The sequence below is a fragment of the Arthrobacter sp. NPDC056493 genome (assembly GCF_042795115.1).
Lineage (GTDB): Bacteria > Actinomycetota > Actinomycetes > Actinomycetales > Micrococcaceae > Arthrobacter.
In genome coordinates this window covers 1-55,809 of the sequence record NZ_JBHTSL010000033.1, presented here as the reverse complement: position 1 = coordinate 55,809, position 55,809 = coordinate 1, and the positions used below count along the sequence as shown (strand labels likewise).

Genomic DNA, 55,809 nt, shown 5'->3' with positions numbered 1-55,809 from the left:
CAGGGGCTCGCCTATTTCCGGGCTCGCATTACCCAGGCGCCCCGCGACTCTGAGCACGGCCTTGAGATCGTGCGGAAATACTGTGTCACTCCAGAAACGCAGGCAGCGGCGGTGGCGGCACTGTCCTTCAAGTGCGACGTGCTGTGGAGCATGCTCGATTCGATTGACCAGGCTTATGGAAATCGTTAATGGGGCCGCCCGGCCGCGGTTGGCTCCGCACGTGCGGATGGTCTTCAACGCCGCGCGCGGGGAATACGCGCTGCTCTCACCAGAGACGATTTTGGCCATCAACCCCACCGGCGCCGCGATCGTGGAGTTGTGCGACGCCAAGCGGACAGTCGCAGAGATCGAGGCCGAATTGCGCCGCCGATACGACCAGGTCGCCGACGGCGACGTTCAACGCTTCGTGTCGGCCCTCGTCACCAAGCACGGCATGGAGGTAGACCATGGATAAGCCCTACGGGCTGCTCGCTGAGCTCACGTACTCCTGTCCACTGCAGTGCGGCTACTGCTCCAATCCCCTCCAGCTCGACGACTATCGTGACGAGCTGAGCACCGAGGAGTGGCAACGAGTATTTGCCGAGGCCGCCGACCTGGGTGTGCTCCAGCTTCACCTCTCAGGCGGCGAGCCGCTGCAGCGCCACGACATCGTCGACCTGGTGCAGTGCGCCAACCAGTTGGGCCTGTACACCAACCTGATCACCAGCGGGCTCGGCCTATCCACCCGTCGAGCCGAGCAACTCCGCAAAGCAGGCCTCGACCACGTGCAGCTCAGCATCCAGGCCGATGAACAATCCCTGTCCGACGAGATCGCCGGCACCGTCTCGTTCGAGCGAAAGCACGTGGCCGCGCGGCTCATCAAACAGCTGGGATGGCCACTAACCCTCAACGTTGTGCTGCACCGGCAGAACATCGACCGGATCGGCGGCATCCTCGAGATGGCGCAGGCGATGGAGGCCGACCGTATAGAGCTGGCAAACACGCAGTATGCCGGCTGGGCAGGACCTAACCAGGCCGAGTTGCTCCCGACCAGCGACCAGCTGGAGCGAGCCGAGGCGTCGGTACGGGCGGCTCGGGATCGGTTCGGGGACCGGATGGAGATCATCTACGTCATGCCCGACTACTACAGCAAGTACCCCAAGCCCTGCATGGATGGCTGGGCCAGTCGCCAGTTCACCGTGGTGCCTAACGGCGAGGCCCTGCCCTGCCCGGCCGCCCATGAAGTCGCCCGCAGCCTTGAACTAGCCCCTGCCAGTGTCCGCGAGCACTCTCTGGAGTGGATCTGGGAGAAAGCACCACTGTTTCAGCAGTTCCGCGGCGACGCGTGGATGCCGGACCCGTGCCGCAGCTGCGATCGCAAGGACATCGACTTCGGCGGCTGTCGCTGCCAGGCCTTGGCGCTCACCGGCGACGCTGCCAGGACAGACCCGGTATGTCACCTCTCGCCGGACCACGGACTGGTCGAGGCGGCGGTGGCGGCAGCAAACGACCCGATGCGGCCGCAGGCCGGCTCTGTGATTCCCCGCCAGCAGGCGGGCCGCACGAAACGGGCGATTGCCCCTACGCAGGGAAGGACGGGGAGGACGCCCGTCCCGCTGTCCGCCACCGTGTTGAAAGGAATATCATGATCGCCCTGATAGGACTCGGATTCGCCCTGGGCCTTGACAACTTTCGGACATCGATCGCACTCGGGGGACTCAAACCGACCTGGCGCCAGTCCATCAGGACTTCCCTGATTTTCGCCGCATGGGATGGCCTGGCACCGGTCGTTGGGCTGCTTATCGGTGAGTACTTGAGCACCAAGATCGAGGGCACGGCCGGGATGATCGGGGCGGTCGGCCTTGCCGGATACGGCCTGTGGGTAACCGTCAAGGCGCTCCGGTCACCGGAGAATGCCGACCTTGACTTGAAGACGGCCAGGCGATGGCTGCCCGTGCCGTTGAGCATCGACAACGTGGCTGCGGGTGCAACGCTTGGCCTCGCAGGCTATTCGCCGTGGATTGCACCCTTCCTTTTCGCCTTCACCACTTTCGTGATGGCGGTCGCTGGACACCAGATCGGCCGCACGGTCGCCAACTTCATCCCCCGCCTTCGTACGGACCTGCTGTCCGGACTCGCGCTCGTGGTGATGGCGGGCCTCATGGTCGCGGGCGTGGAAGCTGACTGATGATGCAGAACACCGACCTGCGCGACCGGGGAGAAGAAAGTGTGCGCCCACCGTGCTACCACTGTGGGGAGCCCTACACCTTGGGGGATGCCGGCCGGCACGCAGAGCCAGTCAGCTGCGATGTCTGTACGCGCTGCAAGATGATGCCCGCTTGCTACACGTGCCGGAACATGTACTGCCCCTGCGATGTGCACCAACACGGAAAGGCTTAGCTCCAGGATTAACGCCGACGCAGGCCGCACCGGTTCGTCTAAGGAATAGGACATGAATCAACAAACACAGGAACCCCCCGGGGGACGTACCAGACTACCCGACCAGCAGCCTGTCCCGGACTGGGCTTCTCTGCAGCCCGGCGACTGCGTTGAGGTCTCGCCCGTCGACTCGATCCTGTATGTGGCCTATGTGGACGACCGCTCAGACGACGGCGGACTCATATGGGTGGTCGAGAGCGGAACAGGGTGCCGTCGTCTGTTTGTTCGTGATGATCCCGTCATGCTGTATTCGATTCGATCTAAAACATTGCCCACCCCAACGTTGGTGGAGCCTACTCTCTCGGAAGGAAGCTGTTAATCATGCCTACTCACGCCACCGGGCATTTGGAAGTCCTCGTTACCGACCCCGGTCGATTGTACGATTTGCTCGACGATGCAGAGGCCGAACTCCGGCAGGTATTGTCGACCGAATGCTGCGCCGGCATCCTGGTCACCCGCCACAATCCTGGCCGGTACACACTCACGCTCAGCGACGCGGTTCCCTTCGGAGAGACCCGCGAACAGATACTCTCGTGACCGCCGGCCGATGACCCCGCTGCCTGTCGAAGGTTAGTGGACAACAAAGTCTGGAACGGATTGTCGGACCGTCCTCTCCTCAAAATCCAAGTCGCCGTCTAAGAAATAGGAGAATAATGACTGCCATTTCAACGACCCAGTCAGGTGCGCCGGTTACGTCCGATGCGCATTCGAAGGCTGTCGGTGCTGACGGCGCGATCATCCTCACGGATCACTACCTGGTGGAGAAGCTCGCCCAGTTCAACCGCGAGCGGGTTCCAGAGCGTGTGGTGCACGCCAAGGGCGGCGGCGCGTTCGGCACGTTCAAGGCCACCGAGGACGTCTCCAAGTACACCAAGGCGGCGTTCCTGCAGCCCGGTGTGGAGACCGAGATGCTGATCCGTTTCTCCTCGGTCGCGGGCGAGAACGGTTCCCCGGACACGTGGCGTGACCCGCGCGGTTTCGCGGTGAAGTTCTACACCTCCGAGGGCAACTACGACCTCGTGGGCAACAACACCCCGGTGTTCTTCATCCGCGACGGCATCAAGTTCCCGGACTTCATCCACTCCCAGAAGCGCCTGCCCGGCACGCACCTGCGTGACGCGGACATGCAGTGGGACTTCTGGACCCTGTCCCCGGAGTCGGCACACCAGGTCACCTGGCTGATGGGTGACCGCGGCCTGCCGGCGTCCTGGCGTGAGATGCAGGGCTACGGCTCGCACACCTACCAGTGGATCAACGCCGAGGGCGAGCGGTTCTGGGTCAAGTACCACTTCCGCTCCAACCAGGGCGTGAACTCGATCACCGGCGAAGAGGCCGAGGCGCTGGCCGGCTCGGACGCGGACTTCTACATCCGCGACCTACACGAGAACATCGAAGCCGGCAACCTGCCCTCCTGGGACCTGCACGTTCAGGTCATGCCGTACGAGGACGCCAAGACCTACCGGTTCAACCCGTTCGACCTGACCAAGGTCTGGCCGCACGCGGACTACCCGCTGATCAAGGTCGGCACCATGGAGCTGAACCGGAACCCGGAGAACTACTTCGCGCAGATCGAACAGGCCACCTTCGCGCCGTCGAACTTCGTGCCCGGCATCGCCGCGTCCCCGGACAAGATGCTCCAGGCCCGGATCTTCTCCTACGCTGACGCGCACCGCTACCGGGTGGGTACCAACCACGCCCAGATCCCGGTGAACCAGCCCAAGAACCAGGTCAACAACTACAGCCAGGACGGCGCCGGACGCTTCCTGTTCAACGCCCCGTCGGTTCCGGTCTACGCACCGAACACGTTCGGCGGCCCGGCCGCCGTTGAGCAGTCCCCGGCAGGCGGCTGGGAGAACGACGGCGAGCTGACGCACGCCGCGCACTCCCTGCACGCCGAGGACGGCGACTTCGTCCAGGCCGGTGCGCTGTACCGCGAGGTCTACAACGACGCCGAGAAGGCCCGTTTCCTGGACACCATCACCGGTGCCGTGGGCGGCGTGAAGCGCGAAGACATCAAGGAACGCGCCATCGCGTACTGGACCAGCGTTGACGCCGAACTCGGCGCCAAGCTCCGCGCCAACCTCGGCGCAGCACCCCTCTCCGACGCCGAAGCCGCCAACAAAATCGGCCCAAGGCCATTACCAACCCCGTTCCTACACTTCTATCCGGGCTCGGCGTGGTGCTCTGCTTGCACACCTTCTCCGATGAATTGAGCCGAAACATGAAAATTGGACCTCATCAAAGCCCACATGGACCGACGGGGTACCGGTGCCCGATCCGCCAGAGGACCTCGCCAAGGTGGTCGGTGACGATGAGCACGTGATAGTCCATCACGGGGCGAAAAATATGCAACCTGAATGCAACCTTCCGAGGCATCTACTTGTGAAGTGGGTCACGGAAAGGCGACAGGCCAAGGCGTGGCAGGTCATCAAAGGAAAGAGGAATCATGCCCGAGATACCAAACCGCATTGCCGCCGGCCGCCAGACATGGTGAGCAGGGTTCAGCACTTGCCGTTGCACATGCGCAGGTGGGCGTTGTCCCTGGACTGCGCAGTCTCCAACGTTACCCAGACCTCGGTGCTGAGCGCATCGCCACTGTTATCCCCTACGAGTGCACACTTGTGCGGACCGGGATTCGAAGCCAAAGTGGGGCCCCACGTTCGACGCCAAGGCTGTCGCCTCCGTGAAGACGGGCCTGGCCTGCAGCCGCCCCCAACACCGTTCACCACGCCGTTACGCGGAGGTTACTACCAGTTGTCGTCCAAGAATAAGTAATCCCAGGAGGTACCCAATGTCGGGTGATAAGCGACTCCAGCCGATATCCCGAGAGTCGGCCAAAGCCGAGGTCTACAGTGCGTGGGAACGTTTCGTGCAGGGTGAGGATGATGTGTATGGCGTGCGGCCAGAAGTGGCGATTTCTTGGCAGCGATCCCGGGACCAGTACCGGATCGACCCCTTCTTGACGGAGGTGCCAAACGCGCCGGTCTCGCAGGCCGCGTACTCCCTCGACCAGGATGTGGTCTTCGCGGAGTTGGGTTTTTGTGCTGCTGCCATGGCGCACGAAGTAGCCGACGCGGGAGGTGTTGTGACGATCGCCGACGCCGGCGGCCGGGTGCTGACCTCCTGGGGCGACAAGTACACACGTTCGGTCGCCACTGCGGGCGGTCTCGCCCCGTGGTTCAGCTGGTCCGAGGGTGCGGTGGGCACGAACAGCATGGGCACTGCGCTCGTGGCCCGGCGTGCGGTCATGATCAGACAATCCGAGCACTGGGCGCAGGCTTTTCATGACTGGTCCTGCGCGGCGGTGGCGGTGCGGGACGTGGTGAGCAAGGAGCCGCTTGCCGTCCTGAATATTTCGTGTTGGCGCAGTGACCTGCCGCTATCAACGCGGCAGTGGCTGGAGAGGTCCGTCTCCCGCGCCCAGAACAGCTTGCGTTGGCGGGCCCACGACAGCGGCAGTGAGCTGCTTGCCGCCTACACCCACGCCCGGGGACGGTCTAAAGAGCCACTGGTCGCCGTCGACACGGCAGGTGCGGTAGTGATCGCCGACGACACGGCGAGCGTCATCCTCGGCGTGCCCAGCAACACCCCTGCCGTTGATGTTGTTGGGCGGTGGATTCCGCAGCTCCCGTCGTTCATTCATGCGGCCCGCTATGCGACCACGCGCGCGAACTCGGATCCGGGTTGGACCGGATCGACGCAAATCTTTACCCATCTCGCTGACGAACCATCATTGATCGGATTTCGCCCCGTCTTCCTTCATGGCAATCTGATCGGACACCTGATTTCCTTCGGGTCCTCTACCGGCGAACAGTTCCCGCAGGCAGAAACAGGCGGGGTTTTGCTGGGACAACCCCCTCGTCGCATTGTCGCTCTGCGCGAGGAGAACCGGATGGTGATGCTCCGGACGTCAGAGGTCACGGTGGCCGAAGCGGACGGCACCGGCGTTTGGCTGCACACGGACGAGGGCAAGCTGCGGGCTGCCGCAGCTGGCCTGGATAAACTCGAAACCGATTTGGCCGGCACCGGCAGTTTCCTGCGAGTTCACCGCCAGTATCTGGTCAACTTGAGCCGTATTCGGGAAGTCGAGCGTCGGGACAAGGGCGAACTGGTCCTGGTCATGGACGATCCAAAGAACACTATGGTGCCGGTATCCCGGCGGAACGTTCGCGCGGTACGTGGAACGCTGAGCATCTGAGGCTCGAGTGCCGATAATGGGCCTTCCGTCCCGCTTGATGTGCCCCGGCTCCTTCTCACGACGCGTAAGGAATAATGCTTTCCATGACCAGCAGGGAGGTCGGTAAGAGGGAAGCCCAAAAGCCGGTCGCGCGCACCGCGTCACACGGTGGCGTCACCACCGGGCTGCCGGAAGCCATGACCGGCAGGGCAAGTCCCGCGAAAGCGGCGCTCGAGCCCGTACCGCCGGTGACACCGGTGGGGATGGGCAAGTCGACGCCGGGCGTGGAGCTCGAATCCATGGACGACATTGACGAGCGCCAGGTCGCGGCGTGGATGAAGCAAGTCGCGTCTGTGCCGGGCGTTGGGGGAAAGAAGCGTTGAGCCGGAGGCTTGCTGCTGACTTTGGGGGACGACGCCCGGACAGACTGGCGCGCCGGCGCCGCCCCGTGACCAGACGTCCATATCGGATCGGCTCGTCCTGATGGACGGCGGTGCATTGGCTGGACATAGGGGCAGCCCTCATGTGCGGGCCCGGCTAGGTCTTTCGGCGCGTCCGGGCACGTTCCACCAGGTCGGCCATCCAGGGGCGGGTTCCGCGGTGAAACACCATGCCCTCGGGCAGTCCCTGAATGCTCGCCTCCGAACCGGAAATGTCGATCGTGATGCGGCCGCCGGCCATGGGGGCATTCTTGATATGAAGGTCGCCGTACGATTTGGGAAGCACCGGATCCATCCAAAGACCGCCGACGGAAACGTGCGGGTAGTAGCGCATCAAGTTGGTCACAAGGAATATCGGTGTCGTGGCCGCCCAGGCCTGCGGCGAGCACGCTGTGGGGTAGGGGACAGGCGCGGCGTAGCGCTTGCGGTCGAAGCCACAGAACAGTTCGGGTAGCCGTCCTTCCGAGTACTCGGCTGCCTCCAGCAGAGCCGTTGAGATCCGTTGCGCCTGTTCTACGAACCCATAGCGCAGTAGACCGGCCTGGATGACTGCATTGTCGTGGGGCCAGACAGAACCGTTGTGGTAGCTTGCGGGGTTGTAGGCGCCCATATTGCTTGCCAGGGTCCGCACTCCCCAGCCGCTGAACATCTCCGGGGACATCAGCCGTTCAACGACCAGTGGGGCCTTGTCCTGGTCGATGATTCCGTTCCACAGGCAGTGGCCCATGTTGGAAGCGCACGCATCAACCGGCCGCTTCTCGCGGTCAAGCGCGATGGCGTAGTAGCCGCGGTCGGGTAGCCAGAACTGTTCGTTGAACTGTTGCTTCAGTTGCGCCGCGCGATCCCGCAGCTCAGCGGCCAAAGCGTCATCGCCGGCGTCGTACGCCATCCAGGCCCTGGCCATGTAGGCGCCGTAGACATAACCCTGCACTTCACAAAGTGCGATGGGCGGCTCGGCCATCCTTCCGTCCGCGAAGTTGACGCCATCCCAGGAGTCCTTCCAGCCCTGGTTAATCAGCCCGTCGTCATTGAGGCGCGCATACTCGACAAACCCGTCACCGTCGCGGTCTCCATACTCCAGGATCCATTCCAGGGCCCGGTCCGCGTGGGGCATCAGTGCGGCCATTGTCTCTGCGGCAAAACCCCAGCGACCCACTTCACCGAGCACTATCAGGAACAGCGGCGTGGCGTCGACGCTGCCGTAGTAGGCGGACTTTCCGCCCAGGGCCAGTCCGCTGGAGACATCGAGTCTGACCTCGTGCAGGATCTTGCCGGGCTCCTCCCCGCTCATCGGGTGCACCAGGCTGCCCTGGCGGTCGGACAGCGTCTGGACGGTGCCAAGGGCCAAAGAAGGGTCCACGGGCATGGCCATGAGAGACGCCCACAGCGAGTCGCGGCCGAACAGCGCCATGAACCACGGCGCTCCAGCGGCCACCACGATCCGGTCCGGGTGCTCCGGATCCTCGATGCGAAGCGCGCCCAGGTCGTCATAGCTGCGCCGAAGGGTCCGTTCGATGGAGCGGTTGCCTATCTGCAGGACCGGAATCTTAGACACCCACTCCTGCCGGCGACGGTCACGCGGGGACATCTCACCCGCAGCAGAATGAACAAACGGCGACGCGGGGCCGGTGCCGTCGACGGCGGGCACCACACTCACGGTTGCACTCCACTGTCCGTGCGGCGGGACGACAGTCCGGTAGGTCAGCGCCTCCGGCGCCACCTCCGCGCCGGCGGCCGACACGACGACGGCCTTCCGTAGGTCCTGCCAGGCGCCGCGGATCGTCAGGGATTCGCCCTCCGCTGCGCGGGACTCGTCCCAGCGTCGCCGGATGCGTGCCTCCTTCACCTCGAAGAGGTCCGCGAAATCGGATTCAACGCTCAGGACAACCATGCACTCAGCGGCATCCGAAGAGAAGTTGCTGACGGTGATCTCCTCTACGATTCCCGTCCCCACCTCACGCAGGCGCTCCACGATCAGCGCGCTGTCTGCGTACCCGTCCGTGCGAGGAACCCGGCCGGCAAACAAGGCTCGGTATGGTTCTTTCGTTTCCGCCGCCAGCGGTTCCAGTGCCTGGCCATTGACGGTCAGATTCCACCCGGACAGGATACGGGTATCTTCATGGAAAACCCCGTGCGGGTATTCCGGATGGATATCCCCGTTTGCGGAGGAAATGCAGAAGGATGAACCCTCGACCAGAGTGACTGTCCCTGATCCCAGCGGCCCGGCAGCGGTGTCGGCATTCCATCCGGCCATTCCGGCTCCTTCAAAGGATTTCATTCGCGCTACCGACGCTACGCCCGTATGCCGCATGGTGCCAGCCCAAACAAAAGCGGTATTGGGCTCGAAGACACTGCTGGTGAGCCGGAGTATTTCAGGCCAGCGCATGCATGGTTTGGGCGCGTCCCGCAAATACGCTGAGCAAGCCGGGGGAGCGGCCAAATCCGGCGGTTGGTAGCTGACCTGGCGGCATCCTTGCCCGGCAGGAGGGGCCCGTCGCACAGGCCCCGGCAGTACTCCATGTCAACGGCGGTGCACCCCCGTTTCGGGGTGCACCGCCGCAGAGCGGGGAGAGGTGAGCTGTGATGTGACTCAGCGTCTGTGTTGGGTGAGGGGTATCTGCCCGGTGAACCGGAGGGTGAGTTCTTCTTCCACTTTTTCCAGCGTGCGGCCGGTGGTTTCCGGGATTGACCGAATGTAGAAGACCAGTGTTCCTATGTTGATCACGGCGAAGAGGAAGAACGTGGCCCCATGGATGGCGTTGATGAGGATGGGAAAGACCAGGGACACGATCGTGTTGGCGATCCACACGAAGGACACCGCGAGTCCGGTGGCGAAACCGCGGATGCGCAGCGGGAAGATCTCGGCGAGCAGCAGCCAGAAGATCGGGCCGATGCACGCCTGCATGAAGAACAGGAACGCCAGCATGCCTGCCAGTACAAGGTAGGAGCGCAGCGTTGATTCGGGCAGCAGGAAGAAGAAGCCGATGAGTGCCAGCGCGACCGTCAGGCCGGCCTGGCCGGTGATGATGATCGGCCGGCGTCCGACCCCTCTGTGCAGGAGGTAGATACCGAGCAGGGTCCCGATGACGGATACGACGCCGTTGCAGATGGTCGCTACGAGGGCTGCCTGGGTGTCCAGGCCTGTGGAGATGAGCACTGACGGTGCGAAGTACATGATGCTGTTGACGCCCGTTGTCTGGGAGAGGAATGCGATGGCGATTCCCAGCAGGACGAGTTTCCGGACCCAGGGAGTGCGAAGGTCGCGCAGGCTGCCCTGGCCGGTCTTTGCGTCCTGCTCCGCGGTGGCCTGCATTTCCCGGAGCTCGTCGTCGACGTTGTCCGACGGCCGCGTCCGGGTCAGTGACCTTCGGGCCTGGTCGATGCGCCCCTGGCTGACGAGCCATCGGGCTGATTCGGGGACGAGGAGCATGCCCAGCCAAAGCAGCACTGCCGGAAGGGATGCGAGCACGAGCATCCACCGCCAGACGTGTCCGTCGCCTGAAACTGAACCGAGAACGGCGTTCGAGCTGTAGGCGATGAGCTGGCCGGTCACGATCATCAGCTCGTTCACTGTGACGATCTGTCCTCGTCGTGAGGCCGGGGCGAGCTCGGCAAGGAACACCGGCACCGTGGCCGAGGCTCCCCCTACGGCCAGGCCCAGAACGAAGCGGGCAAGGATGATCATGGCGGTGTTCGGTGCCATCGCACATCCGATGGCACCGATGAAGAAGATCACCGCGAGCAGCATGATGTTGCGCTTGCGGCCCTGGCGGTCCGAGAGGCGACCGCCGAAAAGCGCTCCAAATGTTGCGCCGAAGACGAGGGCGGCAGCGACCAGGCCCTCCTCGGCGGGCGTGAGATCCAGTCCGCCCTCATTTCCGGGCAACGCCATGAAGGGGAGGGCGCCGCTGATAACGCCGGTGTCGTAACCGAACAGGAGGCCGCCGAGGGTTGCGATCGCGGTGATTAGCCCCAGTTTGGGGCCGGAAGGCGCCGCGGAGCCTGTCTTGCGGAGTGCGGGAGACGTCGTCGTCTGCATGTGCTGTCCTTTGGTGGGGGAGTGGTCAGATCCGGGCGGGGGCCCAGTCCGGGGCGTCGCGGAGAACCACGGATCGCAGGAGTTCGGCCGATTTGCGGACGCCCTCGCTCGAGTTCACAATGACGTCCTCGTGCTCGATGTTCAGGGGTCCGGTGTACCCGACGGCCTGCAGGGTGTAGACGAAGTCCGCCCAAAAGGCGGACCCGCCGGGGTGGCCGAGGCCGAGGGTGACGTAATTCCAGGAGCGGTCCACGGTCCTGGCCGGCGGGAGGGTGTCGAGGATGCCGTTGACTGCCGTGTTGGGTCTTTCGATCCGGGCGTCCTTGGCGTGCACATGGAAGATCGACGGACCGAGCGCGCGGATGACTGCGAGGATGTCTGCGCCCATCCACATGAGGTGCGAAGGATCGAGGTTGGCACCCACAACATCGTCCCCAACAATGCCCTGGAGCCGCTTCAGGGTGGCCACGTTGAAGACGAGCTGCCGTCCGTGCATCTCAACGGCCAGGCGCACGTTGAGGCGACGTGCGAAGGCAGCGAGCTCCACCCAGTAGGGCGTTGCGACGTCGGTCCACTGGTAGTCGAGGATCTCGAGTGTTTCCGGGGGCCAGGACGTGGTGATCCAGTTCGGTGATTTCTCACCACGGGCGCCGGGGAGCCCGGACATCAGCACCACAGTCGGCACGCCCATCTCAGAAGCCACCTTGATGGTGTCGCGCACCACCCGGTCATGCTCGGGCCCGGTCACCGGATGGAGCTGGTTGCCGTTTGCGTTCAGGGCGCTCAGCGTGAGGCCCCGCGAATGGACGGCATCAGCGAGGGCGTTGCGTGCGGTGGCACTGGAGGCGAGGGCCTCGAGGTTTGCGTGCGGGGATTCGGACCAGTTGCCGGTGGCGATTTCCACGGTGTCCAGGCCTAATTCGGCGGCAGTGTCGAGCACTTGCTCCAGGGGGCGGGACCCGAGCGAGTCGGTGATCAGGCCGAGCTGCATGAGCGTTCCTTTCGTACGTCGTAGTGCGTGGGTCTAAAGGTTTAGATCATCCAACCACTTCAAATCCAATCTAAACCTTTAGATTCCTCAGCTTAGGCTTAATGTCCTGACATGACAACAAGTGCTTTGAAAGAATCCGGCGGGAGCGACGCTAGGCCGTCTGGCCGCGCACGAACTCAACGGGCAGGACGATCTCCCGGTGCTCGTCCGCTGGCTTCGAGATGAGGTCGATAACTGCATTGGCTATCTGCTCCAGCGGTTGGCGCACTGTTGTCAGCCGCGGGGTGATCATCTGCCCCCAGCCGATGCCGTCGAAGCCACAGATCGCGATGTCTTCGGGCACCCGGACTCCGGCGCGCTGCAGCTCGAACAGAACCTGGATGGCCAGGAAGTCATTGCCGGCAAAGTAGGCGTCGATGGTCCTGTCTTTGAGCAGCAGTTCGGCCGCGACGGCACCGGCGTCGGAGGTGCGGATCTCACCGAAAGCTGCGTGCGCCACCTCGAGGCCAACCTTGGCGGCTTCATCGACGAAGCCGGCGCTGCGGCTTTGCGACGTCGGCAGGCCCTGCGGCGGGCCGGTAACCAGCGCCCGCCGGCGTCCGAGCGAACGGAAGTGCCGCGCCACCATGCGTGCTCCCGCATCATTGTCCACAGATACCGCGCCGAGGCCGGCGTGGGAAGTGATCTCATCGACGATCACAATCGGCGGCCCCGAGTCGAAGCGGGACTCGACTTCAAGCACGGCGTCGCTCGTCATCGGGACGTAGATAATCCCGTCCGGAACTTCGTCGAATACGGTGTTGAGATAGGACACCTCGCGGGCGCGGTCCAGTTGGCAGTTCATCAGCGAGAGCATCCAGCCCCGGCTGCTTGCCGCATTCTCGATGGCTGCGACCAGTTCGGCATAGAACGGGTTGGTGACATCGGGCACGACGGCCGACAGCGATCGTGAGGCACCGCGGCGCAACGCGCGGGCATGCCGGTTCCGCTGGTAGCCCAGCCGGCGGACCACTTCGAGGACCCGCTCACGCGTGCCATCCGCCACCGGTTGCTTTCCCGCCAGAACAAAGCTGACTGTAGCCGTCGAAACGCCCGCCTCGCGGGCTACGTCAATGATTCCTACACGCTTCGCGTTCTCATGAATAGCCACTGTGAAGTGATCATATCGGCTTCCCTGTTATTGGCACCGCCGACTCCGACACGCAACGGATACTCGCACGGTTTCAGTGCGGTGTCTAAGCGAAAGTTGCTATCCCCCATTTGCTGGCTAGTTCTGTGGGCGCGGACCGGATCCACCAGTTGGGTTCGTCCTTTGAGCGGCGTCGCGTGTCCTGGTGCGGATCCGGTAGAGGCTGGTGGTTGCGGTTATGTAGAGATCGTGGCCGTCCGGGCCGCCGAAGCAGAGGTTTGACACCCTCTCGGGCAGGCGAACGGTGGCAAGGAGCTCTGCGGACGGGGAGTAGACCTGCACCGAGGGGCCGGCCGAGGTCCATATCCTGCCTTCCGGGTCCACACGCAGGCCGTCGGCGGGGTGGTCGTCGTCGAACTCGATGAAGCTGCCGCGGGGGCTGCAGGCACCGTTGGTGACGTCGTACGCTGCGATCCTCAGCGGCACGCCGTGGCTGGGACCGGCGGTGTCCGCGACATACAGTACGGATTCATCGGGGGAAAAGGCGAGACCGTTCGGGTGGACCAGGTCCTTGATCACGTCAGTGAGCGTGTCGGTCGCCGGCTCGTAGCGGAAGACATAACAACCGCCGTACTCTTGCACGCCCTCGTGCCCCTCCACGGTGCCGGGCAGGATCCCGTACGGCGGGTCAGTGAACCAGATCGTCCCGTCCCTGGCGGTCACCACATCGTTGGGCGAGTTCAGCCGCCTGCCCCGGAAGGAATCGACCAGAGCCGTCACAGTACCTTCACGGTCGCGCTCAACCCGGCGCTGTCCGTGGCTGCACTGTACAAGGCTCCCGTCGGCGTCCAGGGTCCGGCCGTTGGTGAACTCGACTGCCGTTGCGTACTCGCGGGTCATCCCCGTGGCGGGGTGGAACTCGAGGATGCGGTCGTTGGGTATGTCGCTCCAGCGCACGGTCTGGGATGAGGGCACCCACACCGGGCCCTCGGCCCACACCGTGCCGGTGAAAAGCCGCTCCAGACGGCCAGTCATCAGTTCCGAACCCATACGATTTCCTCCTGTGGTCTCTCCAGTTTCCCCTGCCAGCCGTGAAGGATCCGGCCACGGCGCGCACACGCTCTGATTTTCTCCAGTCATCGCGGGAAAAGGGCCCATTCGCCGGGTTCCGGTTCGAGGGCTGCGGCTGCGTCGAGTGCGTCGTCGACGATGAGGCAGTTTTCCCGGGCCTGCGGCCAGGGGGGCGTGGAGTGGTGCTTACCAAACGCGGCTGGAGAGCGTGAAGAAAAGCGACCTGCGCAGCCGGGTGGCGGTCGGCCGCCGGAATCAGGTAGGGACTACTCGTGCAGGAGGGGCGGGGCCGGGTGTTGACTTGGTTTCGGGCCGGCGGCGACGAGTGCCTCTGAGACCGGGCATCTCCCCCCAGCCGCCGCCGGCCTCCATCACGCTTGGGCCAGCATCCTCAGATGAAGGGATACACCGGGAAGATCTCGGGGAAGTCCAGCTGGCTCGTGGGCCGGCAGGGTGCTTCCTCGTGGCCGGCCGACGAGGGGCCGGTGTCTTGGTGGGCGAGCGGGAAGAGCTGGAACGCGGGCGGTATCTGTTCAGTGAGGTCATTGCTGGTCGCTGACTGGTCTGGCATTCCTGGACCCCTTTGCTCCCGCCGGAACTCAACCCGGCCCCCTGACTGAATGCGCCCCGCGATGAGGCACTGTTGACCGCTCTGACAAACCCGGGACCACAACGCCCGGATCCGCTGCATGTTGCCAGTCTTCCTGCCGTCCCTCAATGGCCGATCCGGCTTGCCGCAAATTTTGATCAAGAACCCTGAAGGTGAGCACGTCACCCAGTGACCGGAGTCAATGCTCGATGTCCCTTGGATGAGGACGGATCCCCCCGTGGCTTCCAAGGTCCGTCGGGAAATCACCGTCAGCTGCCGCAAGAATCTGGAGGACAGACAAGGTGGATCCTCTTGCAGACCGGGGATCACCGGCAACACGCCGGTGTGTACGGCCGCATGAGCCGGGCGTACCGGTGCTGGCGAAAGGCACCACCGATGACGCTCCTTCAACTCCAGCCACCCGTCAATCCCTGGCAGTGGGACGCCCAGTTCCAACCAGGTCCGGTGTGCGCAGTTCCGCAGCCAACGCCGACGACCCCTGCACACCCGGCCCCTCGGATCAGCCTCCTGCAGTTCCAGCTCAAGCGCCTGATCGACGACCTACTCGCCCAGCCGGACCTCGACGTGGAAACCCGCATCGGCTTGCTCGTGCACGTGGCTGAGAACCCTGGGCGTCCCGAGCACGCCCTGCTCGCCCACCTCCGCGACCTCCTGGACGCGGAGGACCTCCCACCGTACAAAGCCTGCCGTAGGCCCGGGTCACGCACTGCCGGTTCATAGTCGGCCGTTCCTGCTGCGGGGTCCCCGGGGCCCGGTGATGCAGCCGTGGAATGCAAATGCAGATATGAGTGCAGAGGGTTCCGTCGCGGGCCTCCTCCCGACGCCGCTTATGGTTGGGTACGGTATCCCCATGGCGGCATCCGAGAAGCGAGAAGACTCCGGCTCCACACTGCTGACTGTAATCATCGCCTTTACGGCGAACGCCCTCGTTGCCGCGGCCAAGTCCGTGGCAGCCTTCCTCACCGGGTCTGCCTCCATGACCGCAGAAGCCGCGCACTCGTGGGCGGACACCGGCAACCAGGTGTTCCTCTTCATGGCGGAACGACGCTCCCGACGTCCGCGGGACGAGAGCCATCCGATGGGCTACGGGCGGGAAGCCTATGTCTGGTCGATGTTCGCGGCTTTCGGGCTCTTCACCGCAGGGGCGGTGGTGTCCATCATGCACGGCATCCAGCAGATCATCACGCCGGAACCCGCGTCCGACTACCTGGTGGCATACGTGGTCCTGGCCGTGGCCTTTGTGCTCGAAGGAGTGTCCTTTGTCCAGGCTTTCCGCCAGACCCGGGAAGCAGCCCAAGAGCTGGAACGGCACACCTTGGAGCAGGTCCTGATCAGCTCCGATCCCACCTTGCGCGCCGTATTTGCCGAGGATGCTGCCGCGCTCGTCGGCCTGGTGGTCGCGTTTGCGGGCGTGTTCCTGCACCAGGTCACCGGCTCGCCTTTGCCGGACGCCGTGGGCTCGATAACCGTCGGCGTTCTGCTGGCGGTTGTTGCAGTTGTGCTGATCGACCGCAACCGGCGCTTCCTGGTGGGCCAGGGAGTAACCCCGGACATCGAACGTTCCATGGCCCGGCGGCTGCTCGAACACCGGGACGTTGCCCGGCTCACCTACCTTCACCTGGAGTTCGTCGGCCCCCGCAAGCTGTACCTCGTCGCGGCCGTGGACCTGCAGGGCGACCACCCGGAACACGAAGTAGCGGTGGCCCTGCGCCGGATTGAGCGCGAGCTGGAGGACCACGAAACGGTGGAGGAAGCCGTGCTGACGCTGGCGACTCCGGATGAAACCGCCTTGCGCTTCTAACGTTTTCCGAAGTGTTGTCAGTACCCCCAGAGAAGCGATGAGCGGCAGAAGGGGCTGGGAGTGCCTTGCAAGCCTGCCTGCGGTGGCACCCGGCGGCGCCCCGGCCTATCATGGGCCGCGGAACCAGAGATCAGCGGGGCTACCAGGCATGAGCAACCATCTACGCAACGAGGAAACGCCACCTGCACACGTGGCGCTGGTGACAGGTGCGAGCCGGGGCGTCGGCCGGGGCATCGCCCTCAGCTTGCTGGCGTCGGGGTTTCGCGTTTACGGTTCCGGCCGGTCTATCGAGCAGGCCGACCTGCCGCCGGAGATACGGCGCCAGCGCTGCGACCACCTCAACGACGACGAGACGGCGGGAGTGTTTGACGTGATCCGGTCCGGGAGCAGCGGCCTGGACCTCCTCGTCAACTGCGCCTGGGGCGGCTACGAGAAGATGGTCGAGGACGGGAAATTCACGTGGGCTGCGCCGTTCTGGGAGCAGCCGGCCCACCGCTGGACCGGGATGATGGACGCCGGCGTGCGCGCGGCGTTCGTGTGTTCGGCCCAGGCGGCGCGGATGATGACGCCGCGGCGCCGCGGCCTGATCGTCAACATCAGCTTCTGGGCGGCGCAGCGCCACCTCGGTAACACGATCTATGGCATCGCCAAGGCGGCCACCGACAAGATGACCTCCGACATGGCCGTGGAACTGCAGCCCTTCGGCATTCCCGTCATCTCGCTCTATCCCGGCCTGGTTCGAACCGAATCGGTCCTGGAAGCGGCGAAAAGCGGTGTGTTCGACCTCGCGACCAGCGAAAGCCCCGAGTTCATCGGCCGTGTGATCAACGCGCTGTTCCACGATCCGAACCTCCTGGCGCGGACCGGGCAGGTGCTCGTTGCCGCAGCCGTCGCGAAAGAGCTCGGCATCGTCGACGTCGACGGGACCTCACCGCCGGCGCTGTCACTGGCAGACATCTGAGAAGGGCCCACGCCCCCGGTGGCAACGTCACGCGTCGCATGCTGTCGCCCGTCGGAGGCGTGGGGCCGTCAGAGGGAGGTCGCGGTCAGCGTGACGGGAGCCCGCGGCGTCCGAGCGCGTCGCGGATGCGGTCGCGTCCGTGAAGGCTGGCTCGGTCGCGAACGCGCTGCAGCACGGTGCTAATCCATCCCCGCGGTTCGCCTTGGGATTCGTAGTAGGCAGACAGTGTCGCATCGTACTTGGCGACGGATTCCTCGCTGGGCCGTGTGTAGCGTTCGCGGTGCCGGACCACGTCCTGCGGGAGCCTCGGTTTGATACCGCCTGGCGCGGTGGGGTCGGGATGCCCGACCGCGAGTCCGACAACCGGAAAGGCGCCGGGCGGTAGCTCAAGAACGCCTGAGAGTTCCTCCGCGTGGTTGCGCACGGCGCCTACGTAGACGGTTCCGAGCCCGAGCGACTCGGCTGCGATGACTGTGTTCTGCGCGGCGAGGGCTGCGTCGACGAATGCAACCAGCGTGGTTTCCATGAAGTCGATGCCCGCGGTCCGGGCTTCCTGCCGCTCCGCGATGAGCCGATTGCGGGCCCAGTCGGCGACGAAGACGAGGAAGACGGGCGCCTGGCGAATGAAGTCCTGGTCACCTGACAGGAGGGCGATCCTGCCCTTGTGGGCTGGGTCCCGCACCTCGATGACGCTCCAGGATTGAAGATTGGATGAGGTGGCAGCCGACTGGCCAGCGGCGATGAGTGTGGAGACTGTGTGTTCGTCGATCGGGGCGTCAGTGAAGCTCCGGACGGACCGGTGGCGGTACAGAAGTGCCACAGTCTCGTTAGCCGGCACCGGATAAGCAGAGTCGTCGGAATCACCGTAACGGGCCGCGACCAAGCCGTCGACGGGTGTTGCGAATGTCATTTGACCTCCAGGGCAGTCGTGTCCGCGCCGCAGTCGAAGACAGGGGCGCCTTTGTATTCTGCACCAACGTGTCCTGCATCCTCACCAACCGTTCCGCACCGCTACGTCCGGCGACGCCGCATGAACCCGTGACGGCAAGAACGCATCAGAATTTCAGATGTGATTGTCCTGTTTTATGAGCTATGCAGATGCACTTGCCCCGAGTGAAAATGGATCAACCGTCACTTATGAGGGCCACAGCGGCCGAGGTTCCAGCCGGAACTCCCAAAGACGGGATCGGCTGCGTGCGCGACTTTCAATGTCGTCCGCGTGGGGGAACCGCATGGAGGAGCGCTGGGGCAATTTGCTGAAATTAGGAGATCGACATGATTAGCCAAGAGGTTGAGGTCCTCGTCGTAGGCGCAGGTCAAGCCGGGGTTGCGATGAGCGAGCATCTGAGCGAACGCGGTATATCGCATCTGGTCCTGGAGCGGCACCGTATCGCCGAGCGCTGGCGCACCATGCGGTGGGACTCCCTGGTTGCGAACGGTCCGGCCTGGCATGACCGCTTTCCGGGCTTGGAATTCGCGGACATTGAGCCGGGGGCGTTTCCGTCAAAGGAGCAGGTGGCTGACTACTTCGTTGCCTATGCAGAGAAGATTGGTGCACCGATCCGCTGCGGCGTGGAGGTGACATCCGTGCGCAGGAAAGTCGGCGCACCCGGATTCCATGTGGAGACATCGGACGGGAACTTCGACGCACGCTACGTCGTGGCAGCAACGGGGCCGTTCCAGCGGCCGGTGATTCCCGCCGTCGTTCCCGAAGCTGCCGACCCCGTGCAGATCCACTCCAGCTCGTACCGGAACCCGGCACAGCTTCCGGATGGGGCCGTTCTCGTCGTCGGGGCCGGGTCCTCTGGTGTGCAAATTGCCGCCGAAATCCAGCGCTCGGGCCGGCAGGTCTTCCTCTCGGTCGGTCCGCACGACCGTCCCCCGCGGAGCTACCGCGGACGGGACTTTTGCTGGTGGCTCGGGGTGCTTGGCATGTGGGACGCTTCCACCCCGGCGGCGGGCGCAGAGCACGTCACGATCGCGGTGAGCGGTGCAGACGGCGGCCACACTGTCGACTTTCGCGCCCTCGCCGAGAGCGGCATCAAGCTCGTGGGCCGGACCGAGGCGTTCGAGGACGGAACCATGCGCTTCGCCGAGGATCTCCGTACCAACATCGCGAACGGCGACGCTCACTACCTGGAGCTTCTCGATGAAGCTGACGCGTACATCGAGCGCAACGGCCTCGACCTCCCCGAGGAGCCCGAAGCCCGCACCCTGGGGCCCGATCCGGAGAGCGTCACGGATCCGATTCTCGAACTCGACCTCGCTGGCGCAGGTGTTGCCTCGATCGTTTGGGCCACCGGCTTCGCCGTCGACTACAGCTGGCTGAAGGTGGACGCCTTCGACGCGAAGGGCAAGCCGCGGCAGCAACGCGGAGTCTCGACCGAGCCTGGCGTCTACTTCCTGGGGCTGCCGTGGCAGTCACGCCGCGGATCCAGCTTCATTTGGGGCGTATGGCATGACGCCAAGTACGTCGCTGACCAGATTGCCATCCAGCGGAGCTACCTGGCCCACAACGACCAGCACGCCCTGGTGGCGAGCGGCGCGGTGTGATGGGGAGCGGTGTGATGGGGCCGGGATAGGGCGAACCAGCACAACGAACGGCAAAGGGGACCATGCCACGGTGGCATGGTCCCCTTTCGCTGTGCCCGCTGCTGCTCCGCGCGGGGATACCGGCCCGGCAAGACCCCGGTATAGAGGGAGTCCAGCAGGAAGAGGCAACAGGAAGGGGCCCGTTGCATGGAGCACAGCCCATGCAACGGGCCCCTATAAGACGGGCCCCTAGAAAAGTCTGGCTACTCCGCCAGGAAGTCCAGCGCAGTGAGCGCCAGAGCCGCAGCGCCGTCGTGGATGGCAAGATTGGCTGCCTCGCCCACGCAATGGGCCGCGAACTCCGGTTGGTGGTTGGCTGCAGGGAAGCAGCCGAGCCCTATGTAGGGGTGGATGGCCGGGACCACCTGGGAAACATTGCCCATGTCAGTGGAGGCCCGGTTCATGGTGGCCTGCTCCGGCGGCGCGTTGAAGTCCCTGCCCAGGGATTCTGCATTCCTGACGTACAGCTCCAGCGCCCGCAGGTCCGTGCGGAACTCCGAATAGGGTTCCGATTCCGGGACAACTGTTAGCTCGCAGCCGGACGCCAGGGCCCCGGCTTCGAAGCAGCGGTGGACCCGTTCTTCGAGCTTGCCCAGCTGGGCGAGTGAGTCAGCACGGACATACCAGCGGCCTTCGGTCGTCTCGGGTATGGCGTTGGGGGCTTCACCGCCCCGCGTTTGGATCCCATGGACGCGCGTACCGGCAGGCAGCTGCTGGCGGAGGAGACCCAGGGCGACCTGGGCAACGATGAAGGCGTCGTTGGCATTCACGCCCTGGTCCGGATATGCCGCGGCGTGAGCTGATTTACCCCGGTACTCCACGTGGTTGTGCGCCACAGCGTAGGGACGGGCCTCGGCTGAGTCGACAGGGCTGGGGTGCGCCATCATGGCCAGATCCAACCCATGGAACGCGCCCTTCTTGAGCAGCTCGATCTTTCCACCGCCGCCTTCTTCCGCGGGCGTTCCGTAAAGTTCCACGGTCAGGTCCCGCTCGGCAGCAAATTGCGCGAGGGCAACAGCAGCGCCGCACGAGACGGCCGTGATGATGTTGTGGCCGCATGCGTGCCCGAGGCCCGGAAGGGCGTCGTACTCGGCCATGAGCCCGATGCGCCGCGCGCCGTTTCCGATGACGGCCCGGATGGCGGTGGGGAAACCCAAATACTCCTTTTCCACCTCGAAGCCATGCGCCGCCAGGTAGTCAGCGGTCCAGTCGGCGGCGCGGTGTTCCTGCCAGCCAAGCTCCGGGTTGGCATGGAGGGTCTCCGAGAGTCGAATCAGGGAAGGCTGCTGGGCGGTCACGGCCTCCAGCACCCGGGCGCGCTGACCGCGCTCATCGCGCTGAACAGCCGGACTCACCGCGGCCGGTTCAGCGCTCATCGCCGGCCACTCCGTAGCTGACCGAAGATGCGGGGTCGAGCCCGCGAATCACATAGTCCTGCCGCTGCGGAAGCCACACTTGCAGCAGATCTTCAAGCGCAGGAATCGGGTCCTCATGCCAGTCCACACGCAGGTCCGTGTCCCGCCATCCATGGCCGGAGACCACCGAGATGCCGGCCGAGTGAACGGTCCCCGCCTCACCGCCGGCTGCCTCGGCCGCATGAAGGGCAGCCATGAGCCGCAGTTCCAGTTCCCCTGGCGTGGCTTCAAAAGCGTCGCACAGGGCCTGGGCAACACCGGGATGGGCGAGCATGTTGCCGGCGGCCACACTGTTCGGTCCACGGCCCTCGCCGGACACGCCGAGGGTATGATCTCCACTGAACACCGCGGATCCGCCTTTGGCGTCCAGGACCACCAGCTGCCGGTAGTCCACCGCAGGTGATTCACGCACGACGGCGTCAATCGCCTCTTGCGCGGAATAGCCCGTCTGGAGCCGGTCAAGCAGGGCACAGCCGAGCCGGGGATCAGTGATGTTCTGGGAGCTGACTGCGCCGACGCCGTCGCGCAGGTGCGCGCAGCGTGCGGCGACTGCGGGCGAGGACGAGGAGACAGCGATGCCAAACCTGCCCTGCCCGTCCGTGGCAGCGATGCTGAAGGTCACGCCTGCCCCTCCGTGGAGAGCACTGCCGTGGCGTCAATTTCCACGAGCCATTCGGGCCGTGCCAGCGCCTGGACAACGATCCCGGTTGATACCGGAAACACGCCCTTGAGCCATCGGCCCATGGTCCGGTAGACCGTTTCCCGGTAGCGCGGGTCAACGAGGTAGACGGTCACCTTGACGATGTCTTCGAGGCTGCTGCCGGCCTCCTTGAGCAGCATGTCGATGTTGGCCATCGCCTTTTCCGTCTGGGCTTCGACGTCGCCGATACCGACCGACTCCCGTGTCTCCAAATCCTGCCCAATTTGGCCCCGAAGGTAGACCACGCCGTTGGCCACCACCGCCTGGCAGAGATCATTGTCCAGGTTCTGCTCGGGGTAGGTGTCTTTCGTATTAAACGTACGGATACGCTGGTGCTTCACGTGGCTGCTGCCTTTCAGTCCTGTTTCTGGCGGATGCTCGTATCCTTCAGCTTCCCGGGGGCTCCTGAATCTGTCCAACAGTTCTTTTAGAACGATTGCATCGGTAATTGTGATGCAGCGTGTATCCTCGTTCCATGGATGTGACGCTGACCCAATTGCGCTATTTCGTGGAAGCGGCGGCACAGCTGTCCATGACGGGCGCGGCTGCGCGGCTCAACGTGGCGCAGTCCGCCGTATCGGCTGCGATAGCCCAGCTGGAGCGCCATGTCGGAACGCAGTTCTTCATCAGGCAGCGCTCCAAGGGTCTGGTGCTGACGCCGGCCGGCGAACTTTTTGTTCGCGACGCCCAAGCGATCCTCGCCCAGGTTGAAGAAAGCATTGATCACGCCCGCGGCGAGCACCAGAGCGTCGCCGGCCGCATCCGCATTGCGTGTTTCAGTACCCTTGCGCCGTTCCTGCTCCCTGGCGTCCTCACCAAGCTGCGGGAAGACCACCCTGCCCTTGAAACGGAAGTCATCGAGACCGATACCTTGGGGTGCATCAACGCGCTGCTCAGCGGGCAGGCAGATTTGGCACTGTGTTACGACCTTGACCTGCCGGACGTCATCGCCACCTCTGTGGTGGATACGGTCAGGCCCTACCTGGCGCTTCCGCCGGACCACAAGCTTTCCGGGAAGGAAAGTGTGCCGCTGTCGGCGCTGAGCGGGGAGTCCTTCGTGCTGCTGGACCTTCCCCATACGCGTGACCTCATGCTTTCCATTGCCCGCCTGGGCGGCCAGGAGCCGGACATCCGATTCCGCTCCGCCAGCTATGAAACCGTCCGGACATTCGTCGCCCGGGGGCTGGGCTACTCAATCCTTCACCAGCGGCCCCAGCACCAGCTGACGTACGACGGCGGCCGGCTGGCCGCCGTCGAAATCCGCGACGATGTGCCTGAACTGAAGACCGTTCTGGCCCACCTGAAGTCCCATCGCCCAACCGCCAGGGTCCGGGCGGTAGCCCAGGCGGTCAGGCACCAAATAGTTGCGGCAAAATCGGCGCGTACCTGAGGTTCCTGCAAAACCGCATCTGATCTGCAGATGCAGTTTGTGTAAAAAATCTATTCGACAGATTGAACGGCACCATTCGAGAATGGTTATGCCAGCATTCGGGCGTGACTCAAGTCACGTGGCCTGGCGGCGCAGTTCTGCAGGTCGGTCAATGTCGACCACCGTGGGCTCGCTCTCCCCATCCCAGCATCGGATCTTTTCCTCCAGGAGGAACTGTGAACACCAATAACATCGAGGGGCAGATCAGCCGGAAGGGCTTGCGCACCAGCGTTACTGCCGGTTCCATCGGCGTCTTTGTCCACTGGTTTGAGTGGGCCATCTACGCCTATCTCGCCTCCACCATCGCCGTCGTCTTCTTCCCCCAGCAGGACAGCACAGCGGCGCTGCTTTCAGTCTTCGCGGTCTTCGCCATCAGCTTCGGAGTTCGTCCCCTGGGCGCCCTCGTCTTTGGAACACTGGGCGACAGGATTGGACGCAAAAAGACGCTTTCCATCGTCATCCTCTCGATGAGCGCGGCGACGCTGGTGGTCGGACTCCTGCCTACCTACGACGCGATCGGGCTGTGGGCGCCCGTCCTGCTCGTCGCGGCCCGTGTGGTGCAGGGGCTCGCCGCAGGCGGCGAATTCGGCAGCGCGGCGGCGTTCCTCGCAGAGTACTCGCCCAGGAAGCACCGCGGTTTCGGCGTCAGCTGGCTCGAGTTCGGCAGCCTCCTCGGCTTCCTGGCGGCGTCGCTGGTGGTCTTCGTCCTGACCAGCGTCATGGACGCTCAAACCATTGCCGACGGCGGCTGGCGGATTCCGTTCCTGATCGCAGTTCCGATGGGCATCATCGGCTTCTACATCCGCTCCAAGATCGAGGACACTCCCGAATTCCGCTCACTCGAGCAGGTGGACAACGTCCCCCAGAGCCCGGTCAAGGAGGTGTTCACCCGGCACTGGAAGCAGCTGCTCCAGATGAGCGGCCTGGAGATCATGATGCACGTGACCTTCTACGTTGTGCTCGTGTACCTCCTGACCTATCAGGAAAAGGTCCTGGGCTTCGACGCCGGCACGGCCGCCCTGCTCTCCACCGCCGCATCCGTGGCCGGGCTCATCCTTGTACCGTTGGTGGGCGCGCTTTCTGACCGGGTCGGCCGGAGGCCGGTCCTGATCGCAGCCGCCATTTCCCTGGTGGTGCTGGCCTATCCGCTGTTCCTGATCATGCACTCCGGCGCACCCTGGGCGGGCATCGTCAGCACCATCGGCCTGGGCACTATTCTGGCCCTTATCCTCGGCGTCCATGCGGCGGCGGCAGCGGAACTCTTCCCAACCCGGACGCGGCAGACCGGCCTCTCGGTCGCGTACAGCGTCACTGCCGCCATCTTTGCGGGCACCGTACCGTACGTCCTGACCTGGCTCATTGCCCGGACCGGCAACGAAATGATGCCTGCGTTCTACCTCATTCTCGTTGGCCTGGTGGGGTTGGCTGCCGTGCTGAGCATGAAGGAAAGCAAGGGCAAGGACCTTCTCGGCGAAGAGGACATCCACGCGGCACCCCGCCAAACCGCGCCGGCCGCCAACGCGCCCATTCGTCACTGACACAACCAACAAGCAATCCGTAGCCCGGGCTCAGAGTCTGAACCCGGGCTACGGCGGTGTCCGGCGCCCTATGAGCCAGGCTGTCCGGCGGCTAGCCGCGCCAGCGCCCGCTCTATCAGGTGACGCTGCCGCGAACCTGTGACGGCATCCGGATCCAGCATGGCTGTCACGTGCAGGCCCATCATGATGTTCAGCAGCTCATCGGCAACCGCATCCGGATCGGCCAAAGGTTCGCATTCGCCGTCGTGCTCTGCCTGGGCGAGGAAGCCCATCACCAGGCCGCGCCAATGCAGCAAGGCGTCCCGCCCGACGGCGCGCAGGGCGTCCTCCGTCTGCGCGCGCTGCCAGAAGGAGACCGCCACACGGGCCTCGACCACGGTGAGGGGATCCGCCGGAATGATTTCCAGACAGAGGCTGCGCAGCGCCGAAAGACCCCGGCGTCCGGCAGTGCCCGCTGCGATTCGTTCGTTGGTGCGCTCGCAGATCAGTTGGTACGAGGCCAGCAGCAGGGCGTCCTTGCTGGGGAAGTAATAAGCCAGCACGCCCGGTGCCGCGTATCCGCATTCCCGGGCAATGTCCCGCATGCTGGCATTCTCGATGCCCTGCCCCGCGATCAGCCGCCACGTGGTCTCGATGATGGAACGGCGCCGTTCCCGGTGATCGACCAAGCGGGGCATGCTGCTCCTTCGTTCGAGGCGGTTCATGGCTGGGACCGTGAGCACCCTACCACCGCGGGGACGCGCCTGCGCGCCCCCGCGGTGTGGACCGGATTCAGGGCCGCAGGTTCAATGCGCGCAGTGGCCCGGACCGGAATGCCCGACGGCGGTACCTCCCGGGGCGGCATTCGCGCCTTCGCTTCCGGTGCTGCAGTGGCCGGCTGCCGACGGCGGCACGTTCAGCGTGGGGTTCTCGTCGAAGAAGCCGTGCGGCTTCAGGGTGAAGCCGGTGGTGTCCGCGGGCATGATGGGCCAGTCCTCCGGGCGCGGGAAGTGGGTCAGTCCGAAGGAGTGCCACACCACCAGGTCCTGCCCGTCGATGTCGCGGTCCTGTGCCACGTAGGCGGGAAGCCCGGCGCCGCCCGGGTGCTGGTTGACGAAGTCGCCTGCCGCGTAAAGCTCCTCCTCCGCGTGACGTGTCACCCAGAGGTGGTGCCGGGCGAAGGCAGCCCGGGAGGCGATCGAGGAATCATCCGCCATGGCCAGGGTGGGGTTGCCTTCCGGGTAGAGCGTGTAGCCCACCGGGTGGCCGAGGTGGTTCAGCGAGTCCGGGTTGCTGATGTGCCACACACGGCCTTTGGCGCCATCGGCGTCGCGCACAGCTTCCGATTCGCGGGCCAGCAGGGTGCGCTTCTGCGTGAACGCATTGCCGTGTGGGTTACCGGGGCCTTTCGGCAGGCGCACGAGGTCCAGTTCCTCAACACGGTTTACGTCGCCGTCGATCATCATGTCCAGCCGGGCGCTGAAGAGGTGCTGGTGGTACGGAGCGCCGAGGCCCGGGGCGATCTCCGACGCGTACGCGTATTCCTTGTCCGGAAGCGCTGCCGTGAACACGATGCCCGTTGCCTTCGCTTCGAACTCGATGGTGCCATCCAAGTAGAGGTACCAGTAGAAGCCGTAGTCGTAGTTGCCCACGGTGGTGAAGAAGGAGACCACCAGGCGTCGGTTTCTGCGAACTTCGTTGGAGCCGGCCCACTCATCCGTGTGTTTCCAGAGGATTCCTGCGTCTTCCTCGTGGATGCAGATGCCGTTCTCGATGGTGCGGGGATTGCCGAAGTCATCCGCCACCACGGGGGACATGTAGGTGATGTCGCCCAGACAGTCGCAGCCGAGCTTGAGTGAGTTCGCGTCGCGGCCCACCAGGTATTCGCCGGAGTCGAAGTAGTTCTGCCAGCTCCTGTAGGGGGAGGGGTCGCCGTACGGGACCACCATTTCGGAGATCGATGCACGGTGGACCACCGGGCGCCTCCGTCCCTTGTGCGAGTGGTGGAGTTGGTGGAGAACCAGCCCTTCGCGGGCGTCGAAGCCCACGCGCAGGTCCCAGCCCGCCCAGGTAAGGTGGTTGCCTTCCAGGGTGAAACTGGGGCCCTCGGGCTGCGTGATCTCGATCGGCAACAGGTCAGTGCGGAGCTCGCCGCGGATCGCGGGGTCCGTGTAATTGCCGTTGACCTCCGGGACCGGGACCGGGCCGTCGTCGATCAGGTGGTTGACCCGCCGGTTTTCCACATCCACGAAGGCCACCAGGCCGTCGATGGGGTGTGCCCACGGGTGGTCTGCCGGGTGGTCCTGGCGGAATCCCAAGCCCCGCAGCAGCCGCTTGCCTTCCTCGTTTCCGTACTCGAAGACACCCGCCGACAGGGGTGCGACGCGGACCTGCGCCGGGGTCAGGCCGCGGATTGCAAGGGCTGCGTTCCACTGCGGGTCTTCGGCCAGGATGTCCTCGATGATCCCGAATTCCTCCAGGAGGACGGGCAACTGACCGTCGATTTCCGGGTTCAGCTCGCGCTGATCAAGGACTTGGCCGGCGGTCAGGGAGAGGCGTACGTCGAGGGAACGTGACAGCGGCGCATCCCAGAGCATGGCCCGGACCAGGCGGACGGCATCAACGGCGTCTCCTTGAAGGTCACTCTTCGGCGGTTCAAACAGGCCGAGGTATGCGAAACGGGTGGTGTCGGCCACGAGACCGGCCGCCGCCAAGATCCGGCGGGCCTCGTGGATTTCCCGGGCCGAGAGCTGCTCGAGCGGGTGCTGCGCCAACGGGGCCTGCAGCGGCGGGGCCAAGTGGGTGGTCTGAAGGGTCATGGCACTTCCTGAAGTCGATTTTTGATGGTACAACTGTTCAACCAACGCTTTGATGTTAGCCACTTCACAAGCCCGGCGTAAAGTCCCTGCCTCCACAGCACGGACCAACACGGACCCACAGCACGCCGGGGAGCCAGGAGAACCATGGACCAGCGAACCCGTTCACCCCTTGCACCCTTCCCGGGCGCCCTCATTCCAGCCGGCATAGTCGGTACCGCTGCAGCGGGGAGTGCCGCCGCCCATGTGCTGGCGGCCGCCAGCGGTGCGGCGGGAGCGATGGCCTGGTGGATGGCTGCCATGGGTGCCGCCTGCCTGGCCTGCGCCGCACCGCTGGTGGGCGGGCGGCTCTGCGCCGGGCGTGCTGCCGGGCATCTGTTGGCGATGAGTGCCGCCATGATCCTCATCCATCTGGTCCTGATGGTGGCGCCCGGCGCCGCGGGCCATCACGGCAATGGTGGCCCCGCATCATCGCCTGGCCATGAGCGGGCCATGCTGACCCTCATTGCCGTTGAACTGCTGTGCCTCATGAGTGCTTCAGCGGCCCTCCGCCTGACCCGGGGCAAGCCGCCCGGAACTGTCGGCACCGCAGTCCGTGCCGCCGTCGAACACTAACAACCACGCACTGAACCGCCCCCGATAAACCAACCCCAGGAGCCATTATGAACAGCACTTCCGCCACGCTTTCCCTTGACTGGCACGGCCGGGCTAACGCCCTGGCAATCGACGGCAGGGCCTTCATCGACGGCCGCCGCGCATCCGCGGGCGAACAACATTCCCGGCCCGTCACCAGCCCCATAGATGGCCGCGTCCTCGCTGAGTTGGCTGCCGGCGGCACCGCCGACGTCGATCGCGCGGTGGCCGCGGCCCGGCGCGCCTTCCCGGCGTGGTCCCGCCTGGGGGCCGAAAAGAGGAAGGGCCTGCTGCTGGCCCTGGCCGACCTGATGGAGAAGCATGCCGACGAACTGGCACTTCTGGAGACATTGGACAGCGGGAAGCCAATCCTGCAAACCACCACCGTGGATGTCCCCGGTGCCATTTCCACGCTGCGCTGGTACGCCGAGGCGGCGGACAAGCAAAGCGGGGAACTGCCTGCCGTCCCGCCCGGGGCCACCGCGCTGGTGACGCGCGAGCCCTTGGGAGTGGTGGCCGCCATTGTGCCGTGGAACTTCCCGCTCGAAATCGCGGTCTGGAAGCTGGCTCCGGCGCTCGCCTCCGGAAATACGCTGGTGCTCAAGCCGGCCGAGCAGACGTCCCTGAGCGTGTTGCGCCTTGCCGAATTGGCCGCTGAAGCCGGGCTGCCGGACGGGGTCCTGAACATCGTCACCGGCACGGGCCGGGAAGTGGGCGCGGCCCTGGCGCAGCACATGGACGTCGACGCCTTGGCGTTCACCGGCTCCACCGCCGTCTCCCGAACCCTGCTGGAGGCCTCCGGCCGCAGCAATCTCAAGCGGCTCAGCCTCGAAGCCGGCGGCAAGAGTTCCAACATCGTCTTTGCTGACACGGCCGACCTCGCCACTGCCGCGGCGAAGGCAGCCTTCGGCGCCTTCTACAACCAGGGCCAGGTCTGCTCCGCCAATTCGCGCATCCTGGTCCAGCGGGGTGTCCATGACGAGTTCGCTGCGTTGCTGGCTGCCGCCGCGGCCGCCTATCGGCCGGAGGATCCGCTCGCCGGCCTGGCAGGAAACGGTGCGCTGATCAGCAGTGCCCACACTGACGACGTCGAACGCTGGATCGTGCGCGGCCGCACCGAGGGTGAAGTGCTTTTCGGCGGTGAGCGGCGTGAGATCCGGGGCTCTGATGCCTACCTGGAGCCCACCTTGTTGGGCGGTCTGGGGGCCGGGCACGATGTCCACCGCGAGGAGATCTTCGGGCCCGTGGCCGTGTTGCACGCCTTCGACACGGAGGACGAAGCGGTGCGGCTGGCGAACGCCACAGACTATGGATTGGCGGCATCCCTGTGGACCTCGAACCTGTCCCGGGCCCACCGGGTGGCGGGGGAGCTGCTCGCTGGAACAGTCTCCGTGAACACCGTGGACGCACTGGGCAACACCACGCCGTTCGGGGGCTTCAAACAGTCCGGATTCGGCCGCGACCTGTCCCTGCACGCCTTCGATAATTACACGGCGCCGAAGACCACGTGGATCCAGTTCGGCTGAGGAAGGACACCGCCATGAAATCGATCGAACAAGGGTCCGCCGAAGGCCGCGCTGTCTACAGCCGCCTCCACGACGGCGCCTTTCCCACCCTTCTCGCGCAGTAGCAAACTTAAGCAGTAGCAAAGGACCGATCATGGATCAGCCAATAGCCTCAACGCGCCTTGCCCAAGAGCAAAGCCAGCATCTGCAGAAATCCCTCGGCCGCTTCGACATCCTGTTGCTGGTGGTGGCGGCCGTCATCTCGGTGGAGGTCCTCGGCCAGGTCTCCGGGTTTGGCGGGGAAACCTTCACCTGGACCCTCATCCTGGCCATCACTTTCATGGTTCCTTATGGCCTCATCTTCGCGGAGACCGGCGGCGCGTTCACCGAAGAAGGTGGCGTGTACGTCTGGACCAGGATGGCCTTCGGCCGGGTTGTCGCAGCTATCACGTCCCTTTTCACCTGGGTAACGCAGCCTGTCTGGGTGGGCGGCGCCATGGCGTTCGTGGCAGTGGAAACATGGTCCGAATACGTGGGCCATGTGGAGGCCGGCAGCGTCAGCGACTACATGTTCAAGCTGGGCTTCATCTGGATTACGGTGACCTCAGCCATCGTCAGCCTGAAGCACGGTAAATGGCTGCCCTCGCTCGGAGCCATCCTCAAGGTCGCGTTCCTGACCTTCTTCATTATCGTCACCATGGTCTACGGGCTGCAGCACGGTTTCAACGGACTGGACCTCGGCTTCTTTTCGCCCACCCTGGCCGGCTTCCTCGGCGTCACCCCGCTGCTGCTTTTTTCGTTCCTTGGCTTCGAGTCCGGCAACAGCGCCGCGGGGGAGATGAAGAACCCGGCCAAGGATGTTCCCGTCTCGGTGGCCCGCTCCTCGATGATCGCCGCCGCGAGCTACCTCCTGCCGATCCTGGCCATTCTCCTGGTGGTGCCGCTCGACAGGATCACGGGCATCGGCGGCCTGTTCGGCGCAGTGGCCACCGTCTACACGGTGTTCGGCCCGGCCGCTGAGGTCATGCTGGCCATTTCGGCGGTGATCTTCTGCTTCGTCCTGGTGTCACAGGGCGCAGCATGGATGATCATCAGCGACCGGATGCAAGCCATGGCAGCCGCCGACGGCTCCTTCTTCGGAGGCTTCTTCGGCCGCTTTCACCCCAGGCTGGGTACCCCGATCCGGGTCAACACGCTCTCCGGGGTGGTGGCCACGTTGTTCATGCTCGCGGCCATGCAGCTCAGCGGAACCAGCAGCGCACTGTTCGGCGTGGTCCTGTCCATCGCCATCTCAACGTTCCTGCTCAGCTACCTCTTTGCTGTCCCAGCCGCGGTCCGGCTGCGGAGCAAATACCCCCTCGCCGACAGGCCCTTCAAGGTTCCCGTCCCGGACGCCGGTTTCCGCATTCTGGGTGCCATTTGCTTTGCCTGGATCCTGATCGGCTCGTGGGTGGCGGTCTTCCCCGGAACACTCGAGGTCCTCTTCGGCCTGGAGTACGACTTCGAGGCAACCTGGGGCGTCCCGCAGTTCACCTTCGAGGCCTTCGCACTCGGCACACTCGGGTGCATCCTGGCCTTGGGACTCGTGGGATATGCCCGCGGCAAGAAGGTCCGCGACGCCGTGGCGCCCGTGGGCGCTGCCGCTGAGCTGATCAACGACTGACGTTCTTGGAGGTACGACGGCGGCGGGTCACCTTGGGTTCCCATGGAACCTGTGGGTGGCCCGCCGAACGTTGCCCGCGAGACGCATGCCCCCTGCCGGGCCGGGCCGGGGTATCAGCCGGTCGCGCTGGCGAGCCGGGCTGCCAGCGACCTGATGTGCGCCACGAGCTCCGGCGGTTCGTGCACCTGGAAGTCGAACCCTTTGGATGCCACGTAGATGGCCAACTCATCCAGCGAGTTGGACCCGGCCCGCAGGGTGCAGCTGTGCTCGTCGATCGGCTCCAGCGCTCCCGTGGTGGGGGCAATCCGCTCCGCCGCGGTCTCGGCGCTGACATACAGGGTGAACCGGGCCTGGTAGCGGTAGGCGGACGTGGAGATCTCCCGCGAGGTATAGGTGCTGATATCCGGGTCAGGCGGGGTGCGCGGCGTGAACCGGGGGCCAGCGGGCGTGCGCGGATCGAGGCGGTCCACGCGGTAGGTGCGCCAGTCCTGGCGGTCGACGTCCCAGCCGATGAGGTACCAGCGCCGGCCTGCGTGCACCACCCGGTGCGGCTCGGTAGTGCGGATGCTGCTGGTTCCGTCGTGGGTGCGGTAGTCGAAGCGAAGGCGCAGCGAGTCGCGGCAGGCGGCGGCGATGGCGGTGAGGGTGCCCGGGTCGACGGTGGGGCCGGAGTTGGCCATCGGCACCACCATCGACTGCAGGGCGTTGATCCTGTGGCGCAGCCGGGACGGAAGTACCTGTTCGAGCTTGGCCAGCGCCCGCACTGAGGTCTCCTCGATGCCGGTGATCGAACCGCCGGCGGCCGTGCGCAGGCCCATCGCGACCGCGACGGCTTCGTCGTCGTCGAGCAGCAGCGGCGGCAGGTCCGCACCGGCACCCAGCCGGTAACCGGCGGTGCCGGCGGTGGCCATGACGGGGTAGCCGAGGCCGCGAAGCCGGTCGATGTCGCGGCGCACCGTTCGTGGAGTGATCGCCAGTCGCTCGGCCAGTTCGGTGCCGGACCAGTCGCGTCGGGTTTGCAGGAGGGCGAGCAGTCGCAGCAGCCGTGCCGAGGTTTCCCACATGATCTGAAGTCTGCCATAGTCCTAGGACCGGATCTGACCTAACCGGTTCCTAGAGTTATTGGTATGGAGAACAACACAGAGATCCGGCCCTTCACCATCGACATTCCCCAGGCTGACCTGGACGACCTGCGCGACCGGCTCGCCAGAACCCGGTGGGCCGCGGACCTGCCCGGTGCCGGCTGGAGCCGCGGGGTGCCGGTGGGCTACCTCAAGGAACTGGCCGAGTACTGGCGCGACGGCTACGACTGGCGCGTCTACGAGCGGGAGCTGAACAAGTACCCGCAGTTCACCACCGAGATCGACGGGCAGAACATCCACTTCCTGCACGTCCTCTCGCCCGAGCCGGACGCGCTGCCGCTGATCCTGACCCATGGCTGGCCCGGCTCGATCGTGGAGTTTCTTAACATCATCGGCCCGCTGACAGACCCCAGGGCACATGGCGGAGACCCGGCGGACGCGTTCCACCTGGTGATCCCGTCGATCCCCGGCAGCGGATTCTCCGGACCCACCGGCGAGACTGGCTGGGACACCAACCGGGTGACCCGGGCCTTCGCTGAGCTGATGAACCGCCTCGGCTACAGCCGCTACGGCGCGCAGGGCGGGGACACCGGCGCGGTCATCTCTCCGGGGCTCGGCCGGCTCAACCCGGACAAGGTGGTCGGAGTGCACGCGAACGGGCTCTCCGCGTTCACCGGGGTCAACCCGGGCGAGGCGGGCGAGCTGACCGGGGCCGAGCGGGCGCGGCTGGATCACCTGCAGTATCTTAAGACAGAGCAGTCCGGCTACATGATGATCCAGATCACCCGTCCGCAGACCCTGGCGCACGGGCTGCACGACTCCCCGGTGGGGCAGCTGGCCTGGATCGTGGAGAAGTTCAAGGAGTGGACCGATCCGGCCGCCGAACTGCCCGAGGACGCGGTGGACCGGGATCTGTTGCTCACCAATGTGATGCTCTACTGGCTGACCGGCACCGCCGGATCCTCGGCCAACAGCTACTACGAGACCGCGCACGCCGGAGCCTGGGGCGCGAGTGAACGTTCCACGGTGCCGACCGGGGTCGCGGTCTTCCCCATGGACGTGTCCATCCGGCGCACCCTCGAGCTCGAACACACTGTGGTGCACTGGTCCGAATTCAGCCGCGGCGGTCACTTTGCCGCCATGGAGGCCCCCGACCTGCTCGTCGACGACATCCGGGAGTTCTTCAGCAAGCTGCGCTGAACCACCCCTGGAACGTCGCCTGAATGGGAACCAGCCCAACTGACTCGCAGTTGTTGTCGTTTTCACGCGTCAAAAGGACAACAACTGCGAGTCAGTTGGGCGGGCGGGTCGCATCGGTGTATTTCTCGTACATCACGAAGGTGTCCGGATCGTCCAGGCTCCGCTGGGCATGGAACATGAGGTTCTTCGGTCCGGCCCTGATTCCCGGGCCCAGCTCCCAGAGGACATCTGCGATGTGCTCGCCCTCTCCGGGCATGGCAGTCCAGGTGGCGATGATGGTGTGAGCCATGGTGTTCCTTTCGTCAGAAGGCGGGACCTGGCGGAGGACCAAACCTCCATCGCCTTGATACAGAGTTTTGCCCGCTCCGACAAACCCGTGGCGCTCATTTGCCATGCGCCCGGAGCCCTGCGGCACGTCACGGGCCAGGACGGACGTCCACTGGTTCACGGCAGGAAAGTCACCGGGTTCACCAACTCCGAGGAGGAAGCCATTGGACTCACAGAAGTGGTGCCCTTCCTGGTGGAGGATGAGCTCACGGCCAAGGGCGGGTTCTTCTCGCGTGGACCGGATTTGGCTTCCCACGTGGTCCAGGACGGACTGCTCATCACAGGCCAGAATCCCGAATCGTCCCGGGCAGCCGCCGCGTCTTTGCTGCAGGAGCTGAGGGTTGAAACGACGGCCTAAAGGACCTTCCGGACTATGGTTTCGAATTCCGCAATGCTTTCCCCGGCAAGTGAGGCAGCGAGATCCGCGTCACCGTCAGCGATTGCCCTGAGAAGAACGGAATTCTCCCTGATATGGCCGGCTACAGAGGGGAGTTTGTCCAGGAGGTAGCACCAAATCCGAGTGGCGAGGTTGTCATATCGAATGAGGATTTCCTGGAGGCGGCTGTTGGCCGCGGCCTGGAAGCAAAATAAGGCCCGCGAAGCCAAAATCAGCGGCATGGACCCGGATGAGGGCCCATGCCGCTGTGGCGCCGCTAGCCTGTTGGTTTCAGGGAGGCCCGAATCAGGGAAGCAACCCGTTCCGCTTCTGTGTAAGCCCCGTGGGTACCGGCCGTCTCCGACGTATAGTCGCCCGCGAAATGCAGCGATCCGACGGAACGCTGAAGCTCAGGAAGGGCGCCTGCGCGTTCCGGGCTGAGCAATGCGAAACAATGCTGCCAGGTCTGGGCGTGGACACCGAGGATCCGGCCCCGCAGCTGCGGGGCCACGGTGAACACGTCTTCCATCCACTCGCCGATTCTGTCTTCGTCGTCGCCAAACCCGGGCAGATAGCCCGAGGAATTTCCGTAGCAGGTCAGTTGCAGAATGTTCGCTTGGGAAGTGTGTTCAGTTCCTCCGGGGACAGGGTTGATGATGGCGTCGAAGGGCATGCCGACCGTCACGATGAAGGCCCAGTCCTTGAACTCCGGGAGCCCTTCAATGTCCGCAACGATATTAAGCGTGGTACTTCCAGGGCTGGCGACCCTGTTGAGCGCCGACGTCTTCCAGCCGGGCAGGTTCCTGACGACGTCCGGAACGACAGGTGCGGGAACGGCCAGCACCACATGCCTGGCAGTCAGCTTCTCTTCACGGTCCTCGCCCGTCACCGAAACTTCGTAGACGCCTTCCTCCTCGAGCAGAGCCACGTCCGTTACTTGGGAGTTGTAGCGGACAGTGTGCTCCGGCAGGCGCTCCAGAATGGCTCGCGGAATGGCCTGCATGCCGTCCAAGGCGAAGAGGCGGTTGTTCTTCTCCCGGGCCAGGTAGCTGGCGAAATAGCGGAGGGCGTACTTCGCTGAGAGATTGGCCGGGTCGCCCACGGCGCCCCCACGGATAGCGGTGGCAATGATGTCCCGGACAGCGGGCTGGAGGCCTGCGATCCGTTCAGCGACTGTCTCACCGGAAAGCCGGTCGAGTTCTCCGGCTGAAGTCCTGTCATCGACATAGTCCTGGTATTCCGAGAGGGAGGTATCAATGAACTTGATCAGCTCGGTCTTCTCGGACTCGGTGAGATTGAGCCCGGCCACAACATCCTCGTTGGTTTCTGCCACCACGGTCTTGCCGTTGACATGGATGCCATACGTTTCCGGGAGGAAGGGGACGGTCTGGATCCCCAGCTCGCTGACGAGCTCCTCTGACTTTGTTCCCTTGTAAACGAACATGGCGCCGGAATTGGCCGACGTTCCGGCAAGCTGCACTGTGTGCGACCGGCCACCGATGTCATGGCCGGACTCCAGGATGAGGACGTCCAGCCCTGAGTCGCGCAGAAAGTACGCAGTGCCAAGTCCCGCGGCACCGCCGCCAACAATTATCACGTCGTGCAATTTGGGCTCCTAGTGGAAAATCTTTTTTTCGGATTCCGCGGCCCTTGTCTCTCTTCGCCGCGGGTAAGTGTCTAGTCCTCGTAGGTGTTGGCTATGTAGACGTCGCAGGGCGCGCTGTGAGCAACACTGTTGGCCACGCTGCCCAGGACGCGGCCGATGCCCCGCATCCTGCGGTTGCCCACCACAATGAGCCGGGCTTCCTTGCTCAGCGCTTCCCTGATGAGGGCATCCGCCGGCCTGCCGGAGGCCGCAGCGTAGGTGATCCTGATGTCCCCGCCCAGGGTGTCGGCTACGGCCCTGGCAACGTGTTCGGCCTTGTCGGCGTCCGAAACGAGCCATTTACTGCTGCCGGTGCCGAAGACGTCGGTGCGGTCACTGTCGAAGGCTGACACCACATGGAGGGTCGCGCCCAGCGCTGTGGCGAGGTCTCTCGCGGCCTCCGCAGCCTTTCTCGCCGTATCACTGCCATCGACCCCAACAACAACGATGCCGCTCATGTGCATGCTCCCTCGCTTGCTTAATACCCGAAAAAAATCTAGAGCACCGTTTCGGCGCCTTTGGACCGTCATCAGGGCGGCGCCGGATAGGACATCCAGCGCCGCCGTGATGCAGAACGACGCTCCCGTCAGAGTTCGCTGGGTGCGCCCGGCTCTCCGACTGCTGCGTCGATCCCGTACTTCCCGAGCAGCTTCTTGATGGTGCCGTCTTCGCGCAGCTTCTTAATGTCCTCGTCCAGCGCCTTGCCGAGCGTGTCGTTGTCGAGGCTGGACGGCAACATGACCTGGCCGACCGCAGCGAACTGAGGGACGCGCGGGTTCGGCTTGACGTCGATCACCTTGGCACCCTCGATGGGGGCGTCCTTGAACCGGTAGTTGGCGGATGCGGAGGATGCCACGAGCGCGTCGATGCGGCCGGCTTTGAGGTCTGCGTAGATGGACTCGTCGTCCTGGTAGATCTTGAAGTTGTCTCCAAGCCACTTCTGCATGCTGTCGTTCCAGAGGTTGCCGGCGACCGAGCCAACCTTTTTACCCTCGAGGTCGTTGCTGGTCAGGCCCTTGGTGGAGACGATCGCCTGGGGATCACTCCACAGCGGTGTGCTCATGTAGACGATCTTGGTCCGTTCCTTGGTGCGGAGCCAGTTGCCCGAGCCGATGTCGACGCGCTTGGACTGCACGGACGGGATGACCGCACCTGCGCCGCCCGAAGTGCTCACGGTGACTTTGAGGCACTCGAGCTTGGCGATCTCGTTGATCAGGTCACCCTCCATGCCGGTGACGTTCTCGCCGTTAAGGATCGTGGCGGGTGCATAGTCGTAGCTGGCGACGGTGAGCTCGCCCTGGTTGAGGGTTTTGAGGCCGGCGTGGGCCGGCTTGCAGTCGGATGCGACGCTGCTGGTGTCGCTGCCGCCGCAGGCGGTGAGGGAGATGGCGAGCAGGCCGGCGGCGCTGCCGGCGGAAAATGCGCGCGCGAGGGTACGGGGAGTACGTGACATGGTTTTTCTTTCTTTGCTGAGGTGGTTGGGCGGAGTGCCCGGGAGGAGTGGAGCGGGGTGGGTGGATTGGGGGTTCAGTTGCGTTGCAGGTGCCGGCCGAGGCGGTGTTCCAGCAGCCGGACGAGGCCGAGGAAGACGAGGGTGAGGGAGCCGTAGATCACGGCGGTGAGGAGGTAGACGCTGAGGTATTCGAAGGTGATGGAGGCGATCTCGAACCCCTTGGACATCAGTTCCGGCACGGAGATCACGAAGGCGAGTGCGCTGCCTTGGAAGACGAGGACGGCGAGCCCGGCCAGGGGCGGTGTGGAGATCCGGAGCGCCTGGGGCAGGATGATGAGCCGGAACCCGGTCCAGCCGCGGAGCCCGGAGGTGAGTGCGGCTTCTTTTTGTCCCAGGGGTACCGAGGCGATCCCTGCGCGGAAGTATTCTGAGGCGTACGCGCCGGTGTTCCAGGTCAGGGCGATGATCGCCGTGGTCAGTGAGGTCAGGGTGATGCCGGCGTCGGGGAGGCTGAAGTAGAGCAGGTAGAGCAGCACCAGGGCGGGCAGGCCCCGCCCGATCTCCACGAACAGGAACGAGATCCACTGCAGGGGTGCGGGTTTCGCGGCTGCCATGACGGCGAACAGCAGGCCGAGCGGGAAGCCGAAGAGCAGTGAGAGTCCGGTGAGCTGGAGGCTGACCACGAGTCCGGGGGCGAGGGCTGGCAGCCAGCCGAGCCATTGGGTGAGCATGTCCATCACGCGACTCCGATCTTCCGGCGCAGGGTGAGGTCGACCCGGCGGGAGACGAGGGCGACGATGAGGCTGATGATGATGTAGAGCACCCCGGCAATGATGAACGCGAGGAGGCCCTGGTGGGTCTGCTTCGCGCCCTGCTGGGCGTAGTAGGTGATTTCCCGTACCCCGATGGTGGAGGCCAGGGCGGAGTCTTTGAGGAGTCCGATGCCGTAGGTGGCGATGGCGGGCAGCGCGACACGGAACGCCTGCGGGGTGATGATGTGTCCGACAGTCGCGACAGAGCCCAACCCGAGTGCATGGGCGGCTTCGCGCTGGCCGTCGGGGATACTCAGGAGACCTGAGCGGTAGATTTCGGCCATGAAGGCGGAGGCGATGATGGAGAATCCGATGATCGCGGCCTGGATGGTGGTCAGTCGCAGCGAGTACTGGGGCAGGCCGAAGTAGATCAGGAACAGCCAGGTGATGGGCGGGATGACCCGGACGATGTTGATGTAGAGGGTGGCGATGGTGCGGATGATCGCGATGGGGGAGCGGGCGGCGCCGACGAGGACGAGGCCGATGATGCCGCCGATCACCAGGGATGCGCCGGTGACGTAGAGGGTGAGTCCGACGCCTTGGGCGATCGAGGACAACAGTTGGGTGATCATTGCGTCACCGGTCCAGGACGGCTTTGAGGAACTGGCGGGTGCGTTCGTTGTGCGGGTCCGACATGACCTGTTCGCTGGGGCCGATCTCGAGGACGCCGCCGTTGCCCATGACCATGATGCGGTTTGAGACGTCGCGGGCGAAGTGCATTTCGTGGGTGACCACGAGCATGGTCATGCCCTCGTCGGCGAGGTCGCGCATGACGGCGAGGACCTCCAGGCCGATCTCGGGGTCGAGGGCTGAGGTGGGCTCGTCGAAGAGCATGACCTTCGGGGACAGTGCGAGGGCGCGGGCGATGGCGATGCGCTGCTGTTGGCCTCCGGAGAGGCGGGCGGGATAGGCCGTGGCTTTATCGGGGAGCCCGACGCGTTTGAGCAGCTTTTCTGCGGTTTCCTGGGCCTGTTCCTTGCTGGCGCCCAGCACCTTGCGCTGGGGCAGGGTGATGTTCTCCATGACCGTGAGGTGGGGGAAGAGGTTGAAGCTTTGGAAGACCATTCCGGTCACGCGCCGGAGGTGGTCCAGGCTTGCCTTGTCCGGCAGCTTCCCGCCGGCAACAACGCGGGCTCCGCCGATTTCGATCGTGCCCTCGGTGGGCGTTTCCAAATAGTTCAGGCAGCGCAGGAACGTGCTCTTGCCCGCCCCCGACGGGCCGATGATCGAGACCACCTCGCCCTCGCTCATCACCAGATCCACGTCCGACAAGACGCGGCTCGCGCCATAACTCTTGCCGAACCCGGAGACCACAACCTCACCAGAGAGAGCGATCGGGGAAGCTTTTGTGCCAAAACTGAAGCTCATCCTTTGTTCCTTGAGATAGCGGACGCATCAAGCCTGAGATCTGCATGAGATCTGCGCCACAACGTTTACAAATACAGGCACGTCGACGAAACCGCAGTCAACAGATATATCAGTGCGCTCACCGCTGCTTGGGTACGCAGCACGGCACACCTCTGTGCGCTTGCCGCTGAGCCAAAGCGGAATCGCCTTGCAGCAGCGGCACCCTCGGCAAGCTCGACTGCTGCGGCTGCTTCAGTCGTGCCTCGCTTGAGATGCGCTTGAGATGCATGAAGTAGATCACAGGAGCCGGTATTAGAGCAATACTTTAGGAATATATGTTTTATAGTCCGCGATGCCGAAGTTGCGGGGGAAGCAGACAAAAACCTTTAAAACTAAAATCTATTGCCTCGAAGGGTGGGCCCCCCTACAGTAGAGGAAATCGCCCGGCGTGACCAGCATCACCCCGATGCGTCAGCCCCCACCCAGAACCCCCATGGAGGTACTTGATGAATGCCCTGACCCTGACCGGCCAGGTGGCCCTGGTGACTGGAGCCGGCCACGGAATCGGCCGCGCCAGCGCCTTGGCGCTGGCGGAGGCAGGCGCCCTGGTGGTGGCCTCCGACATGGACTTCGCACGCGCCGCTGAAACTGAGCAGCTCATCAAAGACGCGGGCCATAAAGGTGTGGCCGCAGTTGCCGACGTCACCGACGAAAAGGCGATGGCCGCCGTCGTCGATGACTTTGTCCGGACGCACGGCCGGCTGGACGTTGTCCACGCAAACGCCGGCGTGCTCATGGCGGGAACCGCCCTGACGCAGACCCTGGATGAGTGGGACAGGACCTTCACGGTCAACGTGCGCGGCACGTTCCTGACGGTGCGGGCGGTACTCCCGCAGATGATCAGGCAGAAGTCGGGCGCGATCGTCATCACGGCGTCCGTTTCCGGCCTCATCGGGGAGCCGGACCTCGTTGCCTACAACACATCCAAGGGCGCGCTGGTGAACCTTACCCGGCAGCTGGCGATTGAGTACGCCAAGGATGGCATCCGCGTCAACGGCGTGTGCCCGGGATGGATTGAAACAGGCTTCAACGACCCCGTGCTCGGCCACCTCGATACCGAGGAACTCGGTCAGCTCGTCGGAACGCAGGTACCCTTGGGGCGCCAGGGGACACCGGAGGACATCGCCCCCGCGGTGGTATTCCTCGCCTCGGACTGGGCCCGGTACATCACCGGGCAGCTCCTTCCCATCGACGGCGGACTGACGTCAATGTAGACGCCCGCCCTCCCGTCCAAACCATCGGCTCCAGGCCCTCAAGACCCAAGGACTTCCTGCCATGTCTGTCACCCAATCACAGCGGTCCGATTCACAAAGGTCCGACGACGAAATCCTCGCTGATATGGGCTACAAGCCCGAACTCAAGCGTTCGTGGTCCGGCTTTTCCAACTTCGCCATCTCCTTCTCCGTCATCTCCATCCTCAGCGGCCCGTTCATCAGCTTCTTCATCGGCTGGAACAACGGCGGCCCCATGGCCATCAGCTGGGGCTGGCCGGTGGTGTGCGCACTCATCCTCGTGGTGGGCCTGTGCATGGGGGAGCTCGTCTCGGCGATGCCCACCTCGGGCGGCATGTACTACTGGGCGGCCAAGCTCGGCAGCCTCCGGTCCAGCTACTTCACCGGCTGGCTGGACTTCCTGGGCCTGCTGGCCATCGTCGCCGCCGTCTCGTACGGCTGCGCCACGTTCATCGACGTGACCCTGTCCTCATTCAGCTCGGCCTGGGCCGACGGGTACTCGCTGACCCGCGTGTTCCTGATCTTCATCGGCGTTCTGGTGGTGGTCACCCTGCTCTCGATCTTCTCCAGCCACCTGCTGGCGATCTTCAACAACATCTCGGTGTGGTGGCACGTCATCGGCACCGTGGCGATCATCGCCATCATCATATTCGTGCCGGAACGGCACGCCAGCATGGCTGACGTGTTCACCCAGCGGATCAACAACTCCGGATGGTTCGACGGCGACACCACCGGCATGGGCTTCCTCTTCCTCGTGCTTCCGCTCGCCGTGATCCTGCCGCAGTTCACCGTCACCGGCTACGACGCCTCCTGCCACATGTCCGAAGAGACCAAGGGCGCCTCCAACTCCGCCGCCAACGGCATCTGGCAGGCCATCCTCTACTCGGCCATCGGCGGCTGGATCCTGCTGCTGGGCATCCTCTTCGCCGTCCAGGACGCCGACGCCGTCACCGCCAGCGGCGGCAGCGTGGTCACCGTGCTCAACCAGGCGCTGAGCGGCCCGTGGGTGAGCACCGTGCTGGTGATCTCCACCGTGGGACAGTGCTTCTGCGCCATGGCCTGCATGACCTCCACCACCCGCATGCTCTTCGCCTTCAGCCGCGACGGCGCTGTACCCGGCGCCCGCCTCTGGACCCGCCTGAACAAGAGCGGCGTGCCGCTGTACAGCGTGGCCCTGGTTGCCGTCCTGGCGATCATCCTGACCCTGCCCGCCCTCGTGCCGGTGGACATCAACGGCGCCCCCGTTCCCGTGGCCTTCAACGCGGTGGTCTCCATTGGCGTCGTTGGCCTGTACCTGGCCTTCGGCATTCCGATCTACCAGCGCCTCCGCAAGGGCTCCGCCTTCCGGCGCGGCTCCTGGCACCTGGGCCGCAACTACAAGTGGCTCGGCATTATCGCAGTGCTGGAGATTGCACTGACCACGGTAATCGCCCTCCTGCCGAGCTCCCCGGGCGGTGTCCCGTGGAACCCCGAGTTCGACTGGAAGTTCGTGAACTACACGCCGCTGGTGGTGGGCGGAACCCTGTTGCTTCTCTGGCTGGCCTGGGAGATCCGGGTCAAGCACACCTACACCGGCCCCCGCCACACCGTTGACCTGCCCAGCGGGCTCACCTCCGCGGACGAGCTGGAGATCGAGTACGAAGAGCACCACCCCGGCCACCACCACGCTGCCGCGCTGCATGGTGAGCCGTCGCCTGGCAAGGCACAGGACCGGGCTGAAGACGCCCGTCACACGGACCTGAGGTGAAGTAGCCAGCCCGCTATCACCACTGTCTCGCCATTACCGCTGGCTGTCCGAACAAGGGCAGCCAGCGGTGGGTTTAGCCGGCAACAATAAGCCGCCACGGGGCAGTGGAGAGATCCGCCACCGGCACGGGAACTGACCCGGGGCCGCCGTGCGGACCCTCGAAGCGCGTGCCGGGGGCAAACCGGGCGCTGTTGGACGCCACCACCTTGCCGGTTTCCGTGATCAGCGCGACGTGCTCGTCCCGGCGGCCGAGGTTGAGCAGGAAGGTCCTCTCGATGGACTCCATCGAAAGGTCTGCCCCCGCCACCGCCACTGTCCGCTGTTCATGCAGCACCGGCCGTGACGCGGTGACGATCTTCATGTCGGCGCCGCCGAAATCAATGTACGGGCCAATGAGTTCGGGCCGGCCGGACGCGAGGGGCCGCTCGTACCAGGTCATCTCGGTGTAGTCGTAGTAATTGATGGATGCGGGGTTGAGATTGTGGGGGATGAACACCAGCTTTCCCCCTACGAGGCTCCACCACTGGTGCCACGCATCGGCGTCGCTGAAGAGGCCGCGGGCAACGGAGACGCCGGCGCTGTCCACGAGGCCGCCGTGCTTGAGGACGATGTCCTCAACGACGGGCCTCAGGGATTCGAGTTTGGTCCGTGACGTCCCCGGCGCCGCAAGAATGTCGGTGGTGGCCTTGTCCAGCACCGCCAGGTCGGCGAAGACGCGCTCGAGGCTCCGGCCCAGGGCCAGGGCGGTTGACTGCAGGACCTCGTCGATGGGCTTCACCGCTGGTCCGCCAGGTCCGCCAGATCCGAGGTGAGGATGGCCAATCGCTGGTTGATGATGAGGGCGCCTTCCCGTTCGAAGTGGGTGATGGCGGTGTTCTCGGCCGCGCCTGGGTCTCCCTGCTCGATGGCTTTGAGGAGTGCCTCGTGTTCCGCCACGGCGGTGGATTGCGCGTCCAGCCATGCCTGGCCCCATGTCAGCGGGGAGAGCTCGGCGTGGATCTGGATCAGAAGGGCGGTCAGGCGGCGGGACTGCGCCGCCACCCCCAGCCCGATGTGAAGGCGGGCGTCCGCCTGGCGAAGCATGTGCGGCTCCGAGCTCGAAGCGAAGCGCTGGGCGAGCTTCCGGAGGCGACGCACGTCCTGCTCGTCGGAGCGCCGGGATGCAAGCCGTGCCGCCGAGCCGGCCGTCGCGGCGGCGAGGTCGATGAGGTCACGCAGGTCGTCGCTCTTGTGCCGGCGGAGGTGCTCGGTGATCTCGGCTTCCCGCACCGGGAGCACGCCTGCCACATAGCTTCCTCCGCCGCGTCCCCTGCGGGTGCCCAGGAGCCCCTTGCTCCGCAGCACGGCGAGGGATTGGCGAAGGGTGAGGGGCGAGACGCCGAGGTGTTCGGCCATGACCGATTCCGGCGGGAGCCGCTCACCCGGGTTGAGCAGGCCCATCCCAATGGCGCTCTCAAGCTGCAGGGTCACCTGCTCGGCGCGGCCGGAGATGTCTTGGCCCTGGGGCCGGACCTGGGCTGCCATCTCCAGGGCACGGAGGGACACGGAGCCACCATCATCCCTCACGTCATTCGCCATGGGTCCGGCCAGCTCCTCGTCGCGCGATATTCAACAGATAACAATAAGTTTTAGACTATCGAGTTCTGTGGGCAGCCTCGACCAGCCTCCCGTCTGCCGCGAAAAACGCCAAGCGTGCCGCCCGGGCGGGAACTCACGGTTGAGAACCCGCACCGAACGGCACGCCTGTGCTGTTGTCAACGCCGCGGGCGCCGGCTGATTGCATGTCCGCGCCGGGGCGTGGTCCTCTTAGGCGTACGCCAGGCTTACCAGCAGCGCTTTGAGCTGGGCGTACTGGCCGGTTGCCATCCAGGCTTTTGCCGCGCCCCTGTTCTGGAAGCCAGGGTCGTTGAAGAGAACCCGGGTGCTCAGGCCGCCGTTACCTGTGGGCACAAGATTGCACCATGATGCGACGTCCTGGCCTTCCGCCAGGGACCGCGGATCGGTCAGCCCCATGACGTATACAACGTCCCCGCCACTTCCGTAGCCTTCCGCGGCGAATCCGAAGGCCGGCGCCGTACCGTCCGGTGAAGTCATTCCCGGAACTGGCGCCTGGTCGAGCACCCGACGCGACACTGGACCGCCGGCGCAACCGGTGGTGAAGCCATTGCCCACGGAGAGCAGATCGTTGCCGGCACCGTCGGTCACGATCGCTTCAACGCCCGGGACGCCGGCGGGCGGGACCACGGTTCGCACCGTCCATGTCGCCGGATAGGTGAAGGAGACGTGTCCATCGGGGAAGGTGAAGGTCTTCAGTGCCGGAGCTGCATGCTTCTTCGACGCGGGGCGGACCACTGACGCGGGCACCTCACTGGCGGCCCCGGCCGCCGGCGCTGCAGTGGCAGATGATAGGAAGGCCAGCCTGGGCATGGATTCGGCCCTGCCATTCACGGTTGCGTTGGAGCCGGCGGCAGGATCGCCTCCTGGCTGTGTGCCGCATCCGGCAAGCACAAGGCTTGCGGCAAAACCTGCCGTTGTGACGGCCGTCAGGAATCCGGCGCGATTGGAATTCATTTTCTGTACCCCCAGTATCTGTGACGGCGGCCCGATCGGCCCGCTCAATGACCAGGTTTCCGGGACCTCGCCCGGGAGTTACCGCCAGACCAAAGAAAATTCTTTTCCGCCCGCGCACGAGCCGGCAAATCGAACTCGTTTCGCACATCGGAGTGCCACCCGGCTGCGGCTTCTTCGCGGTCCCGGTGCGGGAGTTGCCTAGCGCAGCTCCCGTCGGGCGGTGCCCCCGTTGAGCAGGTCGCTGATGCGGGCAGGCACCAGCTCACGGAGGAAATCCAGCTGTCCCGGGGCTTGTGACGCAGCGGCGGCTGCTGCAATTGCGTCAAGCGCTGACGCCGCGGTCTGCCGTGCGTCGTCCTCATCCATGCCCCAGGCTGCGCCTTCCCGCACGAGGTGGTCCAGGGTGATGTAGCCGAGCCGGATCTGCCCGGCGATGGCGTGGCCGGCATTGTTGCTCGGCGCATAGAGCAGCAGCGTGGGGGCCACATCATAGAGCGGAGCGAGCAGCACCTCGCCGCCGTCCCGCAGGATGAGTGAGTAGTTTTTGGAGTGGGCATCCCCGTTGCCGACGGCCAGGTTGAAGGTGACGGCCCGGAGCAGGTCCCTGCGGAACCCTGCGTCGTCGCGTGTGTGCGGGGCAGCTGCATTGACTAGGCGGGTCAGTCGCGACGGCGGGGCCGAGCTGCCTTCGTATTTGGCTTCGCTGGCCAGCGCCAGCGCCTGGGTGAAGTCTTCCTGGTGCAGCCGGTTTCCGTCCGGCGCCCGGTCGAAACGGTCCACGACGATGGCCTGGCGGGAGCCGAACATCTGCAGGCGGGTCTTGGCTGCGGGTATGCCGGCAGCCGCCGCCGTTTTCAGTGCCCAGTCCTCGGAGGTGAGGAGGCCGGGGATGGTTGATTCCAGGGGTTCCGGCTTGATGATATGGGTGGACACCGCTCCGCGGCCTGGCCATGCCCAGCCGTCGTCGTGCCGTGTCAGCAGCACCTTGGACTGGACCCCGCCCAGGGATGCGCTGATCAGGAAGTCGTCGGGCAGGTCCCACGTTGGGAGCGACTCCACGACCGTGGTGACCTCGTGCTCAGCCATGGGTATGGCGGCGCCTGGCACCTCGGGGGAGTCGCCGGGCGGCAGGATTTGAACTGCGCCGGCACAGTCCGCGCCGAGGACGCGCAGGAGTCCGAAGGCGTCAGGAGTGGACAGCCGGTTTTCCTTGGCGATGTGGGACCGCACCTGGCCTTCAGGCAGGAGCCCATCGAAGAAGTCGTAGACCTCCGGACCGTCGAGCCTGTTCCGGCTTACAGGCATGGACAGGGACAGCAGAACCGACCCGGAGCCATACTCCGCCAGGGTGGCCCGGTCGTACTGGAAAGACAGTCGAAGCCCGCTGCCTTTCAGCTCGCCGATCCGCCGGCCGCGAAGGAAAACATCAAGGCTCTTCCGGACGGTCACGGGCGGACCTGAAGCTTTGAGAACCGTGGCACCAGGGCGACGTCGCGGCCCAGGACCCTGATGGCCTGCATGGCGACGACGACGGACACCGCTTCTCCCTGCTCCAGCCTGATGATGGTTCCCCGCGTCACCTTCAGCCGCCCGGCCAGGTCCTGCTGGGTCAGGCCAGCCTCCTTACGGGCGTCGCTGATAGCCCGGCCCAGGGACGGTGCGTCCACCGCACGGTAGAACGGGGTCTGCTCGTGTTCCATATATCGATCATATTGACAAAAACTTGGTTTGTTCAATATTTCAAACATATCGTCATATGTTGGAAATGTTTGATATTTCCAACAAGGCTAGTCGGGCCTGCCGACGACGACGTGTGACGGGCTGTGCGTGACGTATCCAGTGAGCCAGGAGGACAGGGCGCGGATCTTCTGTTGGGTGCCCGGAAGCAGCGCGAGGTGAACCCCGAGCCAGGAGAGGAACGCCAGTGGCCCCTGGAGCTGGATGCGTTTGCGGCCGAGTTCGGCGACGGCGGCGCCACGGCCGACCATGGCCATGTACCCCTTGTCCCAGTAGGCGAAGGGCTGCCGTGTGCCGCCGGTAAGGTCAGCGCGGATGTTGCGGGCGGCCCATTTTCCGGACTGTTCAGCAACAGACCCGAGCTGCGGCAGTTTGGCGCCGGTGGCGTCGGTGATGTTAGCCGAGTCACCCAGGACGTAGACGCCTTCGGCGCCGGGCGCGGTCAGGTCCGGCAGCACGTCGATGCGTCCGCCTTTCCCCTGCGGCAGGCCGGATTCTGCGATGATTTTTCCGGCTTTCAGGCCCCCGGCCCACACGACGATCTGCGCCGGAATGATGGTCCCGTCCGCCAGCGTCACGCCGTCGGCCCGGACCTCGGTAACGCCCTGGCCCATATGCAGCTGAACCCCGAGTTGTATCAGCCGGTCACGGGTGTAGGCCTGCGACTTGGCTGAGAAGGGCATGAGCACGTTCGGCAACATATCCACGAGATGCACGCGGCACCGGGCTGCCAGCTCGGGCGAAAAATACTTCGGAACCAGGTACTTGATGTTCTCGGCGAGGGCGCCGGCGGTCTCAACTCCTGTGGGGCCGCCACCGACCACCACCACGTCTGCCCGGCCGGACTTCGCACGGTCTGCGTGGTCCAGGGTCGCGGTGAGGGCAGTGCTCAGGCGGGTGGCATCGGCCACTGAGTACAGCGGGTAGGCATGTTCTTCGGCACCGGGGGTGTTGAAGAAGTTCGGTACCGCGCCTGCGGCAATCACCAGGATCTTCGCCTGGTAGCGGGAGCCGTCGACAGTGGTGACGGTACGGGTGGCGGAATCGACCACCGTCACCTCCGCAGTGAGGACCCGGACAGTTTTGGTGCCGCGGAACACGGAACGCAGTGGCCGGGCCACGGCGGATACGCCGATCTGCGAAGCGGCCACCTGGTAGAGGAGAGGCTGGAACTGGTGGTAGTTGTTCGCGTCGATGAGGAGTACCCGGATGCCTTTGCGCCCCAGCTGCTCGGCTGCTGTCATGCCGGCAAACCCGCCGCCGACCACGATCACCTGATACGTATCGTCCATTCGTGCAACATACCCTGCCGGGCTACGGTGCAACAGGGCGTGTTTTCGGTTCTGGTCAATCCATGTTTACTGCCGCTGTGACCCCGGGGTGGTTGATGACGAACGCTATCGCCAGCTCGATGAGGCTCAGCCCTGCCTGCTCGGCGGGCTGGGCGAGTTCCTCGACGATGTGGAGCTTGCGCTGGTTGGCCGGGCTGGTCATGTCGAAGCGGGCGCCCGGGCGGGGCGCTTGACGTGGGTGTGGACGCCGAATCTTTCCGCCAGCGCCCGGAGAGCCAGCCGCCGCCCAGCGGGCTGTAGGGCAGGGTCCCCATGCCGGGGCGCTGCACCGTGGGGAGAATGTCTTCTTCGATGCCGCGGACCAGGATCGAGTACGGCGGCGGCGGCGGGAGTTTTCGACCTCGCGGATGATCCAGCGGCGGGAACCGCCGCGATGGTTCGGGTCCTCGCTCATGGGCATGAAGAACTTCGTGGCGAGAAAGACGTCGTCACGCCGGCCTCGAGGGCACGGTGGATGTCCATAGCTTTCAACGTATTCAGGTGGGCGGGGGTTGAGGGAGGGCACGTCGGTACCTCTTTTGAGAATGGGTGGTTCAGCCGACGGGCTCCGCCTGAGGGACGGGTACGGGCGTCCGTGGTGTTGTGGTCCGGTGGGCGGCTAGATCTGCCGGCAGTATGAGGGCGGCAGTGACGGCCAGGCTCAGGAGCAGCAGGACGCTGCCCGTCGTGAGGGCGACGCTGACCTGCGCCGCGAGGTGCGCCGCGGCGGAACCGCCGGCGGGGGCGGCGGCTGCTGCCGCGACTGCGATGCCGAGACCGAGGCAGGTGCCCACCTGGTGGAAGGTGTTCACCAGGCCGGATGCGGCGCCGGCGTCTGAGGCAGGCGCACCGATGATGCCGAACGAGGTCAGTGGCGCGAAGGCCAACCCCTGGCCTGCGCCGATGAGAACCATTGGCAGGGCGACACCGGTCCAATACGACGAGTCCACCCCGGCGCGGCTGAGCCAGAACATCCCGGCGAGGGTGGTCAGAATCCCGGCCACAAGGGCAACCGAGCCCGGCATCCGCCTGATCAGTCGCGGGATGCTCATCGCGACGGCGAAGTTGACCGCGGTCATCGGCAGGAACCCGAGACCCGCCTGCAGCGGGTCGAAACCGAGCACCTCCTGGAGGAACTGGGTTGTAAAGAAGAAGAACCCGATCATCGCGCCCAGATACAGGAAGCGGGCAACGTAGGCACCGGTGCGGCGGCGGCTCGCAAAGAGCCGCAGGGGCATGATGGGTTGGGCGGCCTTGCGTTCGATCAGCACGAACATGATCAGGAGTACGACGCCGGCACTTACGGCCAGGGTGGTGACCGGCGAGTCCCAGCCGGCGTCGGCGGTGTTGATGATGCCGAACACGAGGGCGCCGACGCCCAGCGTGGCGGTGAGCGCGCCGAAGACATCGAAGCGGCCATGGGCGCGGCCGGTTTCCGGCAGGAACCGCGGAGCGAGTGCGATCATCGCCGCGCCGATGGGCACGTTGACGAAGAACCCGGCGCGCCATGAGATCCAGTGGGCAAGCGCACCGCCGATGACCAGCCCGAGGCTGGCTCCGATACCTGCGGTGGCACCGTACAACGCCACGGCCCGGGTGCGCTCACGGCCCTCCGGGAAGCTCGCCGTCAGCAATGACAGCGAGGCGGGTGCGACGATTGCTGCTCCGATGCCCTGTACTGCGCGGCCGGTGATCGCCCACCATCCCGCCGGTGCCAGGCCGATCAGCAGCGACGCGAGGGAGAACACCACCAGCCCGAAGACGAAGACCCGCCGGCGCCCCAGCAGGTCCCCGGCCCGTGCACCCAGGAGGAGCAGGCCGCCGAAGACCAGGGTGTAGGCGTCCTGAACCCACGAGAGCTCGCCGGTGCTCAGCTGCAGCTCGGCCTGCAGGTTCGGCAGTGCGGTGAAGATGACCGAGTTGTCCAGCAGAATCATGAAGTAGCCGACGAGGATGATCGCCAGGATCGCAGCCGGGTGGGCAGCCGTTGTGGGTGCAGGTTTCATGCTCTCCATGCAACCGTGATTTCTTAGGGGCCGGGAGTTCCTGTTGTTCCAAGTAACGCCAGTGCCTCCCTCGGGCACCAGCCGCCGCGTAGCGTTAGTGCCATGACACATAGCGACGACGTGCGGAAGTTCCTGACCTCCCGCCGGGCCAGGATCACGCCCGAGGAGGCTGGCCTGCCCGTCTATGGCGGCAACCGCCGGGTCACCGGCCTGCGCCGCGAGGAAGTCGCGATGCTCGCCGGGATGAGCATCGACTACTACATACGCCTGGAGCGTGGAAACCTCACCGGCGCCTCGGACAGCGTCATCGAGGCACTCTCCCGGGCGTTGAAGCTCGACGACGCCGAAACGGCCCACCTTTTCGACCTCGCCCGTGCCGCCACAGTTTCCCCGCGCGCCCGGCGCAAGCGGAGCCCGCAGATGGTGCGGCCGAGCGTGCAGCGCGTTATCGACGCGATCACCACCGCCCCGGCCTGGGTCCGCAACGACCGCGGGGACGTCCTTGCCTCCAATGAGCTCGGAAGCGCTCTTTACCTTGACCTGATGGCGGAAGAGACCACACCGCCGAACAGCGCACGGTTCACGTTCCTGAACCCGAAAGCGCGGGAGTTCTTTGCCGACTGGGAACGCAGCGCGGACGACATCGTCGCTGTCCTGAGGTCCACAGCCGGGAAAAACCCCTACGACAAGGACCTGACGGACCTGATCGGTGAGCTCTCAACGCGAAGTGAGGAGTTCCGCACCCGGTGGGCCAGGCACGACGTGAAGTACCACCGGACCGGCCGTAAACGGCTCCACCACCCGATCGTCGGGGACCTGGATTTGAGCTTCGAAGCACTGGAACTCGCCGCTGATCCGGGGCTGCGTATCAACGTGTACACGGCCGATCCCGGGACGCCGTCGGAGGATGCGCTGAAAGTCCTGGCCAGCTGGGCGGTCACCCAACGGGCCACGTCAGTCCCCGTCGAGGAGAAGAATTGACCAGTGATCAGATGACGGGCATCCCGGCGTCGAGATTGTCTTGAAGGTCCCGGCCGGGGCTTTGTAGGTTGGGACGGCCGTACAGTAAGCAGGGTGAGCAACAGAGTCAGCCCGTACGACGCATGGCAGCGCCTGCTCGAAGGTAACGGTCGTTTCGTCTCGGGCGATTCGAAGCACCCGAACCAGAACGCCTCGCGGCGCAGCGAATTGGTGAACACCCAGAACCCGTTCGCAGTCATCTTTGGCTGCGCGGACTCCCGTCTGGCTGCCGAGATCATTTTCGACGTCGGCCTTGGCGACGTTTTCGTTGTGCGTACCGCCGGGCATGTTATTGATGACGCCGTTCTCGGCTCGCTCGAGTACGGCGTATCGGTCCTCCATGTTCCGCTGATCGTTGTCCTCGGACACGACAACTGCGGCGCCGTCACGGCCGCGAAAGCTGCCGTGGAAACCGGAGAACTGCCACAGGGCCACATCCGCGACCTGGTTGAACGGATCACACCGTCGGTGCTGAGTTCGCTGCGTGAACACAAGACGGACGTCAATGAGATGGTCGTGGAACATGCCAAACAGACCGTGCGTCGGCTGCTGGACAGTTCACGGATGATTTACGAGGCGGTGGACAATTACTCCACCGCCGTGATCGGCGTCGCTTACCGGCTCGAAGAAGGCCGGGCGCAGCTCGTGTCCACGTCTGGTGTCCTCTAAATCCAGTAGCCAATCAGGGCACAGGCCAGCGGCTCGCAGTGCACTGAGGTTTTTTGTTCCGCGGCCTGACGGGGACAAGCCAGTTGTGCTTTAGTAAAGCCATGGCTGCTCCTATTGAGGACTACGCGCTGCTGTCGGATCTCCAAAGCGGGCCCCTGATCTCGAGGAACGGGAGCATTGACTGGCTTTGCTTCCCGCGGTTTGATTCGCCGTCGCTGTTTAGTTCCCTGGTTGGAGTCGAGAGCCATGGCCGCTGGCTACTGGCTCCTCGCCAGTCCGAAGCTGTGGTGGTGAAGCGGCATTATGTCGATTCAACATTCGTGTTGGAAACAGTCTGGAAGACGCCCACGGGACAGGCCCAGGTCACGGACTTCATGCCGGTGGGGCATACGGGTTCGTCGATTCTGCGCCGGGTCACCGGCCTGGAGGGGCGGGTCCAGATGTGCCAGGAACTCATCATCCGCCCGCGGTACGGCACCGTGGTGCCCTGGTCCCGGCGGATCCAGGACGGTGCGGCTCCCGGCGGAATGGTGCTTTTGGCCATGGCAGGCCCGGATGCCGTTGCGCTGCGGGCGCCGCATCTGCCTGAGGCCCACGCGCACGGGCACTCGGGTGAATTCGATGTGGCGGAGGGCGAGGTGGTCGACTTTGAACTGACGTGGTTTCCTTCACACCGGCCTGTCCCTCCGGCGGTCGACGTGGACGCCGCACTCGAACAATCCATCGATTATTGGACGCGATGGGGCAGTCACTGCCGTTCAGACGGTCCTTACGGGGGCGCGGTGAAGCGTTCCCTGCTGGTGCTGAGGGCGCTGACGAATTATGAGACCGGGGGCATCGTTGCCGCGCCCACGACCTCCTTGCCGGAGGAGTTCGGCGGCCCGCGCAACTGGGACTACCGGTATTGCTGGCTTCGCGACGCTGCGTTGACGCTGGAATCCATGCTGACCCACGGCTATGAAACCGAAGCTCTCCAGTGGCGCAACTGGCTGCTCCGGGCACTCGCAGGCGAGCCGGAAGATCTGCAGATCATGTATGGCATCGGCGGGGAACGGGACTTGCCGGAGAGCGTGCTGGACCATCTGCCCGGTTACCAGGACTCACGTCCGGTGCGCGTTGGGAATGCTGCGGTCGCCCAGTTCCAGGCCGACGTCGTGGGTGAGGTTATGGTCGCGCTCGAAAGGCTCCGCCTGGCCGGCGGCAAGGAAGACCATTTCTCGTGGGCGCTGCAGCAGATCCTGCTCGGATACGTTGAGAAACACATCGGGGACAAAGACTTTGGCCTGTGGGAAATGCGTGGTGACCCGCAATTCTTTACCCACTCGCGGGTGATGATGTGGGCCGCCTTCGACTGCGGCATACGGGCAGTCCGGAACCATGGCCTGGACGGACCTGCTGACCACTGGGAACAGCTGCGCGGGCAGCTGCGGACGGAAATCCTGCGCGAGGGATTCGACCCGGACCTCAACTCCTTCACGCAGACCTACGGCGGCGGGCAGACCGACGCGGCCTTGCTCGTCATGCCCCAGGTCGGCTTTCTTCCTTACAACGACGAGCGCATGCTGGGAACTGTTGCGCGCTTGGAGGAGGAACTCCTCACCGACGACGGGCTGTTGTTGCGGTACCGCACCGAAACCGGCGTCGACGGGCTGGACCCGGGGGAACACCCCTTCCTTGCATGTTCCTTTTGGCTGGTTGAGCAGTACGCGCGCACGGGCCGCAGGTTCGAGGCGCGGAATCTGATGGACAAACTGGTGGGTTTCTCCAACGAACTCGGCCTGCTAAGCGAAGAGTACGCTACGAAGGAGGACAGGATGGCCGGCAATTTCCCGCAGGCCTTCTCGCACCTGGCACTCGTCCGGGCCGCCGACGCCATGCACGGTGTGGATCTTCTCAGCCTGGCCGCCGAAGCCAACGTCTGACGCCCGCACCTGCAGCGCGCCACCGAGGCCCGCCAGTCCGCCCAGTCCGACCAGCCCGAAAGAGTAGTTAAAACCATCCGGAATAGGTGTTTTATCTGCCGCTAAACGACACAATGATGGAGTCAGGCCCACCCATGGGATGGGAAGCGTACCTGACCGCCATTGCTGAACCCATGGCGGCTGAAGATGCAGCCGCTGCCCGACCAGGGCCACGGCACCACCATCTCGCCGGATGCGTCATGGCGAGTACAGCAGAAAGGCAGATCCAATGAGCAAAACCTTCCAGCCCACCGAACTTTTCGAGGGGAAACTAGACGAATCCCTGCTCGGCCCTCCCTTGGCCGAGGTGCTGGGCGACGAGATTCCAACCCGGATTTCAGTCCCGTTTACCAGCGACGACTCCCGGATCCTCTCCGGGGTCTGGGAAGCCGAACCGGGCCTCTCGCGGTGGGAGTTCCTGGAGCGCGGTGAGGTCATTCACGTCCTTGAAGGACGCATGGTGGTCACCGAGGACGGCGGGGAGCCGGTCACGCTGGAGGCCGGAACTGCCGGCTTCTTCCCCATCGGGTGGCAGGGAACCTGGGAGATCCAGGAACGGATCCGAAAGTTCTTTGTCATTTTCAACGCCTAACAAGCGGCCGCTTCAGGCTCTTCCTGGCACGCGCCTCAATGGCCGGGGACTGGCGGCGGGCCGGACGGCTTAGGGTCCTCCCGCCGTCGTCCGGCAAGCTCGCCGAACCAGTCAACTGCCGCCCGCGCCGCCCTGGCGTCCCGCTCAATGCAAAATATCGCTGATCTCCGCCCGAACCAGCCGTTCGGCCAGCTCACCGAGGTCCAGGTTGAGGACCGCTTTGAGGGCACGCGCCATGTTTGGGGCCGCGGCAAGGAATTCGGCCAGACCCGGATCGGATTCCAGCTCCCGCCCAAGCTTTTCCCGCACATCATCGGCGGTCCAGTGGCTGTGGGTATGCTGGCTGGTAAGTACCGTCTTGGCGTTCATGGCCCTGCCCTTCGTTCGCCCCGTACATTGGCTTTGCCATCACCGACTTTGCCGGGCCGGGCTCAAGAACCGGTCAGGCAACGGGCCGGATTTCAGCAGGTTTTGGCCAAGTTTTGCTAAAGGCCCAACTCCGCTGGCAGAGACGCCTTGGCACCTGCTCTGGAAGTGGGGGCGGTCGCCCGGGGAGGCGGGACTAATTCGGCGGCTGGCACCGTTATGCACATCGGCTGGGGCTTGGCGCCGTAACGGGTTGCGCGCTAACACCCTGCGTTTGATGACAACGGGAATGAGATTTAATGACGACGACGACTGCCGAAGGAGTCGGATTCCGTTCGCGGCGGGGACCCATCCTTATTGCGCTGATG

General features: G+C 64.8%; 54 protein-coding genes (1 of these 54 only partly in view). 25 read left to right on the top strand and 29 right to left on the bottom strand.

Annotated features, from left to right (window positions below; genetic code table 11):
• The 8 genes from pqqC to ACFQ50_RS14280 all read left to right on the top strand — a co-directional run.
• Positions 1–189, top strand: partial view of a pyrroloquinoline-quinone synthase PqqC gene (gene pqqC / locus ACFQ50_RS14315; protein ID WP_377996209.1) — the final stretch only. The gene continues 504 nt to the left of window position 1, outside the view; only the last 189 of its 693 coding nucleotides appear in the window; its start codon lies off the left edge, out of view; its stop codon occupies positions 187–189.
• Positions 176–454 (top strand): pyrroloquinoline quinone biosynthesis peptide chaperone PqqD, encoded by a 279-nt coding sequence (pqqD, locus tag ACFQ50_RS14310; RefSeq protein WP_377996208.1) that lies wholly within the window; start codon positions 176–178, stop codon positions 452–454. The genes pqqC and pqqD overlap by 14 nt, the downstream gene beginning before the upstream one ends.
• Positions 447–1,628, top strand: coding sequence for a pyrroloquinoline quinone biosynthesis protein PqqE (pqqE, locus tag ACFQ50_RS14305; RefSeq protein WP_377996207.1), 1,182 nt, complete (start codon positions 447–449; stop codon positions 1,626–1,628). Before pqqD ends, pqqE begins: the two co-directional genes overlap by 8 nt.
• The gene (locus ACFQ50_RS14300; protein WP_377996206.1) at positions 1,625–2,167 is read left to right on the top strand and encodes a manganese efflux pump MntP family protein; all 543 of its coding nucleotides are present in this window, start codon (positions 1,625–1,627) and stop codon (positions 2,165–2,167) included. Before pqqE ends, ACFQ50_RS14300 begins: the two co-directional genes overlap by 4 nt.
• Positions 2,168–2,739: 572 nt before the next feature.
• A complete protein-coding gene (locus ACFQ50_RS14295; protein ID WP_377996205.1) occupies positions 2,740–2,955 on the top strand; it encodes a hypothetical protein in 216 nt (71 codons plus the stop codon).
• Between the two features lie 116 nt (positions 2,956–3,071).
• Positions 3,072–4,631 (top strand): catalase, encoded by a 1,560-nt coding sequence (locus tag ACFQ50_RS14290; RefSeq protein ID WP_377996204.1) that lies wholly within the window; start codon positions 3,072–3,074, stop codon positions 4,629–4,631.
• Between the two features lie 578 nt (positions 4,632–5,209).
• Positions 5,210–6,616 carry a LytTR family transcriptional regulator DNA-binding domain-containing protein gene (locus ACFQ50_RS14285; RefSeq protein ID WP_377996203.1) on the top strand — a complete coding sequence of 469 codons (1,407 nt, stop codon included), beginning with the start codon at positions 5,210–5,212 and terminating at the stop codon, positions 6,614–6,616.
• A gap of 83 nt (positions 6,617–6,699) precedes the next feature.
• Positions 6,700–6,978: a hypothetical protein gene (locus ACFQ50_RS14280; RefSeq protein WP_377996202.1), complete on the top strand. Its 279-nt coding sequence runs from the start codon at positions 6,700–6,702 to the stop codon at positions 6,976–6,978.
• 154 nt (positions 6,979–7,132) lie between these two features.
• On the opposite strand, the gene ACFQ50_RS14275 is transcribed toward ACFQ50_RS14280, so the two are convergent.
• From ACFQ50_RS14275 to ACFQ50_RS14250, 6 genes are all read right to left on the bottom strand, one after another.
• On the bottom strand, positions 7,133–9,289 hold the full coding sequence (locus tag ACFQ50_RS14275; RefSeq protein ID WP_377996201.1) for a glycogen debranching N-terminal domain-containing protein: 2,157 nt from the start codon (positions 9,287–9,289) through the stop codon (positions 7,133–7,135).
• Positions 9,290–9,625: 336 nt separating this feature from the next.
• Positions 9,626–11,074: a sugar porter family MFS transporter gene (locus ACFQ50_RS14270; RefSeq protein ID WP_377996200.1), complete on the bottom strand. Its 1,449-nt coding sequence runs from the start codon at positions 11,072–11,074 to the stop codon at positions 9,626–9,628.
• A 25-nt stretch (positions 11,075–11,099) separates the two neighbouring features.
• Positions 11,100–12,065: a sugar phosphate isomerase/epimerase family protein gene (locus ACFQ50_RS14265; protein ID WP_377996199.1), complete on the bottom strand. Its 966-nt coding sequence runs from the start codon at positions 12,063–12,065 to the stop codon at positions 11,100–11,102.
• A 151-nt stretch (positions 12,066–12,216) separates the two neighbouring features.
• On the bottom strand, positions 12,217–13,215 hold the full coding sequence (locus tag ACFQ50_RS14260) for a LacI family DNA-binding transcriptional regulator (RefSeq protein ID WP_377996198.1): 999 nt from the start codon (positions 13,213–13,215) through the stop codon (positions 12,217–12,219).
• A gap of 117 nt (positions 13,216–13,332) precedes the next feature.
• Positions 13,333–14,244 (bottom strand): SMP-30/gluconolactonase/LRE family protein, encoded by a 912-nt coding sequence (locus ACFQ50_RS14255; protein WP_377996197.1) that lies wholly within the window; start codon positions 14,242–14,244, stop codon positions 13,333–13,335.
• 412 nt (positions 14,245–14,656) lie between these two features.
• Complete coding sequence (locus ACFQ50_RS14250) at positions 14,657–14,836, bottom strand: hypothetical protein (protein WP_377996196.1); 180 nt, start codon at positions 14,834–14,836, stop codon at positions 14,657–14,659.
• A 414-nt stretch (positions 14,837–15,250) separates the two neighbouring features.
• Between ACFQ50_RS14250 and ACFQ50_RS14245 the strand changes: the two genes are divergently transcribed.
• From ACFQ50_RS14245 to ACFQ50_RS14235, 3 genes are all read left to right on the top strand, one after another.
• Positions 15,251–15,595 carry a hypothetical protein gene (locus ACFQ50_RS14245; protein WP_377996195.1) on the top strand — a complete coding sequence of 115 codons (345 nt, stop codon included), beginning with the start codon at positions 15,251–15,253 and terminating at the stop codon, positions 15,593–15,595.
• A gap of 130 nt (positions 15,596–15,725) precedes the next feature.
• The gene (locus ACFQ50_RS14240) at positions 15,726–16,676 is read left to right on the top strand and encodes a cation diffusion facilitator family transporter (RefSeq protein WP_377996194.1); all 951 of its coding nucleotides are present in this window, start codon (positions 15,726–15,728) and stop codon (positions 16,674–16,676) included.
• A gap of 148 nt (positions 16,677–16,824) precedes the next feature.
• Positions 16,825–17,637 carry an SDR family NAD(P)-dependent oxidoreductase gene (locus ACFQ50_RS14235; protein WP_377996192.1) on the top strand — a complete coding sequence of 271 codons (813 nt, stop codon included), beginning with the start codon at positions 16,825–16,827 and terminating at the stop codon, positions 17,635–17,637.
• A gap of 85 nt (positions 17,638–17,722) precedes the next feature.
• Here ACFQ50_RS14235 and ACFQ50_RS14230 read toward each other — a convergent pair whose 3' ends face one another.
• A complete protein-coding gene (locus tag ACFQ50_RS14230) occupies positions 17,723–18,547 on the bottom strand; it encodes an NADPH-dependent oxidoreductase (RefSeq protein WP_377996191.1) in 825 nt (274 codons plus the stop codon).
• A 365-nt stretch (positions 18,548–18,912) separates the two neighbouring features.
• Here ACFQ50_RS14230 and ACFQ50_RS14225 point away from each other — a divergent pair, with 365 nt between their 5' ends.
• Positions 18,913–20,190, top strand: coding sequence for a flavin-containing monooxygenase (locus ACFQ50_RS14225; RefSeq protein WP_377996190.1), 1,278 nt, complete (start codon positions 18,913–18,915; stop codon positions 20,188–20,190).
• A 242-nt stretch (positions 20,191–20,432) separates the two neighbouring features.
• Here the strand turns inward: ACFQ50_RS14225 and ACFQ50_RS14220 are convergent, their stop codons facing one another.
• The 3 genes from ACFQ50_RS14220 to ACFQ50_RS14210 are packed head-to-tail and all read right to left on the bottom strand — an operon-like array spanning position 20,433 to position 22,685.
• Positions 20,433–21,605, bottom strand: a complete 1,173-nt coding sequence (locus ACFQ50_RS14220; protein ID WP_377996189.1) for a M20 family metallopeptidase — start codon at positions 21,603–21,605, stop codon at positions 20,433–20,435.
• A complete protein-coding gene (locus ACFQ50_RS14215) occupies positions 21,595–22,266 on the bottom strand; it encodes a DUF1028 domain-containing protein (RefSeq protein WP_377996187.1) in 672 nt (223 codons plus the stop codon). Before ACFQ50_RS14215 ends, ACFQ50_RS14220 begins: the two co-directional genes overlap by 11 nt.
• A complete protein-coding gene (locus ACFQ50_RS14210; protein WP_377996185.1) occupies positions 22,263–22,685 on the bottom strand; it encodes a RidA family protein in 423 nt (140 codons plus the stop codon). The genes ACFQ50_RS14215 and ACFQ50_RS14210 overlap by 4 nt, the downstream gene beginning before the upstream one ends.
• A gap of 134 nt (positions 22,686–22,819) precedes the next feature.
• Here ACFQ50_RS14210 and ACFQ50_RS14205 point away from each other — a divergent pair, with 134 nt between their 5' ends.
• Both ACFQ50_RS14205 and ACFQ50_RS14200 read left to right on the top strand, forming a co-directional pair.
• Entirely contained in the window at positions 22,820–23,734 is a 915-nt protein-coding gene (locus ACFQ50_RS14205) for a LysR substrate-binding domain-containing protein (protein WP_377996184.1), read from the top strand.
• Positions 23,735–23,949: 215 nt separating this feature from the next.
• The gene (locus ACFQ50_RS14200) at positions 23,950–25,311 is read left to right on the top strand and encodes an MFS transporter (RefSeq protein ID WP_377996183.1); all 1,362 of its coding nucleotides are present in this window, start codon (positions 23,950–23,952) and stop codon (positions 25,309–25,311) included.
• 68 nt (positions 25,312–25,379) lie between these two features.
• Here the strand turns inward: ACFQ50_RS14200 and ACFQ50_RS14195 are convergent, their stop codons facing one another.
• Positions 25,380–25,988, bottom strand: a complete 609-nt coding sequence (locus ACFQ50_RS14195; RefSeq protein WP_377996181.1) for a TetR/AcrR family transcriptional regulator — start codon at positions 25,986–25,988, stop codon at positions 25,380–25,382.
• A 108-nt stretch (positions 25,989–26,096) separates the two neighbouring features.
• A complete protein-coding gene (locus tag ACFQ50_RS14190; protein ID WP_377996180.1) occupies positions 26,097–28,109 on the bottom strand; it encodes a primary-amine oxidase in 2,013 nt (670 codons plus the stop codon).
• A gap of 144 nt (positions 28,110–28,253) precedes the next feature.
• Here ACFQ50_RS14190 and ACFQ50_RS14185 point away from each other — a divergent pair, with 144 nt between their 5' ends.
• From ACFQ50_RS14185 to ACFQ50_RS14175, 3 genes are all read left to right on the top strand, one after another.
• Positions 28,254–28,721: a hypothetical protein gene (locus tag ACFQ50_RS14185; RefSeq protein ID WP_377996179.1), complete on the top strand. Its 468-nt coding sequence runs from the start codon at positions 28,254–28,256 to the stop codon at positions 28,719–28,721.
• 47 nt (positions 28,722–28,768) lie between these two features.
• Complete coding sequence (locus ACFQ50_RS14180) at positions 28,769–30,265, top strand: aldehyde dehydrogenase family protein (protein WP_377996178.1); 1,497 nt, start codon at positions 28,769–28,771, stop codon at positions 30,263–30,265.
• 133 nt (positions 30,266–30,398) lie between these two features.
• Entirely contained in the window at positions 30,399–31,907 is a 1,509-nt protein-coding gene (locus ACFQ50_RS14175) for an APC family permease (protein ID WP_377996177.1), read from the top strand.
• A gap of 113 nt (positions 31,908–32,020) precedes the next feature.
• On the opposite strand, the gene ACFQ50_RS14170 is transcribed toward ACFQ50_RS14175, so the two are convergent.
• Positions 32,021–32,971, bottom strand: coding sequence for a helix-turn-helix transcriptional regulator (locus ACFQ50_RS14170; RefSeq protein WP_377996176.1), 951 nt, complete (start codon positions 32,969–32,971; stop codon positions 32,021–32,023).
• A 63-nt stretch (positions 32,972–33,034) separates the two neighbouring features.
• Between ACFQ50_RS14170 and ACFQ50_RS14165 the strand changes: the two genes are divergently transcribed.
• Positions 33,035–34,189, top strand: a complete 1,155-nt coding sequence (locus ACFQ50_RS14165) for an epoxide hydrolase family protein (protein WP_377996175.1) — start codon at positions 33,035–33,037, stop codon at positions 34,187–34,189.
• A gap of 91 nt (positions 34,190–34,280) precedes the next feature.
• On the opposite strand, the gene ACFQ50_RS14160 is transcribed toward ACFQ50_RS14165, so the two are convergent.
• Positions 34,281–34,478, bottom strand: coding sequence for a putative quinol monooxygenase (locus tag ACFQ50_RS14160; RefSeq protein ID WP_377996174.1), 198 nt, complete (start codon positions 34,476–34,478; stop codon positions 34,281–34,283).
• Here ACFQ50_RS14160 and ACFQ50_RS14155 point away from each other — a divergent pair.
• Positions 34,425–34,874 (top strand): type 1 glutamine amidotransferase domain-containing protein, encoded by a 450-nt coding sequence (locus tag ACFQ50_RS14155; protein WP_377996173.1) that lies wholly within the window; start codon positions 34,425–34,427, stop codon positions 34,872–34,874. The two genes, ACFQ50_RS14160 and ACFQ50_RS14155, sit on opposite strands and share 54 nt — an antisense overlap.
• Before the next feature lie 295 nt (positions 34,875–35,169).
• Here the strand turns inward: ACFQ50_RS14155 and ACFQ50_RS14150 are convergent, their stop codons facing one another.
• From ACFQ50_RS14150 to ACFQ50_RS14125, 6 genes are all read right to left on the bottom strand, one after another.
• Complete coding sequence (locus ACFQ50_RS14150) at positions 35,170–36,489, bottom strand: flavin monoamine oxidase family protein (protein WP_377996211.1); 1,320 nt, start codon at positions 36,487–36,489, stop codon at positions 35,170–35,172.
• 80 nt (positions 36,490–36,569) lie between these two features.
• Positions 36,570–36,995, bottom strand: coding sequence for a universal stress protein (locus tag ACFQ50_RS14145; protein ID WP_377996172.1), 426 nt, complete (start codon positions 36,993–36,995; stop codon positions 36,570–36,572).
• Positions 36,996–37,123: 128 nt separating this feature from the next.
• Complete coding sequence (locus tag ACFQ50_RS14140; protein WP_377996171.1) at positions 37,124–37,990, bottom strand: substrate-binding periplasmic protein; 867 nt, start codon at positions 37,988–37,990, stop codon at positions 37,124–37,126.
• A 74-nt stretch (positions 37,991–38,064) separates the two neighbouring features.
• The gene (locus ACFQ50_RS14135; RefSeq protein WP_377996170.1) at positions 38,065–38,727 is read right to left on the bottom strand and encodes an amino acid ABC transporter permease; all 663 of its coding nucleotides are present in this window, start codon (positions 38,725–38,727) and stop codon (positions 38,065–38,067) included.
• Positions 38,727–39,374, bottom strand: coding sequence for an amino acid ABC transporter permease (locus ACFQ50_RS14130; RefSeq protein WP_377996169.1), 648 nt, complete (start codon positions 39,372–39,374; stop codon positions 38,727–38,729). Before ACFQ50_RS14130 ends, ACFQ50_RS14135 begins: the two co-directional genes overlap by 1 nt.
• Before the next feature lie 4 nt (positions 39,375–39,378).
• Entirely contained in the window at positions 39,379–40,170 is a 792-nt protein-coding gene (locus ACFQ50_RS14125; protein ID WP_377996168.1) for an amino acid ABC transporter ATP-binding protein, read from the bottom strand.
• A gap of 485 nt (positions 40,171–40,655) precedes the next feature.
• Here ACFQ50_RS14125 and ACFQ50_RS14120 point away from each other — a divergent pair, with 485 nt between their 5' ends.
• Complete coding sequence (locus ACFQ50_RS14120; RefSeq protein ID WP_377996167.1) at positions 40,656–41,423, top strand: SDR family NAD(P)-dependent oxidoreductase; 768 nt, start codon at positions 40,656–40,658, stop codon at positions 41,421–41,423.
• A gap of 61 nt (positions 41,424–41,484) precedes the next feature.
• The gene (locus ACFQ50_RS14115; RefSeq protein WP_377996166.1) at positions 41,485–43,188 is read left to right on the top strand and encodes an amino acid permease; all 1,704 of its coding nucleotides are present in this window, start codon (positions 41,485–41,487) and stop codon (positions 43,186–43,188) included.
• Between the two features lie 73 nt (positions 43,189–43,261).
• Here ACFQ50_RS14115 and ACFQ50_RS14110 read toward each other — a convergent pair whose 3' ends face one another.
• The 8 genes from ACFQ50_RS14110 to ACFQ50_RS14075 form a co-directional block, all read right to left on the bottom strand.
• Positions 43,262–43,966 carry a cache domain-containing protein gene (locus tag ACFQ50_RS14110; protein WP_377996165.1) on the bottom strand — a complete coding sequence of 235 codons (705 nt, stop codon included), beginning with the start codon at positions 43,964–43,966 and terminating at the stop codon, positions 43,262–43,264.
• On the bottom strand, positions 43,963–44,766 hold the full coding sequence (locus ACFQ50_RS14105) for a FadR/GntR family transcriptional regulator (RefSeq protein WP_377996164.1): 804 nt from the start codon (positions 44,764–44,766) through the stop codon (positions 43,963–43,965). Before ACFQ50_RS14105 ends, ACFQ50_RS14110 begins: the two co-directional genes overlap by 4 nt.
• 228 nt (positions 44,767–44,994) lie before the next feature.
• Positions 44,995–45,759 (bottom strand): hypothetical protein, encoded by a 765-nt coding sequence (locus ACFQ50_RS14100; protein WP_377996163.1) that lies wholly within the window; start codon positions 45,757–45,759, stop codon positions 44,995–44,997.
• A 198-nt stretch (positions 45,760–45,957) separates the two neighbouring features.
• The gene (locus tag ACFQ50_RS14095; protein ID WP_377996162.1) at positions 45,958–47,208 is read right to left on the bottom strand and encodes a type II toxin-antitoxin system HipA family toxin; all 1,251 of its coding nucleotides are present in this window, start codon (positions 47,206–47,208) and stop codon (positions 45,958–45,960) included.
• On the bottom strand, positions 47,205–47,459 hold the full coding sequence (locus ACFQ50_RS14090) for a helix-turn-helix transcriptional regulator (protein ID WP_377996161.1): 255 nt from the start codon (positions 47,457–47,459) through the stop codon (positions 47,205–47,207). The genes ACFQ50_RS14095 and ACFQ50_RS14090 overlap by 4 nt, the downstream gene beginning before the upstream one ends.
• A gap of 87 nt (positions 47,460–47,546) precedes the next feature.
• Positions 47,547–48,788, bottom strand: coding sequence for an NAD(P)/FAD-dependent oxidoreductase (locus ACFQ50_RS14085; protein WP_377996160.1), 1,242 nt, complete (start codon positions 48,786–48,788; stop codon positions 47,547–47,549).
• Positions 48,789–48,843: 55 nt separating this feature from the next.
• On the bottom strand, positions 48,844–48,990 hold the full coding sequence (locus ACFQ50_RS14080; RefSeq protein ID WP_377996159.1) for a hypothetical protein: 147 nt from the start codon (positions 48,988–48,990) through the stop codon (positions 48,844–48,846).
• Between the two features lie 391 nt (positions 48,991–49,381).
• Positions 49,382–50,833: an MFS transporter gene (locus ACFQ50_RS14075; RefSeq protein ID WP_377996158.1), complete on the bottom strand. Its 1,452-nt coding sequence runs from the start codon at positions 50,831–50,833 to the stop codon at positions 49,382–49,384.
• 102 nt (positions 50,834–50,935) lie between these two features.
• On the opposite strand from ACFQ50_RS14075, the gene ACFQ50_RS14070 reads away from it, so the two are divergent.
• The 4 genes from ACFQ50_RS14070 (at position 50,936) to ACFQ50_RS14055 (ending at position 55,075) form a co-directional block, all read left to right on the top strand.
• Entirely contained in the window at positions 50,936–51,814 is an 879-nt protein-coding gene (locus tag ACFQ50_RS14070) for a helix-turn-helix transcriptional regulator (protein ID WP_377996157.1), read from the top strand.
• A gap of 93 nt (positions 51,815–51,907) precedes the next feature.
• Complete coding sequence (locus ACFQ50_RS14065; protein ID WP_377996156.1) at positions 51,908–52,522, top strand: carbonic anhydrase; 615 nt, start codon at positions 51,908–51,910, stop codon at positions 52,520–52,522.
• 101 nt (positions 52,523–52,623) lie between these two features.
• Positions 52,624–54,444 (top strand): glycoside hydrolase family 15 protein, encoded by a 1,821-nt coding sequence (locus ACFQ50_RS14060; RefSeq protein ID WP_377996155.1) that lies wholly within the window; start codon positions 52,624–52,626, stop codon positions 54,442–54,444.
• Between the two features lie 268 nt (positions 54,445–54,712).
• On the top strand, positions 54,713–55,075 hold the full coding sequence (locus ACFQ50_RS14055) for a cupin domain-containing protein (RefSeq protein WP_377996154.1): 363 nt from the start codon (positions 54,713–54,715) through the stop codon (positions 55,073–55,075).
• 144 nt (positions 55,076–55,219) lie between these two features.
• On the opposite strand, the gene ACFQ50_RS14050 is transcribed toward ACFQ50_RS14055, so the two are convergent.
• Positions 55,220–55,444: a hypothetical protein gene (locus tag ACFQ50_RS14050; protein WP_377996153.1), complete on the bottom strand. Its 225-nt coding sequence runs from the start codon at positions 55,442–55,444 to the stop codon at positions 55,220–55,222.
• Positions 55,445–55,809: the final 365 nt, after the last annotated feature.

Excerpts from the sequence above, each read along its gene's own strand:
- pqqD (WP_377996208.1), top strand. The coding sequence starts at position 176 with ATGGAAATCGTTAATGGGGCCGCCCGGCCGCGGTTGGCTCCGCACGTG.
- pqqE (WP_377996207.1), top strand. The coding sequence starts at position 447 with ATGGATAAGCCCTACGGGCTGCTCGCTGAGCTCACGTACTCCTGTCCA.
- ACFQ50_RS14300 (WP_377996206.1), top strand. The coding sequence starts at position 1,625 with ATGATCGCCCTGATAGGACTCGGATTCGCCCTGGGCCTTGACAACTTT.
- ACFQ50_RS14295 (WP_377996205.1), top strand. The coding sequence starts at position 2,740 with ATGCCTACTCACGCCACCGGGCATTTGGAAGTCCTCGTTACCGACCCC.
- ACFQ50_RS14290 (WP_377996204.1), top strand. The coding sequence starts at position 3,072 with ATGACTGCCATTTCAACGACCCAGTCAGGTGCGCCGGTTACGTCCGAT.
- ACFQ50_RS14285 (WP_377996203.1), top strand. The coding sequence starts at position 5,210 with ATGTCGGGTGATAAGCGACTCCAGCCGATATCCCGAGAGTCGGCCAAA.
- ACFQ50_RS14280 (WP_377996202.1), top strand. The coding sequence starts at position 6,700 with ATGACCAGCAGGGAGGTCGGTAAGAGGGAAGCCCAAAAGCCGGTCGCG.
- ACFQ50_RS14275 (WP_377996201.1), bottom strand. The coding sequence starts at position 9,289 with ATGGCCGGATGGAATGCCGACACCGCTGCCGGGCCGCTGGGATCAGGG.
- ACFQ50_RS14270 (WP_377996200.1), bottom strand. The coding sequence starts at position 11,074 with ATGCAGACGACGACGTCTCCCGCACTCCGCAAGACAGGCTCCGCGGCG.
- ACFQ50_RS14265 (WP_377996199.1), bottom strand. The coding sequence starts at position 12,065 with ATGCAGCTCGGCCTGATCACCGACTCGCTCGGGTCCCGCCCCCTGGAG.
- ACFQ50_RS14255 (WP_377996197.1), bottom strand. The coding sequence starts at position 14,244 with ATGGGTTCGGAACTGATGACTGGCCGTCTGGAGCGGCTTTTCACCGGC.
- ACFQ50_RS14250 (WP_377996196.1), bottom strand. The coding sequence starts at position 14,836 with ATGCCAGACCAGTCAGCGACCAGCAATGACCTCACTGAACAGATACCG.
- ACFQ50_RS14245 (WP_377996195.1), top strand. The coding sequence starts at position 15,251 with ATGACGCTCCTTCAACTCCAGCCACCCGTCAATCCCTGGCAGTGGGAC.
- ACFQ50_RS14240 (WP_377996194.1), top strand. The coding sequence starts at position 15,726 with ATGGCGGCATCCGAGAAGCGAGAAGACTCCGGCTCCACACTGCTGACT.
- ACFQ50_RS14235 (WP_377996192.1), top strand. The coding sequence starts at position 16,825 with ATGAGCAACCATCTACGCAACGAGGAAACGCCACCTGCACACGTGGCG.
- ACFQ50_RS14230 (WP_377996191.1), bottom strand. The coding sequence starts at position 18,547 with ATGACATTCGCAACACCCGTCGACGGCTTGGTCGCGGCCCGTTACGGT.
- ACFQ50_RS14225 (WP_377996190.1), top strand. The coding sequence starts at position 18,913 with ATGATTAGCCAAGAGGTTGAGGTCCTCGTCGTAGGCGCAGGTCAAGCC.
- ACFQ50_RS14220 (WP_377996189.1), bottom strand. The coding sequence starts at position 21,605 with ATGAGCGCTGAACCGGCCGCGGTGAGTCCGGCTGTTCAGCGCGATGAG.
- ACFQ50_RS14205 (WP_377996184.1), top strand. The coding sequence starts at position 22,820 with ATGGATGTGACGCTGACCCAATTGCGCTATTTCGTGGAAGCGGCGGCA.
- ACFQ50_RS14195 (WP_377996181.1), bottom strand. The coding sequence starts at position 25,988 with ATGCCCCGCTTGGTCGATCACCGGGAACGGCGCCGTTCCATCATCGAG.
- ACFQ50_RS14190 (WP_377996180.1), bottom strand. The coding sequence starts at position 28,109 with ATGACCCTTCAGACCACCCACTTGGCCCCGCCGCTGCAGGCCCCGTTG.
- ACFQ50_RS14185 (WP_377996179.1), top strand. The coding sequence starts at position 28,254 with ATGGACCAGCGAACCCGTTCACCCCTTGCACCCTTCCCGGGCGCCCTC.
- ACFQ50_RS14180 (WP_377996178.1), top strand. The coding sequence starts at position 28,769 with ATGAACAGCACTTCCGCCACGCTTTCCCTTGACTGGCACGGCCGGGCT.
- ACFQ50_RS14175 (WP_377996177.1), top strand. The coding sequence starts at position 30,399 with ATGGATCAGCCAATAGCCTCAACGCGCCTTGCCCAAGAGCAAAGCCAG.
- ACFQ50_RS14170 (WP_377996176.1), bottom strand. The coding sequence starts at position 32,971 with ATGTGGGAAACCTCGGCACGGCTGCTGCGACTGCTCGCCCTCCTGCAA.
- ACFQ50_RS14165 (WP_377996175.1), top strand. The coding sequence starts at position 33,035 with ATGGAGAACAACACAGAGATCCGGCCCTTCACCATCGACATTCCCCAG.
- ACFQ50_RS14160 (WP_377996174.1), bottom strand. The coding sequence starts at position 34,478 with ATGGCTCACACCATCATCGCCACCTGGACTGCCATGCCCGGAGAGGGC.
- ACFQ50_RS14145 (WP_377996172.1), bottom strand. The coding sequence starts at position 36,995 with ATGAGCGGCATCGTTGTTGTTGGGGTCGATGGCAGTGATACGGCGAGA.
- ACFQ50_RS14140 (WP_377996171.1), bottom strand. The coding sequence starts at position 37,990 with ATGTCACGTACTCCCCGTACCCTCGCGCGCGCATTTTCCGCCGGCAGC.
- ACFQ50_RS14135 (WP_377996170.1), bottom strand. The coding sequence starts at position 38,727 with ATGGACATGCTCACCCAATGGCTCGGCTGGCTGCCAGCCCTCGCCCCC.
- ACFQ50_RS14130 (WP_377996169.1), bottom strand. The coding sequence starts at position 39,374 with ATGATCACCCAACTGTTGTCCTCGATCGCCCAAGGCGTCGGACTCACC.
- ACFQ50_RS14125 (WP_377996168.1), bottom strand. The coding sequence starts at position 40,170 with ATGAGCTTCAGTTTTGGCACAAAAGCTTCCCCGATCGCTCTCTCTGGT.
- ACFQ50_RS14120 (WP_377996167.1), top strand. The coding sequence starts at position 40,656 with ATGAATGCCCTGACCCTGACCGGCCAGGTGGCCCTGGTGACTGGAGCC.
- ACFQ50_RS14115 (WP_377996166.1), top strand. The coding sequence starts at position 41,485 with ATGTCTGTCACCCAATCACAGCGGTCCGATTCACAAAGGTCCGACGAC.
- ACFQ50_RS14105 (WP_377996164.1), bottom strand. The coding sequence starts at position 44,766 with ATGGCGAATGACGTGAGGGATGATGGTGGCTCCGTGTCCCTCCGTGCC.
- ACFQ50_RS14100 (WP_377996163.1), bottom strand. The coding sequence starts at position 45,759 with ATGAATTCCAATCGCGCCGGATTCCTGACGGCCGTCACAACGGCAGGT.
- ACFQ50_RS14090 (WP_377996161.1), bottom strand. The coding sequence starts at position 47,459 with ATGGAACACGAGCAGACCCCGTTCTACCGTGCGGTGGACGCACCGTCC.
- ACFQ50_RS14085 (WP_377996160.1), bottom strand. The coding sequence starts at position 48,788 with ATGGACGATACGTATCAGGTGATCGTGGTCGGCGGCGGGTTTGCCGGC.
- ACFQ50_RS14080 (WP_377996159.1), bottom strand. The coding sequence starts at position 48,990 with ATGACCAGCCCGGCCAACCAGCGCAAGCTCCACATCGTCGAGGAACTC.
- ACFQ50_RS14075 (WP_377996158.1), bottom strand. The coding sequence starts at position 50,833 with ATGAAACCTGCACCCACAACGGCTGCCCACCCGGCTGCGATCCTGGCG.
- ACFQ50_RS14070 (WP_377996157.1), top strand. The coding sequence starts at position 50,936 with ATGACACATAGCGACGACGTGCGGAAGTTCCTGACCTCCCGCCGGGCC.
- ACFQ50_RS14060 (WP_377996155.1), top strand. The coding sequence starts at position 52,624 with ATGGCTGCTCCTATTGAGGACTACGCGCTGCTGTCGGATCTCCAAAGC.
- ACFQ50_RS14055 (WP_377996154.1), top strand. The coding sequence starts at position 54,713 with ATGAGCAAAACCTTCCAGCCCACCGAACTTTTCGAGGGGAAACTAGAC.
- ACFQ50_RS14050 (WP_377996153.1), bottom strand. The coding sequence starts at position 55,444 with ATGAACGCCAAGACGGTACTTACCAGCCAGCATACCCACAGCCACTGG.